This is a genomic window from Virgibacillus sp. 7505, assembly GCF_002272135.1.
GTDB lineage: Bacteria > Bacillota > Bacilli > Bacillales > Amphibacillaceae > Terribacillus.
In genome coordinates this window covers 1-57671 of sequence record NZ_NPBF01000011.1, presented here as the reverse complement: position 1 = coordinate 57671, position 57671 = coordinate 1, and the positions used below count along the sequence as shown (strand labels likewise).

Annotated in this window: 60 protein-coding genes, 1 pseudogene and 1 other annotated feature (1 of these 62 running past the window's edge); of the genes and pseudogenes, 14 read left to right on the top strand and 47 right to left on the bottom strand. The window is 45.2% G+C overall.

All coding sequences use genetic code 11. The features are described from left to right. The 4 genes and pseudogenes from CHH91_RS04210 to CHH91_RS20450 all read left to right on the top strand — a co-directional run. A protein-coding gene (locus tag CHH91_RS04210; protein WP_095222235.1) for an aldehyde dehydrogenase family protein crosses the window boundary here: on the top strand, window positions 1-1157 show its 3' portion. 322 nt of this gene lie to the left of the window's left edge; the window shows 1157 of its 1479 coding nt (coding positions 323-1479); its start codon lies beyond the left edge, outside the window; its stop codon occupies window positions 1155-1157. A gap of 234 nt (window positions 1158-1391) precedes the next feature. After that, window positions 1392-2006, top strand: a pseudogene (locus tag CHH91_RS04205) (thermonuclease family protein); the annotation flags it as partial. A 109-nt stretch (window positions 2007-2115) separates the two neighbouring features. Further along, entirely contained in the window at window positions 2116-2568 is a 453-nt protein-coding gene (locus CHH91_RS04200) for a DinB family protein (protein ID WP_095222233.1), read from the top strand. A gap of 164 nt (window positions 2569-2732) precedes the next feature. Continuing rightward, window positions 2733-2900: a hypothetical protein gene (locus tag CHH91_RS20450; RefSeq protein WP_176465662.1), complete on the top strand. Its 168-nt coding sequence runs from the start codon at window positions 2733-2735 to the stop codon at window positions 2898-2900. 9 nt (window positions 2901-2909) lie between these two features. Here CHH91_RS20450 and CHH91_RS04195 read toward each other — a convergent pair whose 3' ends face one another. Further along, window positions 2910-3608 (bottom strand): Type 1 glutamine amidotransferase-like domain-containing protein, encoded by a 699-nt coding sequence (locus tag CHH91_RS04195; RefSeq protein WP_095222232.1) that lies wholly within the window; start codon window positions 3606-3608, stop codon window positions 2910-2912. Between the two features lie 189 nt (window positions 3609-3797). Between CHH91_RS04195 and CHH91_RS04190 the strand changes: the two genes are divergently transcribed. Continuing rightward, window positions 3798-4505 carry an MBL fold metallo-hydrolase gene (locus tag CHH91_RS04190; RefSeq protein ID WP_095222231.1) on the top strand — a complete coding sequence of 236 codons (708 nt, stop codon included), beginning with the start codon at window positions 3798-3800 and terminating at the stop codon, window positions 4503-4505. Beyond that, on the top strand, window positions 4498-5028 hold the full coding sequence (locus CHH91_RS04185) for a TetR/AcrR family transcriptional regulator (protein ID WP_095222230.1): 531 nt from the start codon (window positions 4498-4500) through the stop codon (window positions 5026-5028). The genes CHH91_RS04190 and CHH91_RS04185 overlap by 8 nt, the downstream gene beginning before the upstream one ends. A 36-nt stretch (window positions 5029-5064) precedes the next feature. Here CHH91_RS04185 and sdhB read toward each other — a convergent pair whose 3' ends face one another. From sdhB to CHH91_RS04170, 3 genes are read right to left on the bottom strand one after another with little or no spacing between them, the layout of a single operon-like run. After that, complete coding sequence (gene sdhB / locus CHH91_RS04180) at window positions 5065-5841, bottom strand: succinate dehydrogenase iron-sulfur subunit (protein ID WP_095222229.1); 777 nt, start codon at window positions 5839-5841, stop codon at window positions 5065-5067. Further along, window positions 5841-7610, bottom strand: coding sequence for a succinate dehydrogenase flavoprotein subunit (sdhA, locus tag CHH91_RS04175; RefSeq protein ID WP_095222228.1), 1770 nt, complete (start codon window positions 7608-7610; stop codon window positions 5841-5843). Before sdhA ends, sdhB begins: the two co-directional genes overlap by 1 nt. A gap of 32 nt (window positions 7611-7642) precedes the next feature. Further along, on the bottom strand, window positions 7643-8263 hold the full coding sequence (locus tag CHH91_RS04170) for a succinate dehydrogenase cytochrome b558 subunit (RefSeq protein ID WP_095222227.1): 621 nt from the start codon (window positions 8261-8263) through the stop codon (window positions 7643-7645). Window positions 8264-8582: 319 nt separating this feature from the next. Here CHH91_RS04170 and CHH91_RS04165 point away from each other — a divergent pair, with 319 nt between their 5' ends. Next, entirely contained in the window at window positions 8583-9026 is a 444-nt protein-coding gene (locus CHH91_RS04165; RefSeq protein ID WP_095222226.1) for a YslB family protein, read from the top strand. Between the two features lie 86 nt (window positions 9027-9112). Here the strand turns inward: CHH91_RS04165 and CHH91_RS04160 are convergent, their stop codons facing one another. The 8 genes from CHH91_RS04160 to zapA all read right to left on the bottom strand — a co-directional run bounded on the left by CHH91_RS04160 (window position 9113) and on the right by zapA (window position 17590). Continuing rightward, entirely contained in the window at window positions 9113-9535 is a 423-nt protein-coding gene (locus tag CHH91_RS04160) for a YxiJ family protein (protein ID WP_095222225.1), read from the bottom strand. A gap of 340 nt (window positions 9536-9875) precedes the next feature. After that, window positions 9876-11690, bottom strand: coding sequence for an excinuclease ABC subunit UvrC (uvrC, locus tag CHH91_RS04150; RefSeq protein ID WP_095222224.1), 1815 nt, complete (start codon window positions 11688-11690; stop codon window positions 9876-9878). 79 nt (window positions 11691-11769) lie between these two features. Next, window positions 11770-12084 carry a thioredoxin gene (gene trxA, locus CHH91_RS04145; RefSeq protein ID WP_038562082.1) on the bottom strand — a complete coding sequence of 105 codons (315 nt, stop codon included), beginning with the start codon at window positions 12082-12084 and terminating at the stop codon, window positions 11770-11772. A gap of 99 nt (window positions 12085-12183) precedes the next feature. Beyond that, a complete protein-coding gene (locus CHH91_RS04140; RefSeq protein WP_038562084.1) occupies window positions 12184-12588 on the bottom strand; it encodes a DUF350 domain-containing protein in 405 nt (134 codons plus the stop codon). A 20-nt stretch (window positions 12589-12608) separates the two neighbouring features. Continuing rightward, the gene (locus CHH91_RS04135; RefSeq protein WP_095222223.1) at window positions 12609-14951 is read right to left on the bottom strand and encodes an endonuclease MutS2; all 2343 of its coding nucleotides are present in this window, start codon (window positions 14949-14951) and stop codon (window positions 12609-12611) included. 24 nt (window positions 14952-14975) lie between these two features. Continuing rightward, window positions 14976-16691: a DNA polymerase/3'-5' exonuclease PolX gene (gene polX / locus CHH91_RS04130; protein WP_095222222.1), complete on the bottom strand. Its 1716-nt coding sequence runs from the start codon at window positions 16689-16691 to the stop codon at window positions 14976-14978. A 64-nt stretch (window positions 16692-16755) separates the two neighbouring features. After that, a complete protein-coding gene (locus CHH91_RS04125; protein WP_095222221.1) occupies window positions 16756-17322 on the bottom strand; it encodes a CvpA family protein in 567 nt (188 codons plus the stop codon). Then, entirely contained in the window at window positions 17315-17590 is a 276-nt protein-coding gene (gene zapA, locus CHH91_RS04120; RefSeq protein ID WP_038562093.1) for a cell division protein ZapA, read from the bottom strand. The genes CHH91_RS04125 and zapA overlap by 8 nt, the downstream gene beginning before the upstream one ends. Window positions 17591-17707: 117 nt before the next feature. On the opposite strand from zapA, the gene rnhC reads away from it, so the two are divergent. Continuing rightward, on the top strand, window positions 17708-18700 hold the full coding sequence (gene rnhC, locus CHH91_RS04115) for a ribonuclease HIII (RefSeq protein ID WP_141234119.1): 993 nt from the start codon (window positions 17708-17710) through the stop codon (window positions 18698-18700). Here rnhC and CHH91_RS04110 read toward each other — a convergent pair. After that, window positions 18697-19002, bottom strand: coding sequence for a hypothetical protein (locus CHH91_RS04110; protein ID WP_095222219.1), 306 nt, complete (start codon window positions 19000-19002; stop codon window positions 18697-18699). The two genes, rnhC and CHH91_RS04110, sit on opposite strands and share 4 nt — an antisense overlap. A 51-nt stretch (window positions 19003-19053) precedes the next feature. Next, window positions 19054-19542 (bottom strand): GNAT family N-acetyltransferase, encoded by a 489-nt coding sequence (locus tag CHH91_RS04105; RefSeq protein WP_095222218.1) that lies wholly within the window; start codon window positions 19540-19542, stop codon window positions 19054-19056. Window positions 19543-19634: 92 nt separating this feature from the next. On the opposite strand from CHH91_RS04105, the gene CHH91_RS04100 reads away from it, so the two are divergent. Further along, window positions 19635-20012, top strand: a complete 378-nt coding sequence (locus CHH91_RS04100) for a YunG family protein (RefSeq protein WP_095222217.1) — start codon at window positions 19635-19637, stop codon at window positions 20010-20012. Window positions 20013-20096: 84 nt separating this feature from the next. On the opposite strand, the gene CHH91_RS21420 is transcribed toward CHH91_RS04100, so the two are convergent. The 4 genes from CHH91_RS21420 to CHH91_RS04080 all read right to left on the bottom strand — a co-directional run bounded on the left by CHH91_RS21420 (window position 20097) and on the right by CHH91_RS04080 (window position 25046). Next, window positions 20097-20282 carry an NUDIX domain-containing protein gene (locus CHH91_RS21420; RefSeq protein WP_353615311.1) on the bottom strand — a complete coding sequence of 62 codons (186 nt, stop codon included), beginning with the start codon at window positions 20280-20282 and terminating at the stop codon, window positions 20097-20099. 209 nt (window positions 20283-20491) lie between these two features. Then, window positions 20492-22918 (bottom strand): phenylalanine--tRNA ligase subunit beta, encoded by a 2427-nt coding sequence (gene pheT / locus CHH91_RS04090; RefSeq protein ID WP_095222216.1) that lies wholly within the window; start codon window positions 22916-22918, stop codon window positions 20492-20494. Between the two features lie 15 nt (window positions 22919-22933). Next, window positions 22934-23968, bottom strand: a complete 1035-nt coding sequence (pheS, locus tag CHH91_RS04085) for a phenylalanine--tRNA ligase subunit alpha (protein ID WP_095222215.1) — start codon at window positions 23966-23968, stop codon at window positions 22934-22936. Between the two features lie 337 nt (window positions 23969-24305). After that, window positions 24306-25046, bottom strand: a complete 741-nt coding sequence (locus tag CHH91_RS04080) for a TrmH family RNA methyltransferase (RefSeq protein ID WP_095222214.1) — start codon at window positions 25044-25046, stop codon at window positions 24306-24308. Window positions 25047-25141: 95 nt separating this feature from the next. On the opposite strand from CHH91_RS04080, the gene sspI reads away from it, so the two are divergent. Continuing rightward, complete coding sequence (gene sspI, locus CHH91_RS04075) at window positions 25142-25354, top strand: small acid-soluble spore protein SspI (RefSeq protein ID WP_095222213.1); 213 nt, start codon at window positions 25142-25144, stop codon at window positions 25352-25354. 81 nt (window positions 25355-25435) lie between these two features. Beyond that, complete coding sequence (locus CHH91_RS04070; protein WP_286160688.1) at window positions 25436-26053, top strand: lytic transglycosylase domain-containing protein; 618 nt, start codon at window positions 25436-25438, stop codon at window positions 26051-26053. A gap of 35 nt (window positions 26054-26088) precedes the next feature. Here the strand turns inward: CHH91_RS04070 and CHH91_RS04065 are convergent, their stop codons facing one another. Both CHH91_RS04065 and CHH91_RS04060 read right to left on the bottom strand, forming a co-directional pair. Next, window positions 26089-27168 carry a M42 family metallopeptidase gene (locus CHH91_RS04065; RefSeq protein WP_095222211.1) on the bottom strand — a complete coding sequence of 360 codons (1080 nt, stop codon included), beginning with the start codon at window positions 27166-27168 and terminating at the stop codon, window positions 26089-26091. Between the two features lie 18 nt (window positions 27169-27186). After that, window positions 27187-27675, bottom strand: a complete 489-nt coding sequence (locus tag CHH91_RS04060; protein ID WP_095222210.1) for a dUTP diphosphatase — start codon at window positions 27673-27675, stop codon at window positions 27187-27189. Window positions 27676-27788: 113 nt separating this feature from the next. On the opposite strand from CHH91_RS04060, the gene CHH91_RS04055 reads away from it, so the two are divergent. After that, complete coding sequence (locus CHH91_RS04055) at window positions 27789-28163, top strand: sigma-w pathway protein ysdB (RefSeq protein WP_095222208.1); 375 nt, start codon at window positions 27789-27791, stop codon at window positions 28161-28163. A 33-nt stretch (window positions 28164-28196) separates the two neighbouring features. Here the strand turns inward: CHH91_RS04055 and CHH91_RS04050 are convergent, their stop codons facing one another. The 5 genes from CHH91_RS04050 to infC form a co-directional block, all read right to left on the bottom strand. Continuing rightward, a complete protein-coding gene (locus tag CHH91_RS04050) occupies window positions 28197-28769 on the bottom strand; it encodes a TVP38/TMEM64 family protein (protein WP_095222206.1) in 573 nt (190 codons plus the stop codon). Between the two features lie 78 nt (window positions 28770-28847). Beyond that, on the bottom strand, window positions 28848-29108 hold the full coding sequence (locus CHH91_RS04045) for a DUF1294 domain-containing protein (RefSeq protein WP_095222204.1): 261 nt from the start codon (window positions 29106-29108) through the stop codon (window positions 28848-28850). Between the two features lie 55 nt (window positions 29109-29163). After that, window positions 29164-29520 carry a 50S ribosomal protein L20 gene (gene rplT / locus CHH91_RS04040; protein ID WP_095222202.1) on the bottom strand — a complete coding sequence of 119 codons (357 nt, stop codon included), beginning with the start codon at window positions 29518-29520 and terminating at the stop codon, window positions 29164-29166. A gap of 39 nt (window positions 29521-29559) precedes the next feature. After that, entirely contained in the window at window positions 29560-29754 is a 195-nt protein-coding gene (gene rpmI / locus CHH91_RS04035) for a 50S ribosomal protein L35 (RefSeq protein ID WP_095222200.1), read from the bottom strand. 26 nt (window positions 29755-29780) lie between these two features. After that, complete coding sequence (gene infC, locus CHH91_RS04030; RefSeq protein ID WP_095222198.1) at window positions 29781-30305, bottom strand: translation initiation factor IF-3; 525 nt, start codon at window positions 30303-30305, stop codon at window positions 29781-29783. A 79-nt stretch (window positions 30306-30384) separates the two neighbouring features. After that, window positions 30385-30505, bottom strand: a sequence feature (ribosomal protein L20 leader region). Between the two features lie 189 nt (window positions 30506-30694). On the opposite strand from infC, the gene CHH91_RS04025 reads away from it, so the two are divergent. Then, window positions 30695-31186 carry a DUF1648 domain-containing protein gene (locus tag CHH91_RS04025; RefSeq protein WP_095222196.1) on the top strand — a complete coding sequence of 164 codons (492 nt, stop codon included), beginning with the start codon at window positions 30695-30697 and terminating at the stop codon, window positions 31184-31186. Between the two features lie 168 nt (window positions 31187-31354). Here CHH91_RS04025 and thrS read toward each other — a convergent pair whose 3' ends face one another. The 17 genes from thrS to CHH91_RS03940 form a co-directional block, all read right to left on the bottom strand. Continuing rightward, a complete protein-coding gene (gene thrS / locus CHH91_RS04020) occupies window positions 31355-33301 on the bottom strand; it encodes a threonine--tRNA ligase (protein WP_095222194.1) in 1947 nt (648 codons plus the stop codon). Between the two features lie 324 nt (window positions 33302-33625). Beyond that, on the bottom strand, window positions 33626-34435 hold the full coding sequence (ytxC, locus tag CHH91_RS04015; protein ID WP_286160689.1) for a sporulation protein YtxC: 810 nt from the start codon (window positions 34433-34435) through the stop codon (window positions 33626-33628). 110 nt (window positions 34436-34545) lie between these two features. Then, window positions 34546-35481 (bottom strand): primosomal protein DnaI, encoded by a 936-nt coding sequence (gene dnaI, locus CHH91_RS04010; RefSeq protein WP_095222190.1) that lies wholly within the window; start codon window positions 35479-35481, stop codon window positions 34546-34548. 25 nt (window positions 35482-35506) lie between these two features. After that, entirely contained in the window at window positions 35507-36871 is a 1365-nt protein-coding gene (locus CHH91_RS04005; RefSeq protein ID WP_095222188.1) for a replication initiation and membrane attachment family protein, read from the bottom strand. 29 nt (window positions 36872-36900) lie between these two features. After that, window positions 36901-37365, bottom strand: a complete 465-nt coding sequence (gene nrdR / locus CHH91_RS04000; protein WP_095222186.1) for a transcriptional regulator NrdR — start codon at window positions 37363-37365, stop codon at window positions 36901-36903. 142 nt (window positions 37366-37507) lie between these two features. Then, on the bottom strand, window positions 37508-38743 hold the full coding sequence (gene fabF / locus CHH91_RS03995) for a beta-ketoacyl-ACP synthase II (RefSeq protein WP_095222185.1): 1236 nt from the start codon (window positions 38741-38743) through the stop codon (window positions 37508-37510). Between the two features lie 173 nt (window positions 38744-38916). Beyond that, window positions 38917-39291 carry an adenosylmethionine decarboxylase gene (speD, locus tag CHH91_RS03990; protein WP_038562156.1) on the bottom strand — a complete coding sequence of 125 codons (375 nt, stop codon included), beginning with the start codon at window positions 39289-39291 and terminating at the stop codon, window positions 38917-38919. Between the two features lie 235 nt (window positions 39292-39526). Continuing rightward, window positions 39527-40558, bottom strand: a complete 1032-nt coding sequence (locus CHH91_RS03985; protein WP_095222183.1) for a glyceraldehyde-3-phosphate dehydrogenase — start codon at window positions 40556-40558, stop codon at window positions 39527-39529. Between the two features lie 98 nt (window positions 40559-40656). Further along, entirely contained in the window at window positions 40657-41262 is a 606-nt protein-coding gene (gene coaE / locus CHH91_RS03980; protein WP_095222182.1) for a dephospho-CoA kinase, read from the bottom strand. 13 nt (window positions 41263-41275) lie between these two features. Continuing rightward, window positions 41276-42100 (bottom strand): DNA-formamidopyrimidine glycosylase, encoded by an 825-nt coding sequence (gene mutM / locus CHH91_RS03975; RefSeq protein WP_095222180.1) that lies wholly within the window; start codon window positions 42098-42100, stop codon window positions 41276-41278. Window positions 42101-42121: 21 nt separating this feature from the next. Then, window positions 42122-44758 (bottom strand): DNA polymerase I, encoded by a 2637-nt coding sequence (gene polA, locus CHH91_RS03970; RefSeq protein WP_095222178.1) that lies wholly within the window; start codon window positions 44756-44758, stop codon window positions 42122-42124. Window positions 44759-44849: 91 nt separating this feature from the next. After that, on the bottom strand, window positions 44850-46223 hold the full coding sequence (pnpS, locus tag CHH91_RS03965) for a two-component system histidine kinase PnpS (RefSeq protein WP_095222176.1): 1374 nt from the start codon (window positions 46221-46223) through the stop codon (window positions 44850-44852). Continuing rightward, window positions 46223-46918, bottom strand: coding sequence for a response regulator transcription factor (locus CHH91_RS03960; RefSeq protein WP_095222174.1), 696 nt, complete (start codon window positions 46916-46918; stop codon window positions 46223-46225). Before CHH91_RS03960 ends, pnpS begins: the two co-directional genes overlap by 1 nt. Window positions 46919-47050: 132 nt before the next feature. Further along, window positions 47051-47989, bottom strand: a complete 939-nt coding sequence (gene mdh / locus CHH91_RS03955; protein ID WP_095222172.1) for a malate dehydrogenase — start codon at window positions 47987-47989, stop codon at window positions 47051-47053. A gap of 21 nt (window positions 47990-48010) precedes the next feature. Further along, window positions 48011-49282, bottom strand: coding sequence for an NADP-dependent isocitrate dehydrogenase (gene icd / locus CHH91_RS03950; protein WP_095222170.1), 1272 nt, complete (start codon window positions 49280-49282; stop codon window positions 48011-48013). A 73-nt stretch (window positions 49283-49355) separates the two neighbouring features. Further along, on the bottom strand, window positions 49356-50474 hold the full coding sequence (gene citZ / locus CHH91_RS03945) for a citrate synthase (protein ID WP_095222168.1): 1119 nt from the start codon (window positions 50472-50474) through the stop codon (window positions 49356-49358). A gap of 173 nt (window positions 50475-50647) precedes the next feature. Further along, the gene (locus CHH91_RS03940) at window positions 50648-51112 is read right to left on the bottom strand and encodes a DUF441 domain-containing protein (protein ID WP_095220157.1); all 465 of its coding nucleotides are present in this window, start codon (window positions 51110-51112) and stop codon (window positions 50648-50650) included. Between the two features lie 49 nt (window positions 51113-51161). On the opposite strand from CHH91_RS03940, the gene ytvI reads away from it, so the two are divergent. Then, window positions 51162-52274, top strand: a complete 1113-nt coding sequence (gene ytvI, locus CHH91_RS03935; protein ID WP_176465661.1) for a sporulation integral membrane protein YtvI — start codon at window positions 51162-51164, stop codon at window positions 52272-52274. 2 nt (window positions 52275-52276) lie between these two features. On the opposite strand, the gene CHH91_RS03930 is transcribed toward ytvI, so the two are convergent. The 5 genes from CHH91_RS03930 to accD all read right to left on the bottom strand — a co-directional run bounded on the left by CHH91_RS03930 (window position 52277) and on the right by accD (window position 57516). Beyond that, window positions 52277-52669, bottom strand: coding sequence for an FxsA family protein (locus CHH91_RS03930; protein WP_095222164.1), 393 nt, complete (start codon window positions 52667-52669; stop codon window positions 52277-52279). Between the two features lie 100 nt (window positions 52670-52769). Next, a complete protein-coding gene (gene pyk / locus CHH91_RS03925; protein ID WP_095222162.1) occupies window positions 52770-54530 on the bottom strand; it encodes a pyruvate kinase in 1761 nt (586 codons plus the stop codon). A 33-nt stretch (window positions 54531-54563) separates the two neighbouring features. Then, complete coding sequence (gene pfkA / locus CHH91_RS03920; protein WP_095222160.1) at window positions 54564-55523, bottom strand: 6-phosphofructokinase; 960 nt, start codon at window positions 55521-55523, stop codon at window positions 54564-54566. A gap of 185 nt (window positions 55524-55708) precedes the next feature. Then, entirely contained in the window at window positions 55709-56662 is a 954-nt protein-coding gene (accA, locus tag CHH91_RS03915; protein WP_095222158.1) for an acetyl-CoA carboxylase carboxyl transferase subunit alpha, read from the bottom strand. Then, entirely contained in the window at window positions 56659-57516 is an 858-nt protein-coding gene (gene accD, locus CHH91_RS03910) for an acetyl-CoA carboxylase, carboxyltransferase subunit beta (protein WP_095222156.1), read from the bottom strand. The genes accA and accD overlap by 4 nt, the downstream gene beginning before the upstream one ends. Window positions 57517-57671: the final 155 nt, after the last annotated feature.

Here is a 57671-nt window from a genome sequence, read left to right as displayed (position 1 = left end):
CCCTGATGTGGATGGAGTTTGCCTGTGATAATGTCATGGAAGTACTTCAAGATGAAGTGAACGAGCATGATGGCGGTAAAACAATCATAGCTCGTGATGCAATCGGAGTGATCAGTGCTATTTCTCCTTGGAACTATCCAATTTCGCTCTCAACTATCAAGATTGCGCCTGCCTTGCTTGCAGGCAATACGATGGTCCTGAAGCCAAGCCCCCTGGCGCCGCTGGCTGTCAGCAGAGTTGCTGAGATAATTGCAGGCGAGTTTCCAGCAGGCGTTTTGAATCTTGTGCATGGCGAAGCTGAAGTTGGCGTCGAACTGACTTCCAACCCGAAAGTAGCTAAGATTGCGTTCACTGGCGGAACAGAAACAGCAAAGCACATTATGAAAGCAGCGGCCGATACAATCAAGCATATGACATTGGAGCTAGGCGGCAATGACGCTGCCGTTGTACTGGAAGACTTTGATGTGAATGATGAAAAAGCAATGCGCCGGATTGTCGTTTCAAACTTCCTGACGGCAGGCCAAATTTGTATGATCGCCAAACGTGTTTACGTACATGAGTCCATTTACGAAGCGTTTATCGAAAAATATCGGGAAGCTGCTGATAAGTGGATTCGCGTTGGTGATCCCTTCGCCGAAGACGTCACGATTGGTCCGGTAAATAATAAAAAGCAGATGGAATTTGTCCAGGGGCTGATTGATGACAGCAAACAAAAAGGGGCTGAAGTCATCAAACTCGGCAAAATAATGGATGAAGACCTATTCAAACAAGGATACTTTATGCAGCCTACGCTTGTGCTTGGTGCTGATTATGATGATCCGATTGTCGAACAAGAACAGTTTGGTCCGACGGTCCCCATCTTACCTTTCAAAGATGATGAGCATGCGATTCATCTTGCCAACAAAAGCATCTATGGCCTGACTAGTTCGGTTTGGGGCAAGCAAGAGCATGCGGTTAAAGTAGCCAAGCGGATTCAGGCTGGAACGACGATGATCAATACTGCTGCCATCCAAGGCTTGGACGTCCGCTTTCCATTTGGCGGCGTAAAACAATCCGGCATTGGCCGTGAGTATGGCAAAGAAGGCTTGCTTGCATACGCCGAAACACATGTCATCAATATGCCGGATGAATTGGATCTTCCTTATATACCAGAATAAAAAAGCAGGGCATCTATCCGATGCCCTGCTTTTTGCCCTTGTGAAACGATATCTTCCCTCTTATTATACATATAATGCAGCTAGAAGGAGTTATCGTACTTCATGAGAAAAAAAATAAACCATATTGTTTGGCTGACCTTTGTACTGCTGTTAATAGGTGGCTGCGGTGTAATCCAAACATAACAGACCGATACGAAAGCCAAACCCACGATCACGTCAGGTACAACTGACAAAGTAGAAGTTTCATTAATCCGAATAGTGGATGGCGACACAATCAAAGTGAACTACAACGGGCAAGAAGAAACTGTCCGCTACTTGCTTATAGATACTCCAGAGACGAAAGCGCCGAACAAATGTGTTCAGCCCTATGGAAAGGATGCCAGCAAACGTAATGAAGAACTAGTGGCGGATGCGGACAAACTGGAGCTGGAATTCGATGTTGGTTCACGAACGGACAAGTATGGACGTTTACTTGCCTATGTATATGCTGATGGAGTGAGCGTGCAGCAGACATTACTGGAAGAAGGATTGGCACGTGTAGCTTATGTGTACCCGCCAAATACAAGATACCTTGATAATTTCGAGAAAGCACAAGCAACTGCTAAAAAAGATGATGAAGCAGTTTGGCAGCAAAATGGATACGTGACAGATCGCGGATTCGACGGCTGTGCCACTAGTCAGGACACTTCCGAAACACCAGTAGACAGCTCATCAAATGAATCTTCTCAATCAACACAGTTTGCCAATTGTACGGAACTTAGAAAAACATATCCAGACGGTGTACCAAGCACTCACCCTGCCTACCAACGTAAGTTTGACCGGGATAAGGATGACTATGCTTGTGAATAATAAATGGACGTTTAAACAGCACTTAAAATGTCACGCAGACTCTAACAAATGACAGCACATAACTTTTTTGTTTATAGTATAAGAAACCACCATAAAAGGAGCATACATCATGAGTAAAACAAAACACTGGAAAGAAAATTGGCTGCAGCATCGCAATGTATTAATCCAACTGATTGACCGAATCGAAGATGGCCATCTGGATTTTAAACCATGGGAAGATGCAATGACGCTTCGTGATCTGGTTCTCCATGTAGCTGGCTCGAGCAATATGTTCGTAAATATGGTGAAAACGGAAGTTATGTCACCTCCGGATCTCCCTGAAGTACATATGATGGAAGATCTTAAGCAAGCTGTTAAGCAATTTACAGATGATACAGCGCAAGCCTTTGATACTATCACTGATGAAGAACTGGCACTGGAAAACGAAGCGAAGATACCGGGTATGCAAGGTAAGAAAGAACTTTATCTTCAAGCTATGTATGATCATGAACTGCATCACAAAGGCCAGTTGTTCGTTTATGCTCGTTTAGTCGGGGCAACAGATCTTCCCTTCTTCCGCTGAACCAAAATAACCTTATAGCATTTTAGCTGTAAGGTTATTTTAATTTACCTAGTATAATTTTCCTTATTTTTATCAATTTTTTACAGAAAACTGCTATACAACAGATCCTCTTCGATATATAATCTTCTAAACACATCTTAGAAAACTATAAATGAGGGATGATATTGGCGTATGTGATCATGCGTGAAGAGAAGGATGACGTTCGCTGTCTGAAAGAGACAGGCAGTACGATGTGCAAACTATTCGATACGATGGAAGAAGCCGAATTGATGAAAAAGCAGCTTGTCTCAGAGACTACTTCAAACATACACTGGTTTATTGTAGAAATGTAACTGCTGAATCTAATTCAGGTAAGTAGCCGGAATTGCTTCTTCAGAACTTCCGTCTTCTTGCCTGTTTATTTTATACACAGCAGCACCTTTCCGGGAACTAACAGCTCGGCTCAGCTGCTCATTCACGAAATGCATGGCAGCAAAATCACCCACGCCATAACCTTCTTTCATACTTCCTTTTCCGACCGCTTCTAGGTAACTTGGTCTGCGTTTCGCTTCTCCATCAAAATGAGGACAAACACTGCCTGATAGAAAACCAAGTCCATTTAATGTATAGAGCGGCCCGTTCAAAGGGTCGGTGAGCCCTTCTTCAAACCAGCAATTGGCCCCTGCACTTAGTCCTGCCAAGATGACTCCATTCTGATAAGCTTCAGCTAATATATTATCCAGCTTCCATTCACGCCACAGTGCGAGCATATTCCGGGTGCTTCCCCCTCCGACATACAGGATATCCTGCTCCATCACAAAATCACGCAAACTTGGAAACGACGGCTCGAATAAAGATAGATGACTAGGCGTGCATGGCAGTTGTTGAAAAGCCTTATAAAAACGTTGGATATAATCCGCACTATCTCCACTGGCTGTAGGAATGAAACAAACACGCGGCTCGTCTTTAGCGCTCTGGGAAAGTATATATCGATCAAGCGCTAAATTATCCGGTTCCATTGAAAATCCTCCGCCCCCAAGAGCGATAATCTGTCTTTTCATTGTATTTTTCCTCCTTACCATGCAATATACCCTGGCTAACAGCAAGGCAAGGGAAACCTCAGCTATATACGTAGGGTACGTTTAGTTAACCTGTAGATGTATATTCAATATAATGGAAAATAAATCCTTGTGAAACTAATGGTATTAGTTTATAGTTTAACTAATACCATTAGTTTGGAGGAAGATTTTATGCGTATACAAAAACAAAGCAATCTATACCAACTCACTTTTATGCCAAGACTATTCCCGGTGAACTGTTATTTAATTGAAGAAGAAGACGGACTAACATTGGTCGATGCAGCTCTAGCTTCTTCAGCATCTTCTATTCTCTCGGCAGCCCGAACTATTGGTAAACCGATAACAAAGATTGTATTAACTCATGCCCATTCAGATCATATTGGCGGTTTAGACAGCTTGAAAGATGCTTTACCTGATGCAGAAGTCATGTTATCTCAGATGGAGTGGGATATACTTCAAAACGAAAAGAAAATGGAAGCTGGCCATGCCATCAAGGGCGGTTACCCAAAAAATATTAAGACTAAGCCAGATAGGTTCTTAAGCGAAGGTGACCGTGTCGGATCACTCGAAGTGATAGCAGCACCAGGGCACACACCAGGTATGCTGGCATTGTTCGACCATCGAGATGGTGCCCTTCTTGTCGGAGACGCGTTTCAGCTTCGAGGCGGAATAGCAGTATCCGGTGATCTAAGATGGCAGTTTCCATTTCCCAGCTGGGCTACCTGGCATAAACAAATCTCCGTTCAAACTGCTAAGAAGCTAGCCGACTTAGAACCTAAAATCTTAGCTGTTGGACATGGAGATTTGCTTCATGAACCGTTTGCGCATATGAAACAAGCTATTCTGCGTGCCGAAAAAGGAGAAAGAATACATGCCTAGAAAGCAGCTTACGAAAACAATGATTATCGACACCGCGCTATCCTTAGCAGAACAACAAGGATACGAAGCAGTCACAATGGCAAACATCGCCCGCTCCTTATCTATTAAGCCGCCTTCTTTGTATAATCACTTCAAAAACTTAGAAGAAATCAAGCATGAAATGGCTGAAATGGCTCAAATTCAACTGTATGACGCTTTAAAAGGAACAGAACAAACAGCACAGCCATTATTGTCACTAGCCAAGGCCTATGTCCATTTCGGTTCGTCTCATCCAGGTCTGTATGCCTCCTCCCTGCCAGGCGGAACCGGAGAAGTTGGTGAAAAGCTTGTACAGCTTATAGCTGATGGTTTAACAGCATTCTCATTAGAGGAAACAGAAGAGATCCATGCTATCAGAGGATTTCGCAGCATGCTGCACGGCTTCATTGATTTGAATAAACATGCTGGATTTAAACTTGATGTTGATTTGGAGAGATCACTTGAACATATGGTTGGAATATTTGAACGAGGTATAAAATCATAAACAAAGCCACCAGATAATGATCTGGTGGCTTTTATTTTAGTAGTTCGTGTCACTTCCAAAGAAGTTCTTGAAAGACTGGATATTCGTTGCACGGTTCATCTCGGCGATGGATGTTGTCAACGGAATACCTTTCGGGCAGACCTGAACACAGTTCTGAGAGTTACCGCAGCTGCCGATACCGCCTTCACCCATCAATGCTTCCAGACGTTCCCCTTTATTCATTGCACCAGTAGGATGGGCGTTGAACAAACGAACTTGGGAAATCGGTGCTGGGCCGATGAAATCTGATTTATCGTTTACGTTCGGGCATGCTTCCAAGCACACGCCGCAAGTCATGCATTTGGAAAGCTCATATGCCCATTGGCGTTTCTTCTCTGGCATACGCGGACCTGGTCCTAGATCGTACGTACCATCAATCGGTACCCAAGCTTTGACTTTTTTCAGGCTGTCGAACATTTGAGAGCGGTCCACAGCCAAATCACGGATGATTGGGAACGTAGACATTGGCTCTAGACGAATTGGCTGCTCCAGTTTATCGATTAGTGCCGCACAAGACTGTCTTGGCGTACCGTTGATAACCATGGAACATGCTCCGCAAACCTCTTCCAGACAGTTCATATCCCAATAGATAGGGGTCGTTTCCTTGCCTTCCGCATTCACCGGGTTTCTCCGGATCTCCATCAAAGCAGAGATGACGTTCATATTCTCCCGGTATGGTACGTGGAAGGTTTCTTCATAAGGGGCGCTACTCGGATCATTCTGACGTGTCACAATAATTGTTATCGTCTCTTGCTTCGTTTTCGTCGCTTCCATTATGCTTTTGCCTCCTTCGCTTTCGCTTGGCTGTAGTCACGTTTTCTCGGCACGATATAGGAAGTGTCTACTTCTTCATAATAGATGTCTGGTGAGTTGGAAGATTCATCATATCTAGCCATCGTAGTCTTCAAGAATTCTTCATCGTTACGTTCTGGGAACTCTGGTTTGTAATGGGCGCCCCGGCTTTCATTCCGCATATACGCTCCAATTGTCATAACACGAGCTAAATGCAGCATGTTTTTCAGCTGGCGGGTGAACATGACACCTTGGTTGCTCCAAAGGGATGTATCATGGATGTTGATATTGTTCCAGCGCTCTTGCAGCTCCTGCAATTTGTCATCCGTTTTCAGCAATTTGCTGTTTTCACGAACTACTGTCACATTATCTGTCATCCATTCGCCTAGCTCACGATGCAGCTTGTATGCATTTTCTTTCCCGTCCATCCTTATCATCTTATCGAAGTTTGCCTGCTCTTTTGCAAGTGCATCATCGAATAATTTGCTGGAGATATCATCAGCATGCTTATCCAGTCCGTCGATATATTTGATTGCATTCGGTCCGGCAACCATTCCGCCGTATATTGCGGACAGAAGGGAGTTCGCACCAAGACGGTTTGCACCATGCTGGGAGTAATCACATTCTCCAGCTGCAAAGATTCCCGGAATGTTTGTCATTTGATCATCGCTGATCCAAAGACCGCCCATAGAATAATGGACTGCCGGGAAGATCTTCATTGGAACCTTACGTGGATCATCACCAGCGAATTTTTCATAAATTTCAATGATACCGCCCAGTTTGACATCCAGCTCTTTTGGATCCTTATGGGAAAGATCAAGATAAACCATGTTCTCGCCGTTGATACCAAGCTTTTGGTTAACACATACATCGAAGATCTCACGCGTTGCAATATCACGTGGTACCAAGTTTCCGTACGCTGGGTATTTCTCTTCAAGGAAGTACCAAGGCTCACCATCTTTGTACGTCCAAACACGACCGCCTTCTCCGCGGGCGGATTCACTCATCAGACGGAGCTTATCGTCACCAGGTATGGCTGTAGGATGAATCTGAATGAACTCTCCATTCGCATAAATTGCGCCTTGCTCATACAAAGCTCCAGCAGCAGAACCCGTGTTGATGATGGAGTTCGTCGATTTTCCGAAGATGATACCAGGACCGCCTGTCGCCATGATGACTGCATCTGCCCTTAACGCGCGCAATTCATGGGATTGGATGTTCTGTGTCAGGATACCGCGTCCGACACCTTCCTCATCAATGATGGCATGAACGAATTCCCATCCTTCATATTTTGTTACCAGACCTGCTGTTTCAAAGCGTCTCACCTGTTCATCAAGTGCATAAAGCAGCTGTTGACCAGTCGTTGCACCAGCATAAGCTGTCCGGTGATATTGCGTACCCCCGAAACGACGGAAATCAAGCAGTCCCTCCGGTGTCCGGTTGAACATGACTCCCATCCGGTCGAGCATATGGATGATACTTGGTGCTGCATCGCACATTCCTTTTACAGGACCTTGGTTGGCAAGGAAATCACCACCGTAAACCGTATCATCGAAATGCTCCCAAGTGGAGTCACCCTCACCCTTCGTATTGACCGCTCCGTTGATGCCTCCCTGTGCACAAACGGAGTGGGAGCGTTTCACCGGAACAATGGATAATAAATCTACATGAACGCCGGCTTCTGCTGCTTTGATGGTTGCCATCAAGCCTGCAAGACCCCCGCCGACAACAACTATATTTCGTTTACTCATTTCTTTAAGTCCCCTCTCTTAAAGCCGCTATCTTATACGCCCATACCGAATGCCAGCAAAGAGCGTATCCCCAAATACGTTACGCCTAGGAACACAAGCAGGGTCGCATATGTTGCAATTCGCTGGGAACGCGGAGAAACAGTGATCCCCCATGTAACCAGGAAGCTCCATAAGCCGTTCGCGAAATGGAACGTTGTGGAAATGACGCCAATCAAGTAGAACCAGAAGAAGAATGGCTGTGTCAAAATCGCTTCCATGAAATCGAAATCAATTGTTTCTTGCGTGAAGATCGTGATAACGCGAGTCTGATACACATGCCATGCGATGAATATCAGTGTCACGATACCAGTGATCCGCTGCAGCAGAAACATCAGGTTCCGGAAGTATCCATATCTTCTCGTATTGTTCTTGCCTGTCAGTACGATGTACACACCGAGAATGGCATGATACAGGATCGGTATGTAGATGACGACCCATTCCAGCACGAATCGGAATGGAAGATTGTGCATGAAACCGGCAGCAGTATTGAAGCTGCCGCTTCCGTATGCAGCAAAGTGGTTAATGACCAAGTGCTGGATAAGGAAGATTCCGATTGGAAGCACTCCTAACAACGAATGAAGCCTGCGGTAGAAAAACTCTCGATTCTCGTTCATACGTACCCCCTCAGTAGCTCTCAGAATTAACAGAATGATTGCGTTTTCATATTCGATTAAAAATAAAACCGATTGAAAACTGAATCCGTTCTTAACAATATTATTGTATAACTATCAAATTTAGGCGTCAAGAAAACGCTTTAAAAAATTTACTAATCTCTTTTTTTATTTTATATAAATCAATCGATTAACGATGAATTTTGTCAGTTTCATAAACATTGTCAATTCAGCCAAAAGACATTGGCAGTTTACCCGGTTTTCATGGTAAAGTGAGTAAAGATACTTTGTAATTGCAACAAGGCGGGAAAGGAAGACATGCATGCAAAAGAAAATGCAAGAATTCGACAAGGATTATATGGAACAGCTCATCACTCATGGTGCCGGTCACGATATATTGCGTTTTGTCAGTTTACCAGACTTATTAGGTGAGGACGCTTCCTCCATCCTTTATGTGATGGGCAAAAAACTGGCACGAAAAGTAAACCCGACATCCATGGAACAAGTCGAGGACTTCTTCATCCAGATGGGCTGGGGGAACTTGAGCCTTATCAAACAGAAACGACAAGAAATGACATTCGAACTCTCTGGAGCACCAGTCTTACATAGATGGAAGGTCGGAGTCGGAAAAGAATACCGAATGGAAGCAGGCTTCCTCGCTGCAAGCATCGAGCAGATCAAGGAGCTTGCCTGTGAATGTGTAGACGAAAATGTACCTAAAAAAGAACATGTACAATTCAATGTGTATTTTGCTAAGGAAGATTGATGGATACAACATATAATGGAGGATGACGTGTGTTTCTTGCACGTCATTTTTTAATGCTTCTCACGCCTTATACAGGCTGTTTTGAACTATCTATTCAAGAACTTCCTTCCAGCTGTCCATTGATAATAAAAGAACAATACATAAAATCTAGCACGCTCGTATTCCATAAATTCACGATGAAACACAGGATATTCTTTTGATAAGATGTCGTTCTGGTTACCCCACTCCGGATGACGTAAAAAGAAGTTCAAGCTGCACCAATAGATTAGTCCCCTTTCAGGAAGATTACCTCTTCCCAAATGACATACAGCTCCTGCGATTTCCATCCAATGCGTGTTCCAGTCTGCTATATCCAACTCATCCATCCTTGTGTTATGTACTAGCATTCGCTGCAATTCCGTATTAGGAAACGGCTTCATTAAATGAACTGCTAAAAGTTCATCTACCGTTTTTGTCCATCTTTCCCGCACAACAGTCCGTACAAGCTGTCGATGATATGACGTGGTCATGGCAAAATATTTATCATCCTTCCTATATCTCCTCATTTCATTTGGTCTAATATTATTGTTACATTTAAATAATAAATTTGGTAACTAGTACTAATATTTCTGGAAATAAATTTAAACATACATGTCATACCAGGAGCGTAATTTCTAAAATCATTTCTTTTATGAGATGCTTCATTTCGTTTTGAAGCAAATAATCCTATTAAAGCTTTATCCGGAGCATTCTCTTGAAGGATTTTTTGGACTTGTGTTCAGCAGCAGTTTGGTAATTAATGTTAAATCAAGTATAGCATAGATCACAAAGTATCAAAGAATAATTGCTTACAAAAAAACCAGGCCTATCTTAGGCCTGGTTTTCATCTTCCTGTTCTTCTGCAACTTCCTCAGGATTATTCAAATGGTTCAGAATAACTTGAGCAGTCGGTGCCGGAATTCCTAGCTTAGCAATTTCTTCTACGCTTGCTTCTTGAATTGCTGTCACTGATTTAAAGTGACGCATGAGCAGTCTTCTGCGCTTCTCGCCGACTCCTGGAATATCGTCCAGCTTTGATTTGATCGCACTCTTCCCGCGCAGCTGGCGATGGAAGCTGATGGCGAATCGGTGCACTTCATCCTGGATACGCTGCACCAAATAGAAATCTTGGGCGTTCCGTTCGAAATCTACAACGACTGGCGGTGTTCCGTACAGCAATTCACTTGTCCTGTGCTTGTCATCCTTAGCAAGGCCGCAAACTGGTATATCAAGCCCAAGTTCGTCCTCCAGCACTTCGATTGCTGCGCTCATTTGTCCTTTTCCGCCGTCGATGACAATCAGGTCAGGCAAAGGCAAATTATCCTGCAGCACCCGCTTATATCGCCTGCGAATGACTTCTCGCATCGTATCGTAATCATCAGGACCTTTTACATCACGTATCTTGTACTTGCGATATTCCTTCTTATCCGGACGTCCATCAGTAAAGACGATCATTGCAGATACCGGATCGCTTCCTTGGATATTGGAGTTATCGAATGCTTCGATACGGTGCGGTGTCGCTATATTGAGCTTCTCTCCGAGAGATTCAACCGCCTTGATTGTCCGGTCCTCATCACGCTCGATAAGGGAGAATTTCTCCTTGATGGCGATTTTAGCATTCTTTCCTGCAAGCTCGACAAGCTCTTTCTTGCGGCCGCGATATGGAATGGCTACATCCGTTTCCAAAAGCTGCTGCAATCCCTCTACGTTTGTACCGATCGGGACGAGCACTTGCTTTGGCAGCAAATGGTTTTGGTGCAGATAGAAGCGCCCGACAAAAGTAAGGAATGTTTCCTCTGGTTCATCGAAAAACGGGAACATACTTACATCGCGTTCGATCAGCTTGCCTTGGCGGATGAAGAATACTTGCACACACATCCAGCCTTTGTCATAGGCGAAGCCGAAAACATCGCGGTCTGTCTGATCCGTCAATGTCATCTTCTGCTGCTCCATGACAGATTCGATATGCTGGATTTGGTCGCGCAGCTCTTTCGCACGCTCGAAATCGAGCTCTTCAGCTGCTTCCTGCATCTTCTGCTGTAAATCCTTCTTGATCTGATGGTGTCCCCCGTTTAGGAATGTCGTGATATTCTGTACGATATTACGGTTCGTCTCCTGCGAGACAGGATAAACACACGGACCAAGACATTGGTGCATGTGGTAATACAAGCAGACGCGGTCCGGCATCGTATTACATTTGCGCAGCGGGTATAGTCTGTCCAGCAGCTTCTTTGTCTCCCGTGCAGCGATTACGTTCGGATATGGTCCGAAGTACTTGCCTTTATCTTTTTTCACTTTTCGTGTCACCAGCAAACGCGGCTGTTCTTCTGCTGTGATTTTCAAATATGGATATGTTTTATCATCCTTCAGGAGGATGTTATATTTAGGGTCATATTTCTTGATTAGGTTCATTTCAAGAATGAGTGCTTCAATTTCGGAGGAGGTAACAATATATTCGAAATCTACAATTTCCGCGACGAGTCGCTGTGTCTTGCGGTCGTGAGCACCGGTGAAATAGGATCTGACCCGGTTGCGGAGGAGCTTGGACTTTCCGACATAAATGACCGTCCCATTTTTATCCTTCATCAAATAACAGCCAGGCTGCGGCGGCAGAACAGCGAGTTTATCCGTTATCGTCTTGTTCATTCGCTTTCCCCTTTTTCTAGTGCTTTACATAAAGGAACCCTTGCTACAAGGATGTAACAAGGGATCTCATGTCTATTGCTTACGCGTGTTTGTTAACAAGCTCAACAAGAGCTTCTTTTGGCTGGTAGCCAATTACTTGATCCACAACTTCGCCATCTTTGAAAAGAAGCAATGTCGGGATGCTCATTACGCCGAATTTACCAGCAGTAGCTTGGTTTTCATCTACGTCAAGTTTCACGATTTTAACTTTATCGCTCATTTCTCCGTCGATTTCTTCCAAAACAGGTGCGATCATTTTACAAGGTCCGCACCAAGTTGCCCAAAAGTCAGCAAGGACAAGTCCTTGGCTTGTTTCTGTATTAAAGTTTGAATCAGTTGCATTTACAATTGCCATATTACATTCCTCCTAAATAAAAGCTTTCATCGAGTATAGCACTGCTGAAGTCCGTAACGCTACTAGTTTGCTTAGAAGCGTTCATTCCTAAACATCGCACTAAATACTTGCTCCTATAACATAAGATAATCCCACTGAAATAACAAGCGAAATAAATCCGACCGCACGGTTATCATTAGCGATTTCCGTGTCGATTTTGTACGTCGGCGTCAGGAATTCGAAAATGAAATAGCCTATCAGCAGCATAACAAAACCAATGGAACTCCACATGATGCTCTGGAGGATACCATCATTATGTTCATAGGAGAAGCGAAGCACGTTCGCTATACCGAACATCTTACCGCCTGTTGCCATCGCAACAGATAAATTACCCCGGCGGATTTCTTCCCAGTTCTTATAGGAAGTCACCAGCTCAAAAATAGCCATAAACACGATGATGCTCAGTACTGCCACGCTATAGCGCGCAGCTGTCAGGACGATCGTATTTTCCCAAAATGACTCCATAACCCCGTACTCCCCGCTGTTTACTGAAATTCAAGCACGGTTACACCGGTTCCGCCTTCATTCATGCCCCCAGAACGATAATTCTTCACTGCTCGGTGGCGTTTGGCAAATTCCTGCACACCTGTACGCAGGGCACCCGTTCCTTTACCATGGATGATCGATACATGAGGATATCCAGCCAGCAGCGCATCATCCACATACTTCTCGACGCGGCGCAGGGCATCCTCGTAGCGTTCCCCTCGCAAATCAAGTTCTGTGCTCACATGATAGGCGGAGCCTTTTACTGTTGCAACCGGCTTTTCTTTTAATACGTCCTGTCTCTTTACGAATTCGATGTCTTTTCGTTTCGCTTTTATTTTCATAATTCCAATTTGGAGCAAATATTCTTTGTCACTTACCTTTTCGACAACTGTTCCTTTTTGACCCAATGTCAAAAGAAGGACTTCATCCCCAGGCATAAGCTGCTTGTTTTCCTTCGTTTGCGGTGCTGCTTTTGTGCCTTTTTTCGCAAGCTCCGGTGAAGCGCCTTCCAGTCGTTTGCGGGCTTCGATGATTTCATGCTCTTTTACACTGGCTTGATTTTTCATTGTGCGAAGAGAAGCAACAATTTCTTCAGCTTCTTCCCTAGCCTGCTCGACAGCCTTAGCAGCCTTTTCTTCAGCCTTTTGGTACAAGCGCTCACGCTTGGCATCGAATTCCTGCCACTGCTTCTCCAACTCACGCTTCAGCGTTTCAGCTTCTTCAAGCTGTGCTCGAGCTGTTTCATAATCGTGCTCCGCTTCTCTGCGGGATGTTTCCAGTGAAGCGATCATGTTTTCTACGCTCTTCGAATCGGTACCGATCAATTCCTTGGCACTATCAATGATGGATTCCTTCAAGCCAAGTCGTCTGGAAATCTCGAATGCATTACTGCGGCCAGGAACACCGATCAGCAAGCGATATGTCGGTCTTAGTGTTTCCACATCGAACTCCACGCTCGCATTCACCACGCGGTCGCGGTTGTAGCCGTATGCCTTGAGCTCAGGATAATGTGTCGTCGCGACAACAGAAGCGCCGCGTTTGATCGTCTCATCAAGTATGCTCATCGCCAGTGCCGCACCTTCCTGCGGATCCGTACCTGCACCTAGCTCATCAAATAGTACAAGTGACTGATGATCCACTTGCTTCAGGATATCAACGATATTGACCATATGAGAGCTGAACGTACTCAAGCTCTGTTCAATGGATTGTTCATCACCGATATCTGCGAACACTTCCGTGAAGACTGCCATTTCACCGCCATCAAGCGCTGGCACCTGAAGTCCTGATTGGGCCATCAGTGTAAATAACCCAATCGTTTTGATCGTAACGGTCTTACCACCAGTATTCGGACCTGTGATGACAATGGTAGAGTAATCTTCTCCAAGATCGATATCATTTGCCACTACCTGCTCTGGATCGATCAGCGGATGTCTAGCCTGCTTTAAATGAATGATACCTTTGTCATTCATTTTCGGCATAGAGCATCGCATAACTGCACCTAGCTTGGCCCGTGCTGCAATGAAATCGATTTGACCAAGGATTTCGATATTCGCCAGCAAAATTGCTTCATCCTCGGCAACTCGCATACTGATTTCCTTGAGGATCCGTTCAATTTCCGCCTTTTCCTGTGCCCTTGCTTCTTGCAGCTGGTTGTTCAAATCCACTACCGCCTGTGGTTCCATGAATAAAGTCTGCCCAGAGGAAGACTGGTCATGGACGATACCGCCGATTGCCCCGCGGTATTCTTGTTTGACAGGCAGCACATAGCGGTCATTCCGGATTGTGATGATGGAATCTGACAGCATCTTGCTTTTCGATCTAGTATACGATTCAAGCTTTTCCCGCACTCGGCTTTCGTTCGTACGGATGCGGGAACGGATACCGCGGAGTCGTTCGGAGGCGCCATCCATTACTCGACCATGATCATCGATTGCACTCTTGATATGACGTTCCAAATCACTCAATGATACAAGCTGATCAACAAGACTGCGAATGATCGGTATCTCCGGTTCTTCCAGCTCATCGATGAAATGTTTCAAGTTCTTACCGCCATAAATCGTACTGGCAATATCGAGGCACTCGTTCGCATTTAAAATACCGCCGATCACTGCACGCTTGACGCTTGCATGGATATCATAAATGCCGCCAAGCGGTATACCGCCGCGAAGCCGGATGACAGAAGCTGCTTCATCCGTTTCAGCCTGTAGCTGTTCTACTTCTGCAAGCTCCGTCGCCGGCTCTATTTTCATGACTCTTTTTTTGCCAAGTGACGATGCTGCTTGTTCACTTAGCTTCTGTATGATTTTATCGAATTCCAGTACACGGAATATTCGTTTATTCATGTTTTCCCCCCACTTTTTACGCTGTTAGCTGCGCTTAAAAAGCTCCATCAATTGCTGCTTGGACCAGGTATTGATAACCGTCTCTGGTTTGAGCCAGCCTTTACGTGCCATCGCCACACCGACTTCCATGAATGATAATGTTGCATAACTATGCGCATCGGTATTAACAGCAATTTTTACGCCAAGCTCTTGGGCTTTTTTCAAATATGTCCACGATAAATCCAGCCGGTTAGGGTTGGCGTTCAGCTCGATGACCGTACCTGTCTCCGCAGCCTTTTCGATGAGCCAGTCCGGATCTGCTGCATAGCCGGCTCTTCTTCCGATCAGACGGCCGGTTGGGTGAGCGATGACATTCACGTTCGGATGCTCAAGCGCTGCTGTCAGACGTTCTTTGATTTGATCGGCTGATTGCGAAAAGCTGGAGTGAATTGCACCAATGACATAATCCATCTCTTGCAGGAAGTCATCGTCAAAATCCAAACGAGCATCTGGCAGAATATCCATTTCAACGCCAGCAAATATGTGAAAGTCCGGATACAACGCATTGATGCGCTCTATTTCTTCCCTTTGTTTGCGCAGCCGTTTCTCATCCAGACCATTAGCCACTTTAAGATACTTTGAGTGATCCGTTATTGCTATATAAGAGTAGCCAAGCTCCATCGCCTGCTTAGCCATTTGCTCTATCGATTGGGCACCATCACTCCAAGTTGAGTGCATATGCAAATCTCCCTGGATATCTGATAGCTGAACAAGCGGTATTTCTTGTTTGAAGCTTTCCAGTTCGCCTTGTGCTTCCCTTACTTCAGGAGGAATAAAGGACAAACCGAAGTGACCGAAAAATTCCTTTTCAGATTGGAAAGTAGTTAATTCCCCTGTTTCTACATTCTCAACACCGTATTCACTGATGCGCTCCCCACGTTTTTTCGCCAGCTGACGCAGCGCTACATTATGGTCGGCAGAGCCAGTGAAATGGTGAAGCGTCGTTGCAAAGGCTGCTGGTTCGATCATCCGGAAGTCTACATTGATGTCGTAGCCTTCTTCCAAGGTAACGGATACTTTCGTGTCACCTTTTGCGATGACTTCTTTCAAGTTGTCAATCGTAAGCAGCTGCTCTTGAACAGTTTTTGGATCATTGGTTGCAATGATGAAATCCAAATCCTTCACTGTTTCCTGCATCCGCCGCAGGCTGCCTGCACGGGCAAACTGTTCGATTCCTTCTAATGATTCGAGGAAGGACTCGATTCGTTCCGCTAGCGGCAGCATCATTGCAATTGGAATACGTTCTGGTCTGGATCCGACATTTGCAAGACCATCTAGTATCTTTTCGGCAGATTTCTTGCCGAACCCGCTTAACGATGCGACTTTACCCGATTCCACAGCTTCTTTCAAGCTAGCCGCATCGATAACGCCAAGCTCCTGATACAGCTTAGCCAGCTTTTTGCCTCCAAGACCAGGCAGATCAAGGAGCGGCACCAGCCCTTCAGGAACTTCCTCCTGCAGCTGACGTAATGTATCAGACTGTTCGTCTTTGATATATTCCTCTATAACCGCCGCCGTACCCTTTCCGATTCCGTTCAGCGACGTGAAATCCTCGATTTCATCTATGGATTGGTCATTTGCTTCCAATGCCGCTGCAGCTTTCCGGTAAGCGGACACCTTGAATGTATTTTCCCCTTTTAGCTCAAGATAAATTGCAATTGTCTCAAGCAGTTTGACTACGTCCTTTTTATTGATAGCCATACCTCTCATCCTTTCAAAACAAGGTAGAAAACCCTTGCGCACGATGCCGCAAGGGTTAAGCATTTCATCCCATCAATTCAGTGGGTAATTTATTTGCAACATGATTCAGCCATAGATCCTTGATCTCACCAGAAATATATGGTGTATGTTCCACGATCCATGCTGCTAGTATTGACCTGTCCAGCGCTTCCTGCACTGGTGTGATCGGCAGCAATACCGATAGATACAATATCACGAATACGAGCAGATAGATTTCAACGAAGCCGAGTACACCACCGAGCAGCTTATTCACTGAGCGCAAAATCGGCAAGTCTGCAATGAAATCCAGCATGGATCCGATGATATGCAGGATGATTTTCGTCGCAAAGAACAAAATTGCGAACGCGATTGCATTGTAAAATACCTGATCGAGCGGTACTGCTCCGAATATATCGGACCAAGCGCTATCGGAAGATATATCCGGATACGGAATCCAAAGTTCGAGCTTCGGTGCGAGCTGATCATAATATATAGCTGCAACTATGAATGATACGACAAAGCTTGCTAAATGGAACAGCTGCATGATGAAGCCACGCTTTAAGCCGACGAGTACGCCGAACAGGAGCATGGCGATGATAAGTAAATCAATCATTATCCTTTCTAGCCTCTTTCCTTGTAATAGAGCCTAGCAATTGTGCATACTCTTCTTTCAGTTTTAAGTAATCGTTAGTTGTATTCACAGCCGTCAGGACGGCCAATTTCGCGGTATCAAGATTCGGATTTGCTTGATGGATCTCCGACATCTTCTGATCGACAAGGCTTGCCACCATCCGCATGCGATGAGCTGGCTCTTGTCCGACGATTGTATAGGACCGGTTATGTATCTCAACCGTAACACGTGTTTTATCAGATTGGGACACGTTATCTCCCCTCACTTCTCTTATAATACTAGTCTTTATAGTAACATGAAGGTGTCGATTTAGGAAACTATTCTGTATAGACAAACGGCGTGCTATACTAATTGTCAGATTGGAGAGATGAACGTGGGACAAATTGTTTTACAATTGCCGCTGGACACAATCCAGCAGATGAAAGCAACATACAGCCATAATGAGAAACCAGCACCTCCAGGAGCCATCTTTTCGGCGAAGACACCTAGCTGTGCCATTACCGCTTACAGATCCGGAAAAGTACTCTTCCAGGGTAAAGCGCCTGAAAAGGAAGCGGATAGATGGGGAAGTGCACCAGCTGGTCCGAAAAAACCAGGCCCGAAAACAGGTGTCAAAGATCTCAAACATCCTGCTCCAAAAGGAACCGCAGGCCCGAAACCAAGTGTCAATGATCACAGATACGCCCCTGCCCCGGCTTTATTCGCTTCTTCCCATATCGGTTCAGATGAAGCAGGCACTGGTGACTTCTTCGGGCCGATTACGGTTGCGAGTGTGTATGTAGACCAAAGCCAGTTCGCCCTACTGAAAGAGCTCGGCGTCAAAGATTCCAAGCTCTTAAAGGATGATGCAATCCAGCGAATCGCCAAGGATTTGATGCATGTTGACCTTCCCTATTCCCTGCTCGTCATGCGCAATGAAAGATACAATCAACTCCAGCAGCGAGGCTGGTCCCAAGGGAAGATGAAAACGATGCTGCATCATCATGCCATTCAGAAACTGCTGGCCAAGATTGCCCCGACCAAGCCAGAGGGAATCTTGATTGACCAATTCCAGCTGCCATCAACGTATATCAAACACCTTGCTACAGAAGGGGAGAGGCTTCAGCAGAATGTAAGCTTCATGACAAAGGCAGAAAGCCATTCACTTGCCGTTGCTGCTGCATCAATTATTTCCCGAGCTAGCTTTGTTAGGGAAATGGATAAACTGTCCAAACAGGCGGGCTTCACGATTCCAAAAGGAGCCAGTGCTGCTGTCGATCAAGCCGCAGGACGCCTTATCCGTACACACGGCCGACAGGCATTGCCTGTCTTTACGAAAATGCATTTTGCTAATAGTGCAAAAGCAGAAAAGTATATCTAATGGCCGTATCCGCGGCGGCTGTTTGATTTCCTTGTACGAACAAGCCTTCCCGCAGGCTGTTTCCGGATCCATTTGATATATTTGGAAAGTTTCTCATCCGCTCGCAAGTCTTCGATACTAGGCAGCCTTGCAGCAAGCTCCTCATTTGTATATAAAGCATGGATTTGCTTATGGCATGGAATACATATCATGGCTGTATCCAGAAATGTGCCGTCCATTTCCTTCGGGATCAGATGATGCTCTGTCAAGGTGACCTTGTCCCTGCCGCAGAGCGCACATCTGCCTGTTTGCTGTTTCGCCATCTCTATCCCCTCGCTTACTACCAGTATAGACAGGAATTATGCCTTTTAACGTTATAATTCCCGATAATAGCGAAGCGACACTTGTGTTTCCCCCGTATCCATTAATGTAGTTTTCTTTTCCTGGAAACAAAAACCCCTCGCTTCATAAAAAGGTATTCCAAGCTGGTTGCCTTCTTGAACAGATACCCATTGTTTCCGTGCACCTTGTTTCTTTTGATCTTGCGTCAATGCGTCCAGCAGCAGTGTTCCTGTACCTTGATAACGTAATTTTTCATCTACATAAAGTACAAAAACCTCTCCCATTTCAGGTGCTGTGACCTTTCCCCCGATTACACCGACCACTTCCTCCTCAGCAATCGCAACATAATTATATCCTCCTGCATTTATGTCCACTTTAACACGATCAAGATTGTACCAGTGTTCCACAGTTAGCTTCTGGGCTTCTTTACTAAGCTTCCCTTCCACTGTCTGTCTCCAGCCTTTGGCACAAATATAAGCTATTGCTTCTGCGTGAGCCGGTTCCGCTTTTCTGATCTCCATCTTTTCTCCCCCATTGTATTTGTTTACATTTTTGATTATCCTTTAGAAAATAATCTCAAAACTCAATTATCAAAGCAAGGAGAGATACTTAGTTGAAAAGTATTCAACTGGAACAAATCAGAGTCTCGTTATTACATTCATGGTCGCTACAGACAAGCTCGAAATGGACACCAGCTAACCCGGCAAAAGGCCAATGTAGTGTCACTGCTCTTGTGATTCATGACTTACTTGGCGGACAAATAGTAAAAACAGCTGCTCCAGAGGGCTCGCATTTTTATAATATTGTAGATGGAGTAAGACTGGATTTCACAGCATCTCAATTCGCAGAAACACTTTTATACGAAGATATTCCTTCAAGCCGTAAGGAAGCATTCACTGATACAAATGCGTCACAATATGAAGAGCTTCGAAGACATACACTTCGATACTTGAAATCATTTACTTCAACACATTCTTATAATCTCGAATGAATGGAATATGCTCCTGGAATAACTCTTCAGGTAATGCTTGCAACGGGTAAAACCTATTATCAGCGGACTCACTATTATATCTGATCAGTTCACCACTGAATTCCTGGCAGTAGTACAAAACTTGAACAAGGGCCACTTGATCACCGTTGGCAAACGTCTTGTCATATTCAGGTCCAGAGTATACGCGGAACAACTGTCGCCAAGTTGAAGTCCAGTTTCCTCAAAAACCTCACGTAGGGCTGTTTCCGCTGTGCTCTCTCCCATTTCCATAAATCCACCCGGCAATCCCCATTCTCCGTTATCTCTCCTTTTTTGAAGCAATAACTCCTTTTGTCATTCAGGACGAATACACCAGCTACAACCATGATCACTTTTTCCTGTCCAACCATTTGTCGCAGATATGTAATATAATCCATTTGCTTTCCTCCTATAAAAAAGGGGATAGCTAGAATCATACGATTCTGCTATCCCTTTTTTATTTAACTTCTCAATTCTGCATCATGCTTCACTTTCACATTTTCGATGATATTGTTATAAGATGCTTCTACTTCTTCATCTGTGAGCGTGCGTGTCGGATCCTGGTAAAGCACTGTGTAGGCAATTGACTTCTTGCCTGCTTCCATGTGCTCGCCTTGATACACATCGAAGATCTGCACTTGCTGAACAAGCTCTCCGCCTGCTTCCTGGATTGTGCGCTGGATGTCGCCTGCATGTGCTGCTTCATCCACAACTAGTGCGATATCCCTTGTAACGGAAGGATGACGCGGAATCGTGCGGAAGCTTGGTACTTCTTCATACTGATCCATCAAATAAGCGATGTCCAAATCGAACACATATGTTTCCTTAAGATCAAAAGCTTTTTGAACTGTCGGGTGCAGCTGGCCGACTACGCCGACAACTTTGCCGTTAAGGGAAACTGATGCCGTACGTCCCGGATGGTAGCCATCAACCTCTGATTGCTGGAATACTGGTTCCAGATCAAGCTGTGCAAAGATTCCTTCCACGATTCCTTTCGCTACATAAAAATCGACAGGCTTCTTCTCCTGCTGCCACGGCTGTTCCATCCAAGTACCAGTCAAAGCACCTGCTAAACGTGCTGTTTCGTTCGGCTGCTCGGTAATCTGTTCTTCTTTGGACAGGAATACACGGCCAAATTCGAAGTAGCCTAGGTTCTCTTGCTTACGAGCCACGTTATAGGAAAGTGTATCAACAAGCTCTGGGATAATGCTAAGGCGCAAATGACTGTGATCTTCACTCATCGGCATTTTCAATTTAACAGGGTACACTGTCTGTTCCAATACATCAGGACTTACAAGCATTTCTGTGCGTGCTTTGCTTGTAAGCGAGTATGTGATGGTTTCCATCAGTCCGGCACCTTGCAAGTACTGCTTCAGCTGACGTTTCAAATATTGTTTTGTCGTCAGCTTACCAGCGAAGGCTTCACCTTCAGGCAATGTATAAGGAATATTATCATAACCGTAAATACGAGCGATTTCCTCCAGCATATCCTCGAACAAGCTGATGTCCCCGCGTCTTGTTGGTACAGACACAGTGAACTGACTGTTGTCTTGTTCAAAACCGAACTGCAGCCTTGTCAGGATGGACGCGATTTCTTCATCGGAAATTGTTGTGCCTAGGCGATTATTCACACTTGCTGTATCGATCTTGACTTGCTTCTCTTCACGATCCAGCTCGTCAAATGCTACGATACCTTGCACAACCTTGCCGCCAGCATACTCGGCTAGAAGACGCGCTGCATATGCTCCAGCTCGTTCCACACGATTCGGATCGATGCCTTTTTCATAGCGCGCACTCGCTTCACTGCGCAAGTTATGATGCTTGCTGGAGCGGCGGATAGCACGTGCATCGAAATATGCCGCCTCAAGCAATACCGTTTTCGTATCATCGGAAACCTCGGAGTTAGCGCCACCCATCACACCAGCGAGCGCGATTGGCTCAGCACCGTTTGTAATGACAATTTCATCACCCTTTAAAGTGCGCTCCTGATCATCCAGTGTTTGGATTTTCTCACCCTGCTTAGCGGATCGCACCACGATTTCCTTCGTTGCTACTTTGTCATAATCAAATGCGTGTAGCGGCTGTCCGTAAACGAGCAGTACATAGTTCGTAATGTCTACAACATTATTGATTGGACGAATGCCTGCTGCCATTAGGTAATTGCGCATCCAAAGCGGTGATGGAGCGATTGTAACGTCTTCAATGACGAACGCGCCGTAATATGGGTTAAGCTCGCCATCCTCCACTTTCACTGATACAAGGTCAGCTGCCTTGCTGCCGCTTGTCGGATACGTCTCTTCCGGCTGCTTCACTTCCTTATCAAGGATAGCTGCCACTTCATAAGCAACGCCAAGCATGCTCATTGCATCAGCACGGTTTGGAGTCAAACCAAGCTCCAGGATGACATCATCCAAGTTAAGCAGTTCTGCTACTGGAGTACCAACTTCCGTATCTTCCGGGAAAACGAAGATTCCTTCTGCGTATTCCTTTGGTACGAACTTTTCATCGATACCAAGCTCCTGCAGCGAGCAGACCATACCGTTCGATTCCACTCCGCGAAGCTTGGCTTTTTTGATTTTTACGCCGCCTGGAAGACGTGCTCCTGGCAGTGCGGCTGCAATCTTTTGTCCTTGAGCAATATTCGGAGCACCGCAGATGATCTGGTATGTCTCTGTGCCAACATTGATTTGGCAAAGATTCAGTTTGTCAGCATTCGGATGCTGTTCACAGCTCTCCACGTAGCCCACAACAACATTCGTGCTTTCTGGTGCCACGCGTTCAATACTTTCTACTTCAATTCCGGAGCGTGTGATTCTTTCAGCCAGCTCCTCCGGGGTAATATTATCTATGTCTACATATTGCTTCAGCCAATTCAAAGATACATACATCGTTTTTGCCTCCCGTTATGCCTTATGGTATTGCGATAGGAATCGTACATCATTTGTATAGAAGTGACGGATATCATCAACACCGTACTTAAGCATTGCAATCCGCTCAACACCCATACCGAATGCGAAGCCAGAATATTCTTCCGGATCATAGCCGCTCATGCGCAGTACATTGGAATGCACCATACCAGCACCTAGGATTTCGATCCAGCCAGTATGCTTACATACGTTACAGCCTTTACCGTCACAAACCTTACATGTTACATCGACCTCAACAGAGGGCTCTGTGAACGGGAAGAAGCTTGGACGCAATCGGATTTCGCGGTCTGCTCCGAACAATTTACGGGAGAATTCCAGCAGAACACCTTTCAAGTCACTCATACGTACATTTTTGTCGACTAGCAGTCCTTCGATTTGGGTGAACTGATGGGAATGCGTTGCATCATCTGTATCACGTCGGTACACAATACCTGGGCAAATCATTTTGATTGCTCTGTTGCCGTCGTATTCACGCATCGTACGCGCTTGAACCGGAGAAGTCTGGGTGCGTAAAAGCAAGTTATCTGTAACATAGAAGCTGTCCTGCATATCACGTGCAGGGTGGTCCTGCGGCAGGTTCAATGCTTCAAAGTTGAAATAATCCGTTTCTACTTCCGGACCTTCTTTTATCTCAAATCCCATCCCGAGGAAAAGATCTTCCACTTCTTCAATGATGCTAGTCAAAAGATGAGGACCGCCTGTTTTGACAGGTCGTCCTGGCAATGTGACATCGATTGCCTCTTTTTGAAGCTGTTCATTCAGTGCTGCTTCTTCCAGCAGATTCTTTTTATTATCTAACGCAGTTGCAATTGCCTCACGGACTTTGTTTGCCAATTCACCAATAACCGGGCGTTCTTCAGGAGATAGTTTTCCCATTCCGCGAAGTACTTCTGTAATTGGACCTTTTTTCCCTAAATAAGCGACACGTACATCCTGCAAGCTCTGCAGGTTGTCTGCTAGCTGTACTTTCTCGATGGCTTCTGCTTGTAATGCTACGAGCTTTTCTCTCATGCTTTTGCCTCCTATGATTTTTGAGCATAAAAAAAGCCCCTCCCTCCGAAAAGGGACGAGCTTTCATTCGCGGTACCACCCTTGTTGGTATACAAGTATACCCAACTTGAAGCTTGATAACGGATTTAGCAATCCGGATACACCTTTACTTGTCATCGACAAGGTCCCGGTGCCTGCTCCAGAGTGAAGGTTCATCCGCTGCCGCAACCGGCATGCTCTCAGTCATAGGCATGCCTTCCTGTTGTCGCGATCCGCAGGGATTACTGACTCTTTCCACGCATCTCAATATTAATCTTGTTTCATTATAGAAAATACCGGGACTTCTTGCAACCCGCTTTTACCTATTTACCGTGTGATACAGCAAAATACCCGCAGCAATACTTACATTAAGTGATTCTGCTTTACCGAAAATAGGAATCTTTACAGCCATATCACTCTGGGCAATCAGCCGTTTGTCGATTCCTGCCCCTTCATTACCGACGAGTAATGCTGTTTTTTTCGGTGCAGTCAAATCTCTGTAATCGACAGCACCTTCCAATGCTGCTGCCCATACGGTATACCCGCTTTCCTGCAGTTCCGGCAATAAAAGCGCCAAATCGGCAGTTAGTACAGGTAAATGGAAGATAGAGCCTTGCGTAGCACGGATAACCTTGTCATTATATCGATCAGCCGAACCCTCTCCCAAGTAGACAGCATCATACCCCGCTGCATCTGCCGTACGAATGATGGTACCTAAATTACCGGGATCCTGGACAGCATCCAATAGAAGGATACGATTGTGTCGTTTCAGTTTCTTATCCTGCATCTGTACCACTGCTGCAATCCCTTGCGGTGTTTCCGTCTCCGTAATGGCTTTAAAAACATGGTCCGATACACGCACTGGCTCCAATTCCGATGCCCATTCCGGCTGTTCCGTTTCCTCACGCAGTATAAGCTGGTCAATCATCCAGCCAGCTTTGATTGCTTCTTCTGTAAGATGGAATCCCTCTACCAGGAATGTATTTGATTTTGTCCGTTCTTTCTTCCTTTTTAATTTCTGCCACTGTTTCACCTGGGCATTTTGAGTTGATGTAATCAACGCACGTTCACTTCCTCTTTCTTGACATATCCTCTATCATACATAGTTTTACGAACAGAGGTCAAACTATAAAAAAGTTTAGGAGGTGCTCATGCATGGATTTAGATATCCGACGTGCTATCTTGGCCAATATCAAGGACAACAATGAGGAACAGCTGCAAGCGACGATCACAGATTCCATCGATGGAAGAGAAGTTCTTCTTCCTGGATTGGGAGTTTTATTCGAATTGATCTGGAAAAACGCAGGCGATCAGGAGAAACAGGAAATGGTTGATGCACTAGCTAAGGGCGTCCAAACACAAGGATAAAACTCCGCTGAAATAGGTCTTGTACCCCTGGTTCTTTTGAGCTACAATTGGACTAACAATATGTGACAGGAGATATGTTTTTTGGATACATCTTATCTGCTTTCCACACTTAGTCCGACGATGCTCGCATCTTATCAGCAACGGGCAGCCTTTTCGCCGACGTCAAGTACCAGTCAGTCTTTCAGCGATCTGCTTATGCAGACAATGGATACCGGTTCTTCGGTTAGACTGAATCCTTATGTAACGCTCAGTTCCATGACTCAAACGCAAAACGTACCCTCTGTTCAATCTGTTACAGATAGTACTGCCAAAAGTTCTGGTAACGAGACGATTGATGGTATCATCTCTGATGCTGCTTCCAGATACGGAGTCGATGAGAAACTCATCCGCTCTGTCATTCAGATGGAGTCTAACTTCGATCCATTGGCTGAAAGCGGCGTAGGTGCACAAGGTCTTATGCAGCTTATGCCAGCTACAGCAGCTGGACTCGGGGTGACCAACAGCTTCGATCCGGAGCAGAACGTGATGGCAGGCACAAAATATTTAAAACAGATGCTGGACCGCTATGACGGCAACACCAGCCTAGCTTTGGCAGCGTATAACGCCGGCCCGGGAAATGTCGATAAATATAATGGCATCCCGCCATTCAATGAAACGACGAATTATGTCCGAAAGATAATGGGCAGCTACCTAGCATAAAAAACCAGCTTCCGCGTGGAAGCTGGTTTTTTAATTTAGCTATAAGTGATTTTCTCGACTGTTTCTTTGTCCAATTTCTGGATGACCGCAGTCAGGAGTTTCACGGTATTATCATAATCATCTTCATGCAGCATTGCCGCATGTGTATGGATATAGCGGGTTGGAATACCGATTGTCAATGCAGGGACACCATTGCCAGTCAGATGAATACTGCCCGCATCCGTTGCCCCGCCTTTGATTGTGTCGTACTGATAAGGAATCTTCAGCTCTTCTGCTGTTTCGATTACAAGATCACGAAGACCTATATGGGCAATGTGTGCAGCGTCATATAAAACGATCTGCGGTCCAGCTCCTAGCTTGCCTGTTGCTTCCCTGTCGCTGATGCCTGGAGTGTCACCTGCAATACCTGTATCGACTGCAAAAGCAATATCCGGTCCGATTTTATTGGCAGAAGTAGTAGCTCCTCGTCTTCTTACTTCTTCTTGAACAGTACCGACACCATAGACAGTCGCTTCCTTGTCGGTATCATGCAAGTTCTTCAAAATATCAATGGCTACTGCACAGCCTATGCGATTATCCCAAGCTTTGGCTAGAAGCAGTTTTTCATTCTTCATCTTCGTAAACTCGAAATAAGGCACAACCGAATCCCCAGGACGAACACCGAATTCTTCTGCTTCTTCCTTGCTGCTTGCACCGATATCAATGAACATTTCCTCTATAGAAGCCGGTTTTTTCCGTTTTTCAAGTGAAAGCAGATGCGGCGGCTTGGAACCGATGATACCGACAAGCTCACCCTTTCTCGTATGGACAGTTACACGCTGTGCCAGCATGACTTGGCTCCACCAGCCGCCGAGCGTCTGGAAGTACAGATAACCATTTGCATCAATACGTGTCACCATAAAGCCGATTTCATCGAGATGACCGGCAACCATCACCTTCGGACCATCTGCCTTGCTGCCTTTTTGCATGGCAATCAAACTGCCGAGATTATCAGTTGTTACCTCATCGGCAAATGGGGATATATACTCGCGCATTACCTTGCGGATACCTGCCTCATCTCCAGAAACACCTGGTGCATCAGTCAAGCTTTTCAGCATATTCAATTTGTCATTCATAATGCAGTCCTCCTCCGTTTAATAGCCTTCGTCCTGTCTCGTATGATTCACTTCGTTTTTTTGCTGGTAAGCCTCCAGTATCGAGGCTTCCGTGAATCCTAGCTGCCTGCCTAGCTGCAGGAAGCTATGGAAAAGCTTTTCATACATTCCCTGTACTGGTTCGCTGTAAAAGGCACCGATGCTACGGTACAATTCCAAAAATGCATCGGTTTGATCCATTTCGGTGGCAGCTAACGGACCAGCGGCATATGTAAGACCTTTATCAAGTCCAAGTGACAAAATGAAATGCAGACCATCCACATATTCCTCTAAAATGACACTTTGCTCGCTTGGACCTTTTCTGCTCCAGAATTTGAAGCAGCGGGTTTCATTGGCCAATTCCCCGATTTCAACCTGAAGCGCTACTATTTTCTTGCGGAAAAGATCGTCACGATCGGTTGATTCCAGCTTGTCTTCAATGTAAGCATCCAGCTCCCGCTGTTTATTGAATAGATATACGTAATCCATATATAAGACTCCTTCTTGCGTTATTCCTATGTAGTGAGGGTATAGTAAAACGGATGAAACTTCTTCTTTAGCGTAATCGTATCTATACAAAAAGTAAAGGAGGCCTGCTCGCTATGAAGATTCTTTTTCTCCTGTTGCTGGCAGGTGCAGCAATTCTTTTGTTCTACACCGTCATGAAAGCAAGGAAAAACCAATTGAATGATGCCTCACACCTCAATGCAGAGGAAGTGGAATACCGCGAACAGTATGATCATTATTTCTCATTAAACTATCGCGGCTATCGGATGATTGGTAAGAAATATCTCCAGCCAAGGGAAGACAGCATTGAAGTGACCAAGGTCGTGATGAATGCTGTACAGCCGGATCGATTGACCGGATTTTCCCGAAATGATTTATATAAGATGGAAGAATGCATCCTGAGCCATTTTCCTTATGCTTCGATTGAATGGAAGCATCCGATAAAGGAGCTCGTCCTGACAGAAATATGATAAAGCACTGGAGCTTATAAAAGCGCCAGTGTTTTATGCACTTTCCTTGAAAAATTCTTCCCATTTGATTGTAAATTCCTTTTTCCGCATCAGATAAATACATACCAGTAGCACGACCAAGACCCCAGCTATCGCTGCTGGCGGCAAGTAGCGCAGCCACGTCCCAGCAAAAGAATAGGCAGCTGCAAGCGGGATACTTGATAGAACCGAGGCTTTCCCATATGACCTCCAACTGCGGTTGGTTTCCATCAAGCAGACGCTTAAGATGTGGAAGTGAATAAATGGCACTAGCCGCATTAAGGCGACTTGACCCGTTGTAAAGCTCGTGTGCCTGCCAATCAGCTTTTGTTTCAGCATGAGAATCCTGTTTGCAGACCGTGGGAAACGCTGGGCTACACCATAAAACAGCATACTGGATGCGGTAATCCCGATAATAGACAATATTGTACCGGCAACAGCACCAAACAGGATCCCTCCAGAGATACATAGGAAAACGACAGGCAGAAATAAAGCAGGTCGAAGCAGGTACAGGAGGATGAACAAAAGCGGTGCAAACAAGCCGCCTGTCGCGACGACCGTCAAGAGACTTACGCCAACCTGGTCCATTGCTGCTCACTCCTTCTCAGATGTCTCTAATATATATGACAGGAGACGAGCCTTTATGACAAGCACACAGCATTTATCTTACAGCAAATAAAGAATAAGCAGGACATGCATGGCGACAAGGCAAGGAAAGCCGATAACGAACGCGGTATGCTTCGTTTTATGTCGAAATGCTTGCATCCCGAGCCAGCCGCCTAGGGCGCCCCCGATGATTGCTGTGATCCACAGCCTTCTTTCACTTATGCGCCACTCGTGCTTCTTTGCTCTTTGTTTATCTATTCCCATCCAGCTGAAAAGCAGGATATTAATAACCAGCAGATAGAGACTAATGACCAGCCACATATTCCTACCCCTTTCTATACAAAAAGCCGCTATCAAAGGATAGCGGCTTTTTGACTTATTTCAATGCGTCTTTTGCTTTAGTAGCAAGTTGCGCGAATGCTTTTTCGTCAGAGATTGCAAGCTCTGAAAGCATTTTACGGTTTACTTCGATACCAGCAAGTTTAAGACCGTGCATCAAACGGCTGTAAGAAAGTTCGTTCATACGTGCAGCAGCATTGATACGTGCGATCCAAAGTTTACGGAAGTCACGTTTTTTCTGTCTGCGGTCACGGTATGCGTACTGACCGGATTTGATTACTTGTTGTTTTGCAGTTTTGAATAGTGCGTGTTTCGCACCATAATAACCTTTAGCTAGCTTAAGAACGCGTTTACGACGCTGACGCGTTACTGTTCCACCTTTTACACGTGGCATAGTATTCCCTCCTATAGGACAAAAAAATCTTTAATTTTATTATTTAGGTAGCATTTGTTTGATACGTTTGAAGTCACCAGCAGAAACAAGTGCATCTTTACGAAGTTTACGTTTCTGTTTAGTAGATTTATTAGCAGCCAAATGGCTTGTGTAACCGTGGTTACGAACTACTTTTCCAGTACCTGTTTTCTTGAAACGTTTAGCGGACCCTTTGTGGGTTTTCATTTTTGGCATCGTATTTCCTCCTTATATCCTTCGGCTTACTGTTTCTCAGCTATAGGAGCAAGCATTAGGAACATGCTGCGGCCTTCCATTTTCGGTTTCATTTCAACCGTTGCAACATCCTTGCACTCTCCAGCTAGCTTTTCGAGAACTTCTTGGCCTAATTCTTTATGCGTAATGGCACGTCCGCGGAAACGAACAGAAGCCTTTACTTTATCGCCTTTTTCAAGAAACTTGCGCGCGTTGCGAAGCTTCGTGTTGAAGTCATGATCCTCAATACCAGGGCTCAAACGAACTTCTTTTACGTTGATTATTTTCTGGTTTTTACGCGCTTCTTTTTCTTTCTTCTGTTGCTCGAAGCGGAATTTACCATAATCCATAATCCGGCACACGGGTGGTTTTGCGTTTGCAGCCACAAGCACCAAATCAAGATTTCTTGTTTGTGCGATTTCTAATGCTTCTTGACGGGATTTTACGCCAAGCTGGTCACCGTTTGAATCAATGAGTCGAACCTCACGTGCGCGAATTTTCTCATTGATATTCGTATCTTTGCTAATAATCATCCACCTCCAGGATATTTTGGGAAACTTATGATCGGGGACAAGATATCCGCCGCTTATCAGTTAAACATGGTTGTAAAAAAGCATAAAAAAAATGCCGGTACGCATACGGCACCCACATTTGTCCTAGAACACTGTTTTCGTACCTGCCAACTGCCAAGCGGCGTCAATCAGGTGAGAAGTGGGTACTTCTGCTTGTCTCAGATCAATATTTATTTCACTTTTACAATCTTATCATAGCTGATGAATGCTGTCAATCATATTGAAGCCCAGTAATCCTGCTCAACTAATGTAACATATTCTTCAGATGCTGACAACCTCCCCCTTTAAAATAATATAGCTGGAACTTATTCCCCCACTGTTCCGTACATAAGCTAAGGGGTGATAAATATATGCAAAAGCAGCTCAACATACCGAAAACCCGCGGCGAAAAAGCCTGGGATATCATCGGAATCAGCGGATATATTGCTACCGTCCTTTTCTTGATCATAATCTGGCGGCAGCTGCCTGAACAAGTGCCTCTCCACATGGGTCTGACTGGTCACGTTGACGACTGGGCGGCAAAAGAAAGCCTGCTTCTCCTCCCCGCACTCAGTATCATTATGTTCACCATATTACACCAGTTGGGGAAGTATCCTCATATACACAATTATCCGAAACGACTGAATGAAGCTAACGCAGCAGCATTTTATCAGCTTAGCCGAAAAATGCTCAATAAGGTGAAGAATATTTGTGTACTGGTCTTTTGCTTCATTGATTTGGAATTCAGTATGATCGCTTTAGGCTGGATTGATGAAGGTCACGCCTGGATATTGATCATCATCTTGCTCGCTGTTTTATATCCTTTGGTAGAGGGTATGTTGAAGCAGCGTAAAATAAAGTGAACTCTATCAAGCATATCAAGATGTCTTGGCCGAATAAAAAGCCATTTCTACTAATAATGACAGTCATGAAAAGTGAAAACCTTTCCTCTATGTCTATTAAGTCGCTTCATATACCTTAGCAAACAAAAAAATCCTTCCACCACTTTAGTGATGAAAGGATTCTTTCTGTTATTTACGCAGTATGCGCTGAGCTACTTCTTCTTTTATATCCGCAACGAAAGCTTTCAGATCTTTCGTTTCAGATTGTTTCTCTCCATAACGGCGGATGTTTACGGCTTGGTCGCTCACTTCCTGGTCACCAACGACAATCTGGAACGGAATCTTCTGTACCTGTGCTTCGCGGATCTTATAACCCATCTTTTCGTCACGCTCATCCACTTGTACACGGATACCTTCCATACGCAAAGCATCCTCTACTTGGCGTGCGTATGCCAAGTGTGCTTCAGGAGAAACCGGGATGATTTTCGCTTGGACTGGTGCAAGCCATGTTGGGAAGGCACCTTTATACTCTTCGATCAAGAAAGCAACGAAACGTTCCATAGTCGATACAACACCACGGTGGATAACGACTGGACGATGTTCTTTACCATCTTCACCGATATAAGTCAGATCAAAACGCTCTGGCAAGTGGAAGTCCAATTGAACAGTAGACAATGTTTCATCTTTACCAAGAGCAGTCTTCACCTGGACGTCTAGCTTCGGACCATAGAATGCTGCTTCGCCTTCTGCTTCTACATAGTCAAGTTCAAGATCTTCCATTGTTTCTTTCAGCATCGCTTGTGCTTTATCCCACATTGCATCATTGTCAACATATTTTTCTTTGTCTTCAGGATCACGATAAGAAAGACGGAAGGAATAATCATCGATACCGAAGTCTTTATACACAGCTTGTACAAGTTTCACAACGCGGATGAACTCATCTTTCAATTGATCCGGACGCGCGAAAATATGTGCATCATTCAATGTCATCGCACGAACACGCTGCAAGCCGGCAAGAGCACCAGACATTTCATGGCGATGCATAGTTCCTAGCTCTGCGATACGGATCGGCAGGCTGCGGTAGCTGTGCAATTCATTTTTATATACCATCATATGGTGCGGGCAGTTCATCGGACGAAGAACAAGGTCTTCATTATCCATTTCCATCGGCGGGAACATATCGTCTTTATAATGGTCCCAGTGTCCGCTAGTTTTATAAAGCTCTACACTGCCCAGGACTGGAGTATACACATGATCATAGCCAAGTTTTTCTTCCAAGTCGACGATGTAGCGTTCAATTGTACGGCGGATTGTCGCACCTTTTGGCAGCCAAAGCGGCAGACCTTGTCCGACTTTCTGGGATACTGTGAACAATTCCAATTCTTTTCCTAGTTTACGGTGATCACGTTCTTTTGCTTCCTCAAGCATTTTCAAATGATGATCCAATTCATTTTTCTTTTCAAAAGCAGTACCATAAATACGCTGCAGCATTTGGTTGTCACTGTTACCTCTCCAGTAGGCCCCTGAAATGCTAAGCAGCTTGAACACTTTGATTTTGCCTGTAGATGGTACGTGAATACCGCGGCAAAGATCGAAGAATTCGCCTTGCTCATAGATTGTTACATCCTGGTCTTCTGGAATGGCATCGATCAATTCCAATTTCAAGTTATCGCCAATCTCAGAGAACATCGCTTTTGCTTCATCACGGCTGACAACTTTGCGGACGATCGGAAGGTTGGCATCAACGATTCGCTGCATCTCTTTTTCAATCTTCGGAAGATCCTCCGGTGTGATGCTAGCCTCCAGTTCCATATCATAATAGAAGCCATTTTCAATTACGGGACCTACACCGAATTGCACTTTGCCGTACAAGCGTTTTACTGCCTGTGCAAGCAAATGCGCAGCAGAGTGGCGCATAATTTCCACACCTTGCTCCTGCTTAAGTGTGACGATTTCGATTGCACCGCCATTAGGAAGCGGTGTACGCAGATCATATGCAACGCCGTCAACATTGACTGCGATAGCCTGCTTCTTCAAACCTGATGAAATGGAACCTGCGATATCCTCGCCAGTTGTTCCAGCAGGAAACTCTTTCTTTGCTCCATCCGGGAAAATGATTTCAAATACATCTGCCATTGTTCTTTCCTCCTAAAATATAAAAAGCCCGTCCCTTTGCACAAAGTATGTGCAAAGGGACGAGCGTTTGTCTCGTGGTTCCACCCTAATTCCCGGTATATATATAAACCGGCTCAAGAATCTGTAACGCAGATAAGACGCTGCCGGTTTTCTTTCGTCCCCCGACAGAGCTGTAAAAGGTGGTAACAGCAAAGCGTATGCAGGAAGCTTCCAGCCTAGGCTCCCCTCTCTTCAGTGCAAACGGATTTTACTATCATGTCCTTTATTGTCGCTTTTTCATATAAGGTAAGTATAAGCGCTGAATCGGGAAAATGCAAGGACATGCTAAAACATGGAGAAAGGAAATTGATGTAAAGGAAGGTATGTGGCTCTTTCCTGGAAAATATTGATGACAGTCAGTGTCTTCGGTTCAGATGGGTAGTCACCATACAAGTAAATTCGCCGTGGTGACATGGCAATCAACGGTGTCAGATTTTTTTCTGGTTTGCCGATACCAGCCAGGAACAGCGGTTCTTCCTCAGCAAGCGAATGGATTTCCTCAGCAGAATAGCAGGTTCCGTCTTCCTTGTAGAAGGAGAAATCACGTCCTTGAATGACATGGATCGCTTCCATTCCTATTGGCTTTTTGCCAACATATTCCCGCAGAGATTCCACGTATAGCTGATATTCTTCTTCACGCTTGTACTCATCTATCGCTTCACCGACTACGTCCATCAATGCTTCTCTGTATGCAGTGCTGCGGAATTGGATGACAGCGTCATAGAAAATCCTGATGTGCTTGGCAGCAATTTCTTGGAAACTCTGAGTGATTTGCTGTCGAGGCAAACTCGGCTCTTTTGCTTCTTCATACATGTCTCCTACGAGAATCGTATGTGTTAATTCTGCTATACGTTTTATCGCTTCTTCGTCCTTATAATAATAAACTTCTTTCACAATTTGCTCGATCCATTCTGTCTCTCGATGATGAAGAAACGTTTCTACTAAGGCGATTGCAATCCGCCGGTGATAGCCATCATGAATTGTCGCTTCATAGCCCCAACGGTCGTCTTCATCCACGTACACCTGTTTCGTTCCCTCCAGCATAGCCAGGCACGAACAGAATGTATCCATTTCTTTTTTTGATTTGATAAACACTTTACGCAATATCAACCACCCTCGCCACTATCAACTGTTACATTATATGGGCGGAGAATGGAAATATGAGTTGAAAAAAAGACAAGCCGTTCTCAGGCTTGTCTTTCTGATCAATCGTTTCTTCTATTTTTGCCGAACAACGGTACTTCGGTGGCAACACGCTTAATACGCTCCATGATTCTTCCCGCTTTCACTCGTTCCACATCACCCCGATTAGTCGTGGCAATCTGCTGCTCCAGCTGGGCAATGGAATAGTTGGACGTAAAGAAGACTGGCAGCCTTTCCATCATACGGTAATGAAGGATGGAACCGAGTATCTCATCCCTGAACCAAGCAGATTGGGATTCGGCGCCTATATCGTCCAGCATGAGCACTGGGGTCTTCTTGAACAGCTCGACTTTCTCATTCACCGAATCATCTTTCAGGGAAGCTTTCATTTCCCTTACAAACTCAGGCATATAGATAAGCATACTGGAAATATTTCTTTCGGCCAGATAGTTAGCGATGGCACCAAGGAAATAGGTCTTTCCTACGCCGAACGGCCCATAGAAATACAACCCTTTTTCAGGAATGGTATCGCCTGTCTGCTGCAGGAACTGCAATGTCTTCAAAATCGCCTGCTGACGTTCTGCATCGCCATGATCAAGCATTTCTGTCGACGCTTCCAGTATATCCTTTGGCATGTACAAGCTGTTGATCCGTGACTGCTGCTTCTCCCGTTCCTCCTGCTGAAGGCGGGTATGGCATTTATCATATGCCAGGCGGATGACATTTCCATCCACCTCAAGCGACGGCGTATAGCCATTAAGGATATTCCGGCATTCCCCAAGTGAAGGGCAGTCCTGGCATTGCTTTGATTGTGTTGTATATTCGTAAAGACGCATCAGATTCCTCTGGATATCCTGCTCTGTCAGCTGCGGATTTGCTTCCAACACCGCTTTGACTTCCGGATCCTGTCTTACCTGCTGCTGCATGCGCTCGAAGTTTTCTTTAAAATTACTGTTTTCCTGCATCCATTTCCGTAAAGATGCTTGAATGGGTTCCATACGTGCACCCCCTTCCTGCTATCAGTCAAACATGCCGCTTATTTTCATTGAACTGTTTGAGCAATTGCGCTACATCCGCATCAGGCACAGCTGCAGCGCTGGGAGCTTCTGCCTTGCCCTTTTGATCGAACCATTCCGGTACAACTTCTGCACGGCCAGAAGTTTTTCTTCTTGCCCCCGACTGGTTCGTGCTATTTGTCGTATTCCATGGCTGATTGCTGCTTTTGGCTAGCTCCATCGCTTCTCTTACTGTACTTACTTTTTTACGAGCCCAATGGGCTGCAATCTTCTCCATATATGCTTTCGACAGCTTCATATCAGATTTGAGCAGCACATAGTACACCAGCACATTCATGATGCCAGGTGACATTCCCTGTTCAGACATGACATCACGGATCACCTTCAAGTCCGAAGCAGCTGCTGTCCCGTTTCCGGATATATCCTCTAATAGCTGTTTCGGTGATATGGTCTCAAGTATCTGAATGAGCTGCTCCTGCTTGGTGGTAGCCTGTTTGTCCGTTTCCTGTTTGGATTCCTTTTGCACAAGTTCCATAACCTTTGTGTCGTTAGTTTTTGGACGTGCTAAAAATAAATCATGACAAGCAGATTTGAATTCTGCCGGATTCAGCTCATGCTCATCCGAGACAGCCCAAAGCAATGCTTTGTCAAGTTCCGGTGAGGTGAGGCTGTACAAGACAGCCATCGATTCGAGCAGCTTTTGGTTTCGAGGAGTAAGAATCGCTTCCGGATCTAGCATACGCTGCTTCAATGATTGGCGAAGCCAGTCAAAATCGACTACTTCCGTTTCAATGGAAGGTCCTCGCTTTGCATCCGCAACCGGCCTTGCGGCTGCCTTTCTTGGCTGAACAGCATGGTTAGTCAGATTCTTCGCTGAAAAAACAGCTTCAAACGATGCCGTAACTTCCTCCATCGTCTCAGGCAAATCTTCTTCTTTAATAAAGAGAGCTTTCATTTGCTGGAATCTGCTTTCGCCTAATTGGTGATACAGCAGCTGGGATAGCATGTCATCTTGGAAAAATGCATCTGGTGTAAACGGTGCATACAAATCGTATGTATACAGATTCTGTTCCCCAGGATTTTGATACGTCCGGATGAGCCCGATCGCTTCCAGCTGCAGTCTTGCTTCATATAATTGATCCATCGGCATGTCCAGCAGCGTCATAAGCATATGATGGGTCTGCGGTTCACATGTGCCATGATGCAGGAGATAATCATTGACCAGTGTCTGATATAAGGTCACTGCCCGTATCCCGAGCAGCGGCTGATACAGATGCGTCAGGGCTGCTGAATATGTTTCCGGAAGTACTGCTCTCATCCGGAGCTGATAACCATCAGCTGGCAGAAGTTTCCCGATATGCTGACTGTTCATACTATCTGTCCTTTCCTTCTTGCAAACTATTACTCTTTCTTATCGGTTTTGATCAAGTCCTTCAATTCTTCCAGGAAGACACTGATATCCTTGAATTGCCGGTAAACAGATGCGAAACGTACATACGCCACTTCATCCACTTCAGACAGACGTTCCATGACCATCTCGCCGATTTCTTTGCTTTGCACTTCAGATGTTCCGCTGTTACGCAGTTCCTTCTCAACTTCTGCTACAATATGTTCAATCTGCTCCAGCGCAACCGGACGTTTTTCACACGCCTTGATCAACCCGCGCAAAAGCTTCTCTTTACTAAATTCTTCCCGCGTTCCTTCTTTTTTAACAACAATCAATGGTGTTGCTTCAATACGTTCGAACGTTGTGAAGCGAAAAGCGCAGTCTTCGCATTCCCTGCGCCGCCGGATGGAACGCCCTTCCTCGATGGGACGGGAGTCTAGTACTTTTGTGCTTTTATATTGGCAGTTTGGACATCTCATGCCGATCCACCCCATTACTTTCGCGAACCTCGACAGGCTTCGCGCATTTGCGACACTTTTGCATCGTCTTTTTCCTATTCTACCATGATTCAAGAGAAAAATCGAAGCGATCTTGGACCCAACAAAAAAAGGCAGCCGAGGGCTACCCTTTCCATTTTTGCAGTGCAAGCACCGCATTATGTCCGCCGAAACCGAAACCATTCGACAGAGCAACTGCCAATTCCTTTTCAACTGCTTCGTTCGGAACATAAGACAAATCGCAATCAGGATCAGCATCGCGATAATTAATCGTTGGAGGGACAATGCCATCTTGCAGGGCTTTCAAGGTGATGATCGCTTCCACAGCTCCCGCAGCACCAAACAGATGCCCAGTCATTGATTTTGTCGAACTGATCAGCAAGTCACTTGCGTTATCTCCAAATACTTCCTTGATTGCTTTCGTTTCTGTTTTATCCCCCTCAGGAGTGCTTGTAGCGTGCGCATTTATGTAATCCACGTCCCCAAGCTCTAAGTCAGCCATTTGCATCGCCAGCTTCATTGCGCGTGCAGGACCAAGATAGTTAGGCGATGTAATGTGATGCGCATCCGTAGTCGACCCGTATCCAACAATTTCACCAAGGATGACTGCGCCACGCTTTTGTGCATGTTCCAGCTCTTCCAGTACAAGAATACCCGCACCTTCTGACATGACGAACCCATCGCGGTTTGCATCGAATGGCGAGCTTGCAGTTAGAGGTGAATCATTTTGCGTACTCATTGCCCGCATTTTCGTAAATCCGGCATAAGCGAAAGGCGTAATAGATGCTTCTGCTCCTCCAGCAAGAATGGCATCCGCATAACCATGCTTAATATTCAGGAATGCTTCCCCGATTGCATGGTTCCCAGTTGCACAAGCAGATACAGGTGCAAAGCTAGGGCCACTGAAGCCCGTCTTGATCGAAACAATACCAGCAGCCATGTTGCTGATCATCATCGGCACCATGAATGGTGAAACACGTCTGGGACCTTTTTCAAGCATCGTTGCATGATTGTTCAATATTGTGTTTACGCCGCCAATACCAGAACCGATGTAAATACCGACACGTTCAGGATTTACGGTCTCCGCTGACAGATTGGCTTGCTCCATCGCCTGTACAGCAGCACCGTAAGCAAACTGACTATACAAGTCATAGCGTTCAATTTCTTTTTTGTCCAAATACTGCTCCGGATCAAATCCGCTGGCAGTTCCGCCGATTTGTGAAGCTATTCCGGCAAATTTCTCCGTATCCAGCTTTTTGATACCGGATTCCCCAGCTTTAATATTATTCCAGAATGTCTCTACATCCGAGCCAAGCGGTGTAACAGCACCATACCCTGTAACTACGACACGTCTATTCAAAAACATACCTTCTTTCTAGCAGTAACTATTAGTACCTGCTATTATATCGGAAGTGAAACTAAAATGCGACCATAAGCTATGTTTCCCTTATGTAGGCTTGCCATTTTACCGACTTGAGATACAACATTAAAAAAACCCTGTTCCTAGTAGGAACAGGGTTGGTTATCTTGGTATTAATGTGATTTAGGCTGTACTGCCACAGGACCCATGCCCCGCGGAAGCTCTGCTTTTTCACAAGTTTTAGCTTCAAGCGCGTCAATGATATAATCAGTCGCTACGTTCGGGTCAATGATGTTACCGCAAGTGTAAACATCAATGCTGGCATAGCCATGTTCCGGAAAACTGTGTATTGTCAGATGCGACTCAGAGATGATGACCACTCCGCTTACGCCATGCGGCGCAAATTTGTGGAAGGCTACCTCCCGTACTTCAGCTCCTGACTTCAATGCTGCATCTACGAAGATCTGCTCGATCAGCTGCATGTCGTTCAGTTTTTCTGTATTACAATCCCATAGTTCCGCTATAACATGTCTTCCCATTGTATCCAATGTGTTTCCCCCTTTGAATATTTACCTAAAAAATAAATGCGTGAATTGCCACGGGGGAAAGTTAGTCCAAAGAGGTCCTAACCCTTTAAGCAGTCACTTGCTGCATAGATTCTTTAGGAAAACAGTTTTGACATCATGCTTGTATGCAGTAAAGAATGCATGCAAAAAGTAGTATATAGTGTTTGTACTTGTTTGGCAAGCATACGTCCAAAATAATTCAAAGCGGGAGTTTTACTCAGATGACTTCTGCTCCATCTGTCTTTAGAAGACTGCTGCCGACAAGCTGTGCCAAATCGACGACGCGGCAGGAATAACCCCATTCATTATCGTACCAAGCAATAACTTTTATTTTCTTTTCTTCCATAACGATCGTAGATAAACCATCAATTGTAGCCGATTGCGCTGTCGTCGTATAATCGATACTGACCAATGGCTCTTCATTATAAGAGATAATGCCTTTCATGTCGGTTTCTGCCGCTGTTCGGAACGCATCATTGACTTGTTCTGCAGTTACGGATTCTTCCACATCCACCACAAGATCAACAAGCGAGACATTTGGAGTCGGAACACGCAATGCCATGCCGTGCAGCTTCCCCTTCAGATGCGGCAGTACTTCCGCGAGTGCTTTAGCAGCTCCCGTTGTCGTCGGAATGATCGATTGTGTACAGCCTCTAGCTCTGCGCAAATCTTTGTGCGGATTGTCGATATTCTTCTGATCATTCGTGAAGCTATGAACCGTCGTCATCAGACCGTTTTTAATCGTGAACCGTTCATCCAGTACTTTAACAACAGGTGCCAGGCAGTTCGTCGTACAGGAAGCATTGGAAACGACATGATGCAATTCACTTTCATATATCCGATCATTCACACCCATCACGATCGTTGCATCCACATTTTTTCCTGGAGCTGTAATGACAACCTTTTTCGCACCTGCATCCAAGTGCAGGGATGCTGATTCCTGTGAACAGAACTTCCCTGTCGCTTCGATGACGACATCAACCTCAAGTTCTTTCCATGGGAGCTGTGCAGGATTCCGTTCCCCTATGACGCGTATCGTTTTTCCTTCATAAACAATTGAACCTGCTTCTGCGGAAATGTCAGCATCTAAATTACCGTGCACACTGTCATAGCGGAGAAGATGGGCCAGTGTTTCTGCTGGATAAGAAGCATTCACTGCCACAATTTCCAAATCAGGCATTTCCATTGCTCGTCTGCAAACCAATCTGCCAATTCTGCCAAATCCATTAATCGCGATACGTGTTGTCATTATACTGCCTCCTCTAATGTGTCACACTATATATTGTTTTATTACTATTAGTATAACATATTAAAAGATAAATGCGAATAAAAAAGGAGCCCTTTCTGTCAGGCTCCTTCCTTAATGTTCCAAGATACTAAAAGCCGCTCCAGCTGCGCTCTCGTTTCTTCCCTGCTGCCATTATTATCAATGATTGCATCCGCTCTGGCAGCTTTGTCTGCCAAAGACATTTGACTGTTGATCCGATCCAGTGCTGCTTGCTCAGTTAAATCATTTCGCTGCATCAGTCTTTGCAGCTGTGTTTGCGGATCGACATGCACAACAACTATCTTTTCAACTAAATGCAATTGATTGCCTTCAAATAATAATGGTATATCAAGGACAACGGCTGGATGATCGACTTTAAGACGATCTCGCTCAGCTGTCATCCTTTCCCTGACAACAGGATGTACGATACCATTGAGAATCTCGCGCTGCTCTTGATCCTGAAAGATGATTCCGCCTAGCTTCTGCCGGTCAAGTGATCCGTCAGCAAGCAGGATATCATTGCCGAATGCTTCAACGATACTAGCCAAAGCAGGCTCACCAGGCTCAACCACTGCACGCGCAACTATATCCGCATCAACAACCGGGATACCATACTCCTTGAACAAGCTGCTTACTGTACTTTTCCCGGAGGCAATGCCGCCAGTCAGTCCGATTACAATACCCACTTTGCTTCCTCCTTTACTTCTGACAGGAAGTACAAATATGTGTGCCTCTTCCGCCTACTTTGATTTTAATGATTTCCCTTCCGCAATTCGGGCATGGTGTGCCGTTCTGGCCATATACGAGCAGCTGCTGCTGGAACGTCCCGATCTTCCCTTGGCTGTTCACATAGCTGCGGATAGTGCTGCCGCCTTTTTCGACTGCTTCCAGCAATGTCTCAGCGGCTGCTTGCTGAATACGAACCAATTCCATGTCTTGCATTGAACTGCCTCGTCGCTCTGGGTGTACTCCTGCTTTAAACAATGTCTCATCAACATAAATATTACCCAGACCAGCAACTACCGTCTGATCCAGCAAAATATTCTTGATCATCCTGCTGCTTCGCTGTACCTTTTCCTTGAAATAATCCAATGTGAAGCTTTCATCAAAAGGCTCTGGTCCAACCAAGGTAAGCGGCGGTGTATCATTTTCCTGACCTTCAGTGAACAGATGCATCGTACCGAATTTACGGACGTCGTTATAACGCAGCTGTTCGCCATTCGTCAGCTGGAAGATAACGTGGGTATGCTTGTCGGAAGGCTCTTCTTCGGGCTTGACGGAGAACTTTCCTTCCATCCGCAAATGGGACACAAGTACATCCCCATCCAAGTAAAACAGGAGAAACTTTCCTTTTCGGCCTATGGAACGAAACGTCTGTCCTTTCAGCCGATTGATGAAAGCTTCCACACCTTCATCAAATTTAATGATTTTATGCCAGCGGACCGTGATATCTTTAATCGTCTTGCCGACGACGAGCTGTTCCAATGTCCTTCTTGCTGTTTCTACCTCTGGTAATTCCGGCATTCCTTGTCCTTCTTTCCGTGCTTATTTCGCGTCGTACCATGTCTTGCCGTATGCGTATTCCACTTTCAGCGGTACATCCAGCTCCACAGCGTGTTCCATGACATCAGGGACGACTTCTTTTAATTTCTCTAGTTCCGATTCTGGTGCTTCCAGAATCAGCTCATCGTGCACCGAAAGCAAAAGCTTCGCTTCCATCTGTTCCGCTTCGAGGCGTTCTGCCAAATCAATCATCGCTTTTTTGATGATATCAGCTGCACTGCCCTGGATCGGAGTATTCATAGCTGTCCGTTCAGCAAAGCTCCGCACATTGAAGTTCCGGCTGGTCAGATCCGGCAGATAGCGTCTGCGATTCATGAGCGTCGTTACAAAGCCTTTCTGTTTGGCATCCTGGACGATATCTTCCATATACGTTTTTACACCAGGGAAGCTCTTGAGATAGCGGTCGATAAACTGCTGCGCTTCCTTACGTGTGATACCGAGACTTTGGGATAAACCATAATCACTGATTCCATAGACAATACCAAAATTGACTGCCTTTGCTTGGCGGCGCATGTTGCTGGTAATATCTTTCTCTTCGACATGGAAAACGTCCATTGCTGTCCTGCTGTGGATATCCATATCTTCATTGAATGCCTCGATCAATTTTTCATCTTGGGCGATATGCGCTAAAACCCGGAGCTCAATCTGAGAATAGTCTGCTGCAAAAATAACGGAATTCTCCTTGGACGGAACAAAGGCCTGTCTGATCTTACGGCCTTCCTCCAGACGGATCGGTATGTTCTGCAGGTTCGGCTCCGTTGAGCTCAAGCGGCCTGTCTGCGTCAAGGCTTGATTGAAACGAGTATGGATCTTGTTCGTGTCTTTATCCACTACTTTCAAAAGCCCTTCAATGTACGTAGACTGAAGCTTTCCTAATTGACGGTACAAAAGCAGCTGCTGAATGATCTCATGCTGATCCGCAAGCTGTTCCAGTACATCTGCTGATGTGGAATATCCTGTCTTTGTTTTCTTGATGACCGGTAAGCCTAGCTTTTCGAAAAGAATCGGTCCCAGCTGTTTCGGTGAATTGAGATTGAATTCTTCGCCAGCAAGCTCGTACACTTTTTGTTCGATTTCCGATAATCTGCCGCCTAGTTCTTCTTTCATTTCTTTGATACGCTCTACATCGACCTGCACACCTAGGTATTCCATTTCTCCGAGGATGGTGGCAAGCGGCAGTTCTAAGTTACGGAATAATTCAAGCTGCTCGTTCTCCGACAGCTTTGCTTCTGCCTCTGGCTTAAGCTGGTATATGACCATCGCTTTTCTGGCAAGGTGCTCACTAAAGGCTTCCAAGTTCGGGACCTTCATCTTCGCGCCTTTTCCGTATACTTCTTCATCATATAAGACATCTTTTTTACCTAAACGATGCCCGATTGCTGGAATGTCGTGATGATTTTCAGATGGATTGATCAAGTAAGACGCCAATAACAAGTCAAAATCAGCATTTTCCATCGTAATACCATGATGCAGCAATGCTACGACAGACCGTTTGACATCAAAAACCCATTTTGCTTTTGTACTGTCCTCCGCCCACGCTTTGAACACATCCGAATCGTACGCAACATCTGAAGGAATGAAATAAGCTCCATTTGCATTAGCAAGACCAAAGCCTTCGATTTGAGCTGTATGATAATTATCAGTCAGCATCTCGACGACGAGTGCATCTTCTCCAGTGAACAGGTCCTCCGTGATGTTATCCACGATTGTTACATCCAACGGCGCAAGCTCTTGCGATACTTCCTCTGGTGCACCCTCTTCACCGAGTCTCCCAAGCAGCGACTGAAAGCCGAGATCTTTAAATATCGTACTTACTGCTGCAGGCTGAAATCCATCATAATTAATTTCTTCAAGACTCACTTCAATTGGCGCTTTCGTTTCAATAGTTGCGAGCTCCCGGCTCATGAATGCCGATTCTTTATTATCCGTCAGCTTCTGCTTTATGCTTTTACCTGATACATCATCCAGTTGTTCGTAAATACGATCGAGCGTTTGGAACTGCTTCAGCAATTTGACAGCAGTCTTTTGACCGACACCGGGAACTCCTGGTATATTGTCGGAGCTATCTCCCATGAGCGCTTTCATATCGATAATCTGATCAGGTGTGACCTCCATGTTTTCCAATAAAAAGTCCGGTGTATAGGAATCAATTTCACTGATACCTTTTCTTGTAAGCTGAATAGTCGTCTTATCACTGACAAGCTGCAATAAATCCTTGTCCCCGGAAATGACTTTAATCTCGTAATCTTCCGCTTCTGCTTGCTTAGTCAATGTACCGATGATATCATCCGCCTCATATTGATTCAGCTGATAATGCTTAATAGAGAATGCATCCAGCAATTCACGCAGCAGCGGGAATTGCTCCGATAATTCAGATGGTGTCTTCTGACGGCCGCCTTTGTATTCTTTGTACGTTTCATGACGGAAAGTCGTCTTCCCAGCATCAAAGGCTACTAGCAAATGCGTCGGTTTTTCATTCTCTAAAATACGGAAAAGCATTGTAGTGAATCCATAGATAGCATTTGTATGGATACCTTTATCATTATTCAACAGCGGCAGTGCAAAAAACGCACGATAAGCGATGCTGTTTCCATCGATCAATACCAATTTATTCGTCATACATCAAACTCCTTTATCATCGTTCCTGTCTCTTTTCATTAGTTTACCATGTTTCCTTGCTGAAACAAAAAAGATCGTCCAGTGGACGATCTTAACCAAGAGCCTTTGGCAATCGAATAGAAAAAGTAGTTCCTTTATTCACTTCACTGCTTACTGTTATCGTTCCGCCATGCGCCTCCACAACATGCTTGACGATTGCGAGACCTAGTCCGGTTCCGCCAGTATTTCGGCTGCGAGCTTTATCGACGCGGTAAAAACGCTCAAATACCCGATCTAGTGAATCTTCCGGAATTCCAATACCAGTATCTGTTATCTCGGCAAACACAGCATCATTCGATTGTGTTACCTTCAGCTTCACCTTGCCATTTGACGGTGTATAGTTCACAGCATTATTCAGTAAATTGATGACGAGCTGCTTCAGCCGGTCTTCGTCTCCTCGCATGATGACACTGCCAGGAAGCTCCAGTTCCACTTCGATATTCTTATTGGCTGCATGCTGATCTATCATAGGCATGATGGTATCAACCATACTGCTGAAGTCGAGCCTCTCCATCCGCATCTGCAGTTCTTCTTTCTCCAGACGGGAAAGCTCTAGTAAATCCTTCACCAATGCCTGAAGGCGCTGACTTTCATTGTTGATAATCGTAATAAAGCGCTCTGTGAGCTCCTTATCATCCAAAGCCCCTTCTTCAAGCAATGTTTCGGAAAAACCACGGATGGATGTGAGCGGCGTTTTCAGTTCATGCGAGACATTGGCCACGAAATCCTTCCGCATCTCCTCCACACGCTTCAAATCTGTAATCTCGTAGAAAACGAGTACAGCGCCCTTTAAATCGTAGGAGTCATTGAATATAGGTGCAGCGACAATTTCGAAGAAGCGCTTTTCCTTTTCGCGCTGCAGTGTAAAAGCATCACGAACTTTCTCTTCATAAAGAAAGGCCTCTGAAACAACATGATGGATATTGGTTTGGGATATCGTGTCATGATATACATGACCGATGTAATCCTTGTCCTTGCCTCCGAATACGGAAAGGAACTTCCTGTTGACCAGATGCACATATCCGCGTTCATCGACTAGCATCAGACCGCTTTCCATATTATCGATCACCGTTTCAAGCTGATCTTCCTGCATCTTCTCCAATAGCTCCAGCTCATGCAGATTGCGCGCAATCTGGTTCACAGAGCGAATCAAGCGTCCGGCATCTCCATAGAAATTCTCGTAATTCCTTGCCTTATAGTTTCCCTTCACCAGCTCCTCTGCTACTTCAGCAGTCATGGAAACAGGCTTTATATAGCGTTCCTGCAGTCGGTATAGCACCGAAATGATCAATGCTGCTCCGATCAGCAGGGCGCTCCAAAGAATAAACCACTCAGAAGTAATTTGCATAAGGATAAAACCGATTGCCGCAAAGATCAGCAGGATGAGCGATCCATAAACGGCAATCCCATAAGAACTGCGACGCATTATTGCGGCTCCTCCATCTTATAGCCCAAGCCGCGAATCGTCTTGATATAGACAGGATGTTTGGAATCAGGTTCAATTTTTTCGCGCAAATGACTGATATGTACATCCACGATACGCGTATCTCCGACGAAGTCATAATTCCAGACCGAGCTCAGCAGCTGATCTCGTGACATGACACGCCCCTTATTTTTTGAAAGATAGAGTAAAAGTTCAAATTCCTTGCGGGTGAAGCTCAAGGATTCTCCATTTATGGACGCTTCGTATTGATCCGGGAAAATGGACAAGCCTGCGATTTTGATTTCGCCGCTTTCCATATAATTATCACTTTTATTCGTGCGTCGTAAAATAGCTTTGATCCGTGCAACTACCTCTTTCGGGCTGAAAGGCTTTGTCAGATAATCATCCGCACCTAGCTCAAGACCGAGAACCTTGTCCAACTCCTCATCCCGAGCAGTCAGCATAAGAATCGGCGTATCGATCTGCTTCTGCCTCAGCTGCTTGCACACTTCTGTTCCATCCAGCTCCGGAAGCATCAGATCGAGCACGATCATATCATATGTATTCTGCAGCGCCTTCTGCAGTCCTGTTAAGCCATCGAAGGCTGTTTCCGTTTCAAACCCAGCTCTTTCTATATTGAATTGCAATAAAGTTACGATGGATTCTTCATCATCAACAATAAGTACTTTTTGTGCCATGGATACTAGCCCCCTCTATGCAACATCATACCGTTTTCCAACTGTAAAGTGAACCATGCCAATTCGCTTTCTCTGTTAAGAGTTTGTAAATATAAGAAAACCTATCCTAAAAATAGGATAGGTTTTCTAAATTTATTGCAGCACAGTCATGACTTTACGTACAGATTCAACGGATTTATCAAGCTGTGATTTTTCGTCATCTGTCAGCTCCAGCTGAATGATGTCCTCCAAGCCATTGCCGCCGATGATTGTCGGAACGCCAAGGAATAGATCGTTGTAGCCATATTCACCTTCCAGATAAGCAATGGAAGGAATAACACGACGCTGATCTTTCAGGATAGCTTCTACCATCACGAGCAGGGATGCCGCCGGTGCGTAATACGCACTGCCGTTACCAAGCAAATTGACGATTTCACCGCCGCCTTTTCGTGTACGTTCCACAATTGCATTGAGGCGATCTTCCGGAATCAATGTCTCAAGCGGAATTCCGCCAGCATAGGAATAACGGATAAGCGGAACCATATCGTCTCCATGTCCGCCAAGAACAAAGCCAGTGATATCCTTGATGGAAAGGTTAAGCTCTTCTGCTACAAATGTACGGAAACGAGCTGTATCAAGGACACCAGACTGTCCGATTACACGATTACGAGGGAAACCGGATGTTTTGTATACTGTGTATGTCATTGCATCAACCGGGTTGGTCAATACGACAATGATGCTGTCCGGAGAATACTTCACAACTTGTTCAGTAACAGATTTCATGATCTTGCTGTTTGTGTTCACAAGATCATCGCGGCTCATTCCAGGCTTACGAGCGATACCCGCAGTGATGACAACCACATCGGAATCCTTCGTGTCAGCATAGTCTGAAGTGCCTTTCACATGTGCATCAAAGCCCTGCACCGGAGATGCCTCCAGCATATCCAAGGCTTTACCCTTGGTTGGATCCTCCATGTCCGGAATGTCGACTAGTACGACATCCGCAAGCTCTTTTTGTGCAATCAGGAAAGCTGTTGTAGCTCCTGTAAAACCACTACCGATTACGGATACTTTTCTGCGTTTGATTGCCATGATGTTTCCTCCTTCGACACATTAGTCCATATTTTTGATCAATTCATCACCGAACTCAGACGTCTTCACTTCTGTTGCCCCGTCCATCAAGCGTGCGAAATCGTATGTGACAACTTTGGAAGCAATCGTCTTGTCCATAGCTTTTGTGATCAAATCAGCTGCTTCTCTCCAGCCAAGGTGCTCAAGCAATAGCACTCCGGAAAGGATAACAGAAGATGGGTTCACTTTATCCAGGCCAGCGTACTTCGGCGCTGTACCATGAGTCGCTTCAAAGATGGCGTGACCTGTTTCGTAGTTGATATTCGCTCCTGGAGCGATACCGATACCGCCAACTTGTGCAGCAAGAGCATCAGAAATGTAATCTCCATTCAGGTTCATCGTCGCTACTACATCAAATTCCGCAGGGCGAGTCAGGATCTGCTGAAGGAAGATATCTGCAATCGCATCTTTAATAACAATCTTACCAGCTGCTTCCGCTTCCTGCTGTGCTTTGTCGGCAGCTTCACGGCCTTGGTCTTCGGCAATCTTATCATACTGCTGCCATGTGAATACTTTGTCGCCGTATTCAGCTTCAGCAAGTTCATAGCCCCAGTTCTTGAAGGCGCCTTCGGTGAATTTCATGATGTTGCCTTTATGAACCAGTGTCACACTTTTTCTGTTTTCTTGGATTGCGTAGTCAATTGCTGCGCGCACCAGTCGCTGTGTTCCTTCTTCCGATACAGGCTTAATGCCGATACCAGATGTTTCCGGGAAGCGAATATTATGTACTCCCATTTCATTCTCAAGGAAATCGATGACTTTTTTCACTTCCGGTGAGCCCTTCTGCCATTCGATACCAGCATAGATATCTTCCGTATTCTCGCGGAAAATGACCATATCCGTATCCTCAGGCTTCTTCACTGGTGAAGGAACACCATTGAAGTAGCGGACCGGACGCAAGCAAGTAAACAAATCAAGCTCTTGTCTTAGCGCTACGTTCAATGAACGGATACCGCCGCCAACCGGCGTTGTCAATGGACCCTTGATGGCAATCTTATATTCGCGGATTACATCAAGTGTTTCTTCCGGGAGCCATTCGCCTGTCTTATCGAATGCTTTCTGACCTGCGTAAACTTCTTTCCACTCAATGGACTTCTCGCCTTTGTAAGCCTTATCTACAGCAGCCTCGAGTACACGGCTTGCGGCAGCCCAAATATCAGGACCTGTTCCATCTCCTTCGATGAAAGGGATGACCGGACGGTCCGGTACTTGCAGCGCTCCGTTTGTTACTGTGATTTTGTTTGCTTCAGCCATGTTCGATTCCTCCTAAATAAAATCTGATACTCTATCAGTTTAGCAAATATTTTCCTCTATGGTTGTAAAAATATTAGACTCTTTCTTCTAATGGTGTATACGTACGATGTGTTTCCCCGACATATTCTGCACGCGGACGGATCAGACGGTTGTCTGCATACTGTTCGAGGATATGTGCGATCCATCCTGAGAAACGGCTCACTGTAAAGATCGGTGTATAAAGATCATGATCGATTCCCAAGCTGTAATAGCATGTAGCAGAATAGAAATCAACGTTTGCCGGAAGGTTTTTCTCCCGCTTGACGATGTCTTCTACTTTTACGCTCATTTCATACCATTTTGTCTGACCGGATATCTCTGTCAGTTCACGGGACATTTCTTTCAGGAATTTTGCACGCGGATCACCAGATTTATAGACACGGTGCCCCATACCCATGATCTTTTCTTTGTTTGCAAATTTCTTTTCAAGATACGGTTCTACGTTGTCAATTTCACCAATGTCGAACAACATCTCCATAACTGCCTCGTTTGCTCCTCCATGAAGCGGGCCTTTCAATGCACCAATTGCGGCTGTAAGACCTGAATACATATCAGACAATGTACCGACACAGACACGTGCAGTAAATGTAGATGCATTCAATTCATGGTCAGCGTGAAGCACAAGTGCCTTATTCATCGCTTCAATCTCAATGGCACTTGGTTCTTTCTCGTTGAACATATACAGGAAATTCGCAGCATAGCTAAAATCTTCCCGCGGTGTTACTGGTTCCTGACCGGAACGGATACGGGAAAAAGTAGCAACTAGTGTTGCAATCTGTGCCTGAAGACGGATTGCCTTCTTAGCGTTCGCTTCTGGTGTATTCACTTCTGCATCCTCATCGTACAAACCAAGCAGCGAAACAGCAGTGCGAAGTGCAGCCATTGGATGAACCGCTTTCAAATCACAGGATTTCAAGTGATCGATAACCGGTTCTGGAAGCTTAGCTTGCGCAGCCAATTCCCCTTTTAGCTGTGCAAGCTGCTCCTCAGTCGGCAGCTCATCATGCCATAATAAATAAATTACTTCCTCGAAACTGGAATTACTAGCAAGATCATCGATGCTATAGCCAGCATAAGTCAGTTGATCGTCGATAATCGAGCTGATCTTTGATTCTGCCGCTACAACACCTTCAAGCCCCTTAACTACTGCCATGTTAATCTCTCCCCTTTAGTAAAAGTCAAATCCATAACATGTGTAATAAAAACTTCAAGTTGCTAGATATTTGAGTGAAGCACTTTCATTATAAACATAATATAACTATTTGTGAAATGAAAACGTTTTAATTTTTTTGTTTTCTTTATTATTGGAATAATATCAATTTTTCGTTATTTAGTAAATAGTCCGACAATCTGAAATACCATATAAGCGATTCCCGCACCTATCAGCGGACCTACCGCGACACCGTTTAATAGCACAACAGCAAGGATTGTGCCGATTACAAGCGCCACTGTCACCTGCGGATCTGAAGACATGAGGTTGACGCCGTATTTACCTAAAACCGCAACAAGAATCCCAGCTGCCAATGCTACCCAGGCATAATATGATTTCACACTTGCATATAAATCTTTGAACCCAATTTCTCCGCTTGCAATTGGGACAAGTACTGCAATTGTAAGGACGGTGATTCCGATACTTAACCCTTTGGAAGCTAAAAATGGGAACACCTTGTCATCCAGCTGCAGTACCTTAATGCCGAGCAGGACATATGCGGCAATCGTGATCGATTGATTTTTTCCGATGATTCCTAATATAAGAATGATTACTAAAAATAATGATGATGTGTTTAACAAAATTTTTCCTCCAAACTTATTTCACTCGAAAATGAAAGGATGTGAGCTCATGCAAATGACAACACTTCACCAGTTGCTGCGATTATGTATCGTCCTCGGATCGATAGCGGGCAGTATTGCTCTCATTCTGCTGGCCGCTCCTTATGTATATCCATTTATCATTTCCGTCATCCTTGCTATTCTGATGAACCCAGCAGTACGTCTGATCGAACGGAAGACAGCCTTGAACAGGACAGCGGCAGTTGCACTTATTCTATTGATATTTTTAGGTTTCTGCCTTGCTGGCCTTGCATTGGCAGTAAATGAAATTGCCCAAGGTGCAGCTTATCTGGCTAAGACTGTACCCGTGCATTTCACTGATTTTATAGGTTATGTACAAAAACTGGCGGAGCTTTATATTGTGCCATATTATGAGCGATTGATGTCTTTTCAACAGGAATTGAATCCTGATCAGCAAAAGGCACTTGATGAGAATCTGCAAGCAGTCATTCAGCATCTGTCTGCTACACTTGGGGAAGGCATTCAGGTTGGACTGGAGGCTGTTCCTATGTTGCTCGGCAAGGCACCTCTCTATATAAGTGTTTGTATTTTTGCCTTGCTAGGCACTTTTTTCATCTGTAAGGACTGGGAAAAAATCTCTGCATTTTTAAATAGATTTCTACCTTCACTATTGCTCTCTTCCGCCAAACAAGTAGGCAAAGGACTTAAAAAAGCATGCTTCGGATTCCTGAAAGCACAGGCTTTGCTCTTGAGTTTAACATTCGTGATCATGTGTATCGGTTTCGCTGTACTTCGCATTGAGCATCCGATTGCTACGGCTTTTTTCATTTCACTGGTTGATATTGTGCCTTATCTTGGAACAGGAATTGTCTTCGTTCCTTGGATTCTGTACAGCTTTTTGAGTGGCAATTTCTCTTTAACGATCGGACTGGCTGTGCTTTATCTTGTAATTGTGCTGCAGCGGCAGCTGATGGAACCCAATCTATTATCGGTCCAGATCGGGCTCAATCCACTCGCTACATTGATTGCTGTCTTTGCCGGATTCCAGCTGTTAGGCTTTATCGGCCTGCTTGCCGGCCCGGTACTGTTAGTCATCCTCCATACGCTTTATCATACTGGTGTTCTGCGTGTCCTTTGGCAATATATAAAATCTGGCAACTAGACTTAACGGCGATAAACACGAATCGTATTTTTCGCTATAAGTCGCATGAGCAGCGCCTGCACCCAGTACCGAAGTCTTTTTCGGGTAAACGGCAATAAAAATAAAATACCTATAAAATCACTGAAAAAGCCGGGAAGCAGTAAAAGGAATCCACCAATCAGAATGCAAATACCGTTTAGAACCTCATCTGTCGGCGGCTGGCCATTTTGCATTTGCTCCCTTGCCCTCCTATATGTTTGGATTCCTTCGCGGCGTGCCAAAGCTACTCCAAGCAGACCTGTTGCGACAATGAGAAGGAAAAGCCATAGAAAACCCATTTCCATACCTGCCCAGATGAAAAATGTTATTTCAATGGCCGGGAACAAGATGAAAAGGAAAAGTAACGCTTTTTTCATAGACAACGCTCCATTAACTTAGAATGATTCAAGTGTACCACAGCCTTTTAGAATGAAAAAAGGAGAGGGTCTCATCCCCTCTCCTAGTCTCACTTATATCTTAAAGAACACTTGCATGACCGTCGTAAATATCACCTTTGGCTGCGTCAACTGTTACAAGTGCGCCATTGGAGATTTTTGTTGTTGCTTCCGCTACACCAACAACAACCGGGATACCTAGGCTCAAGCCGACAACCGCTGCGTGGGATGTCAAACCGCCTTCTTCTACAATAAGACCGCCAGCTTTCTCAATGGCCGGCATCATGTCTTTATCTGTTCCGTACGTTACGAGAATATCTCCTGGCTGAAGAAGACGCTGCGCTTCTTCTGCATCCTTTGCAACGATAGCTTTGCCGTAGACACTGCCTTTTCCGATTCCTTGACCTTTTGCCAGGATATCACCGATAACATGTACTTTCATCAAGTTGGTTGTACCAGTTTCTCCCACAGGTACACCTGCAGCGATGATGATACGGTCTCCACGCTTGAACAATTCAGTAGATAATCCTGTATCCACTGCAAGATCAAGCATATCATCCGTGGATTCCACACGTTCACCTGTAACTGCTTGTACACCCCATACAAGGGCTAGTCTGCGGTTTGTCGCTTCATCGAATGTAACTGCTACGATAGGAGCTTTCGGACGATATTTGGATATCATCTTAGCAGTATAACCGCTTGAAGTAGCTGTAACGATTGCGCTGACACTCAAGTTGATGGCAGTATGGCCAACAGATTGGCTGATTGCATCTGTAATTGTCATATCACTTGCTTTGGAACGATCATCGAGAATCGCTTTATGGTCAAGTGCAGTCTCTGCTTTGCGAGCGATATTGTTCATCGTGCGAACAGCCTCGACAGGGTAGTTACCAGCAGCTGTTTCACCAGAAAGCATGATTGCATCTGTGCCATCAAAAATCGCATTCGCAACGTCAGATGCTTCTGCACGTGTCGGACGCGGATTGCGCTGCATGCTGTCCAGCATCTGTGTTGCAGTGATAACTGGTTTACCAGCGATGTTACATTGCTTGATCATCTCTTTTTGTGCCAATGGTACATCTTCTGCCGGGATTTCAACGCCAAGGTCACCACGTGCAACCATTAGGCCGTCACTCACCTGCAAAATGGAATCCAGGTTGTCAAAGCCTTCCTGGTTTTCGATTTTCGGGATGATTTGGATATGACCAGCTTCATGCTTCTCAAGCAATTCGCGGATCTCCAATACATCAGATGGGCGTCTTACGAAGGAAGCAGCGATGAAATCAATGCCTTGTTCGATACCGAACTGGATGTCGCTTGCATCTTTGTCTGTAATACCCGGAAGATTCACGCTGACACCTGGCACATTGACACCTTTTTTGTTTTTAAGCAATCCGGAGTTCAATGCTCTTGTTTTGATTTCATTATTCGCTTTATCGATGTCAAGTACTTCCAATTCGATCAAGCCGTCATCCAATAGAAACTTCGAGCCGACATGAACATCATTGATTAAGCCCGGATACGTTACGGAGAATCTCTCTTTAGTACCTTCCAGCTCAGTCATGCTGACAAAGATTTCGTCGCCTTTTTCGATGTTCGCTTCGCCGCCTTGCAGAACTCCAGTACGAATTTCAGGTCCTTTTGTATCCAAAAGGATAGCTACTGTTTTGCCAGTGCGTTTTGATGCTTCGCGGATATTCTTGATACGGGCGCCATGCTCCTCGAAATCTCCGTGAGAGAAGTTAAGGCGTGCAACATTCATGCCTTCTTCGATTAGCTGAACTAGTGTTTCTACGGACTCAGAAGCTGGTCCAATTGTACATACGATTTTTGTTTTTCTCATTATGAGAATCCTCCTTCAGTAGTGCAACATCTATTAAATCGATAATTCCTGGGATAGCTTATACATATCCAGATCGATTTCGTGTCTCTGGTCTAAAATTTCCAGAATGTCATGATCTACAAGTTTATTATTTTGAATTCCTACCATGCGTCCGGATTTGCCTTCAAGCAGAAGATCAACAGCGTGCGCCCCTAGACGGCTTGCAAGCACGCGATCATTCGCTGTAGGCGATCCGCCCCTTTGCACATGGCCCAAAATAGTTACTCGTGTATCCATATTCGTTGCTTCCTCGATGCGTTTGCCGAACTCAAAACCACTGCCGACTCCTTCTGCAACGATGATGATACTATGTTTCTTTCCGCGTTCCTGCCCGCGCTTCAGACGCTCGATTACGTCATTGAAGTCTGTTGGCTGTTCTGGAATGAGAATACTTTCAGCTCCATCTGCAAGACCTGCCCATAGAGCAATATCGCCTGCATGACGCCCCATTACCTCGACTACGTACGTGCGCTCGTGGCTCGTAGCAGTATCGCGCACTTTATCAATTGCTTCGATAACTGTGTTTAGTGCTGTATCAAAACCGATGGTAAAGTCTGTACCTGGAATATCGTTATCGATCGTTCCTGGTACACCAATGCATGGATAACCTTTTTGCGTCAGCTTCTCTGCTCCACGGAATGAACCGTCACCGCCAATGACAACAAGTCCCTCGATGCCAAAACGCTTCAGCTGCTCGATACCTTTATTCTGTCCTTCATCTGTCTTGAATGCTTCACAGCGTGCCGTATGGAGCACCGTACCGCCGCGCTGAATGATATCGCCGACTGATCCAAGATCCAGTTGTTTGATATTTCCATCAATCAAACCTTGATAGCCGTTATATATACCATACACTTCCAAATCATGATAAATAGCCTTTCTTACTACAGAACGGATTGCCGCGTTCATGCCTGGAGAATCTCCTCCGCTTGTTAGAACACCTATCTTTTTCATGCGCTCACCTCTAAGCAATTTCGATTATAGAACTTTTATACCCTCTCAAAGATAATCCTTATCCAGCTTATTATCAAATAAAAACATATAATTTTCTTATTAAAAAAAGTAAGAGAAAGAATTCCGCAAAAAAGCCTATGTAAATCGTTTACAGAAGCGGAAGATGAAGTCAGTTGTACGAGTGCTTATTCAGCAAACGAACCAATATTACTATATTTTTCCCATCTTTGTTCCAGTAATACTTGCTTGTCCAATTTTTCCAATTGAGAAAGATGCTCGGCAATTGCCTGATCCACAAGCTCTGCTTGCGCCGAGAGATCCCGATGTGCACCGCCGCGGATTTCCGGGATAATATCATCGATAACACCGAGTTCTTTCAAGTCAGGTGCTGTAATCTTGAGTTTTTCTGCTGCTTCCTTCGCTTTCCCGCCGTCTTTCCACAGGATGGACGCTGCACCTTCTGGTGAAATAACAGAGAACGTGGAATTCTCCAGCATAAGCAAACGATCACCGACACCAAGAGCCAATGCGCCGCCGCTGCCGCCTTCTCCGATAACGATGCATATGATCGGTACTTCAAAGCCGGACATTTCCATAAGGTTACGGGCAATTGCTTCACTTTGTCCGCGTTCTTCTGCTGCTCGACCCGGGAATGCACCCTTTGTATCGATGAAGCAAATGATCGGACGGCCAAATTTAGCAGCCTGCTGCATATGACGGGCTGCTTTCCGGAAACCTTCCGGATGCGGCATTCCGAAATTACGGCGAATGTTTTCTTTCGTCGTTTTACCCCGCTGATGTCCTACAATGGTTACTGGGCGGCCTTTGTACTTGGCGATACCTGCAACTATTGCAGCATCATCCCCATAGTAACGATCTCCATGGAACTCCAGGAAATCAGTGAAAAGCTGCTCCACATAATCAAGAGTCGTCGGACGCTCAGCATGTCGCGCCATTTGCACACGATCCCAAGGCTTCAGGTTCGTATAAATATCATTTTCCAGCTTTTCAAGCCGCGTCTCCAGCTTAACGATTTCTTCCGTTAAATCCAGGTCGCTCTCCTTCGTGAATGTCTTCAGCTCTGCAATCTTTTCACGCAGAGCGATGACTGGCTTCTCGAATTCCAATACTTGTTTCATGATACGTTTCCTCCTGCTTGATGAATATCGAGGATCGTGGTCAGGTATTTTTTCATATCATGGCGATTGATAACATCGTCCAGCTGCCCATGTGCCAATAGGAATTCCGCGGTCTGGAAGTCCTCTGGAAGCTTTTCACGAATTGTTTCTTCTACAACGCGTCTTCCTGCAAAGCCGATTAGTGCTCCTGGCTCGGCAAAGTTATAATCCCCGAGCGATGCAAAACTTGCAGAAACTCCTCCATATGTAGGATTCGTCATGACAGAAATCATCAGTCCGCCAGCATCACGGAAACGCTGGACAGCAGCAGATGTCTTGGCCATCTGCATAAGGCTTAAAGCGCCCTCCTGCATTCTGGCGCCGCCAGATGCTGTGAAAATGATGAACGGAATGTTCGCTTTACGTGCATTTTCAATTGCACGAGCAATCTTTTCCCCGGCGACAGAACCCATGCTTGCCATTCGGAAGCGAGAGTCCATGACAGCAAAGGCCGTACGGAAACCGTTTATCGTACCTTCACCAGTTACGACTGCTTCCTTTAAGCCTGTCTTCAGCTGGTCTTTCTCCAACTTCTGCGTATAGCTTGGGAATCCAAGCGGATTGCCTGTTTTTAAGTCTGTATCATATTCCATAAATGAACCTTCGTCGAACAAGTTGTTAATTCGCTCGTCAGAAGGCAATTGATGATGGTGGCCGCAGTTCGGACACACATTCAATTGCTTTCTCATCTCTTCCCGGTAGTAGATCTTTCCACAATCCGAGCATTTGAGCATGAGTCCTTCAGGAATATCCTGCTTCGCCTCTTCACTCGGCTTAGAAGCATGTTTCTTCTTGCTAAAAAAATCTTTAAGCAAGGTAATTCCTCCTTTTGAACAAACGCATCTAACTATTTATTGTACCATCATTTCCATGTGAGTGCGCGTTAAATTCATCTATGTAAATACACAAAACCCGCGCCAGACAGACATTTTCCAACAATGGAAACGTCTGCCTGTGCAGGTTGCATGTC

Bases quoted from the DNA above. Each gene is read 5' to 3' on its own strand.
- CHH91_RS04200 (WP_095222233.1), top strand. From the start codon at position 2,116: ATGAGTAAAACAAAACACTGGAAAGAAAATTGGCTGCAGCATCGCAAT.
- CHH91_RS04195 (WP_095222232.1), bottom strand. From the start codon at position 3,608: ATGAAAAGACAGATTATCGCTCTTGGGGGCGGAGGATTTTCAATGGAA.
- CHH91_RS04190 (WP_095222231.1), top strand. From the start codon at position 3,798: ATGCGTATACAAAAACAAAGCAATCTATACCAACTCACTTTTATGCCA.
- CHH91_RS04185 (WP_095222230.1), top strand. From the start codon at position 4,498: ATGCCTAGAAAGCAGCTTACGAAAACAATGATTATCGACACCGCGCTA.
- sdhB (WP_095222229.1), bottom strand. From the start codon at position 5,841: ATGGAAGCGACGAAAACGAAGCAAGAGACGATAACAATTATTGTGACA.
- sdhA (WP_095222228.1), bottom strand. From the start codon at position 7,610: ATGAGTAAACGAAATATAGTTGTTGTCGGCGGGGGTCTTGCAGGCTTG.
- CHH91_RS04170 (WP_095222227.1), bottom strand. From the start codon at position 8,263: ATGAACGAGAATCGAGAGTTTTTCTACCGCAGGCTTCATTCGTTGTTA.
- CHH91_RS04165 (WP_095222226.1), top strand. From the start codon at position 8,583: ATGCAAAAGAAAATGCAAGAATTCGACAAGGATTATATGGAACAGCTC.
- CHH91_RS04160 (WP_095222225.1), bottom strand. From the start codon at position 9,535: ATGACCACGTCATATCATCGACAGCTTGTACGGACTGTTGTGCGGGAA.
- uvrC (WP_095222224.1), bottom strand. From the start codon at position 11,690: ATGAACAAGACGATAACGGATAAACTCGCTGTTCTGCCGCCGCAGCCT.
- trxA (WP_038562082.1), bottom strand. From the start codon at position 12,084: ATGGCAATTGTAAATGCAACTGATTCAAACTTTAATACAGAAACAAGC.
- CHH91_RS04140 (WP_038562084.1), bottom strand. From the start codon at position 12,588: ATGGAGTCATTTTGGGAAAATACGATCGTCCTGACAGCTGCGCGCTAT.
- CHH91_RS04135 (WP_095222223.1), bottom strand. From the start codon at position 14,951: ATGAATAAACGAATATTCCGTGTACTGGAATTCGATAAAATCATACAG.
- polX (WP_095222222.1), bottom strand. From the start codon at position 16,691: ATGGCTATCAATAAAAAGGACGTAGTCAAACTGCTTGAGACAATTGCA.
- CHH91_RS04125 (WP_095222221.1), bottom strand. From the start codon at position 17,322: ATGATTGATTTACTTATCATCGCCATGCTCCTGTTCGGCGTACTCGTC.
- rnhC (WP_141234119.1), top strand. From the start codon at position 17,708: ATGAACGTGGGACAAATTGTTTTACAATTGCCGCTGGACACAATCCAG.
- CHH91_RS04110 (WP_095222219.1), bottom strand. From the start codon at position 19,002: ATGGCGAAACAGCAAACAGGCAGATGTGCGCTCTGCGGCAGGGACAAG.
- CHH91_RS04105 (WP_095222218.1), bottom strand. From the start codon at position 19,542: ATGGAGATCAGAAAAGCGGAACCGGCTCACGCAGAAGCAATAGCTTAT.
- CHH91_RS21420 (WP_353615311.1), bottom strand. From the start codon at position 20,282: ATGGAAATGGGAGAGAGCACAGCGGAAACAGCCCTACGTGAGGTTTTT.
- pheT (WP_095222216.1), bottom strand. From the start codon at position 22,918: ATGTATGTATCTTTGAATTGGCTGAAGCAATATGTAGACATAGATAAT.
- pheS (WP_095222215.1), bottom strand. From the start codon at position 23,968: ATGAGAGAAAAGCTCGTAGCATTACAAGCAGAAGCCATCGAGAAAGTA.
- sspI (WP_095222213.1), top strand. From the start codon at position 25,142: ATGGATTTAGATATCCGACGTGCTATCTTGGCCAATATCAAGGACAAC.
- CHH91_RS04065 (WP_095222211.1), bottom strand. From the start codon at position 27,168: ATGAATGACAAATTGAATATGCTGAAAAGCTTGACTGATGCACCAGGT.
- CHH91_RS04060 (WP_095222210.1), bottom strand. From the start codon at position 27,675: ATGGATTACGTATATCTATTCAATAAACAGCGGGAGCTGGATGCTTAC.
- CHH91_RS04055 (WP_095222208.1), top strand. From the start codon at position 27,789: ATGAAGATTCTTTTTCTCCTGTTGCTGGCAGGTGCAGCAATTCTTTTG.
- CHH91_RS04050 (WP_095222206.1), bottom strand. From the start codon at position 28,769: ATGGACCAGGTTGGCGTAAGTCTCTTGACGGTCGTCGCGACAGGCGGC.
- CHH91_RS04045 (WP_095222204.1), bottom strand. From the start codon at position 29,108: ATGTGGCTGGTCATTAGTCTCTATCTGCTGGTTATTAATATCCTGCTT.
- rplT (WP_095222202.1), bottom strand. From the start codon at position 29,520: ATGCCACGTGTAAAAGGTGGAACAGTAACGCGTCAGCGTCGTAAACGC.
- rpmI (WP_095222200.1), bottom strand. From the start codon at position 29,754: ATGCCAAAAATGAAAACCCACAAAGGGTCCGCTAAACGTTTCAAGAAA.
- infC (WP_095222198.1), bottom strand. From the start codon at position 30,305: ATGATTATTAGCAAAGATACGAATATCAATGAGAAAATTCGCGCACGT.
- CHH91_RS04025 (WP_095222196.1), top strand. From the start codon at position 30,695: ATGCAAAAGCAGCTCAACATACCGAAAACCCGCGGCGAAAAAGCCTGG.
- thrS (WP_095222194.1), bottom strand. From the start codon at position 33,301: ATGGCAGATGTATTTGAAATCATTTTCCCGGATGGAGCAAAGAAAGAG.
- dnaI (WP_095222190.1), bottom strand. From the start codon at position 35,481: ATGGAACCCATTCAAGCATCTTTACGGAAATGGATGCAGGAAAACAGT.
- CHH91_RS04005 (WP_095222188.1), bottom strand. From the start codon at position 36,871: ATGAACAGTCAGCATATCGGGAAACTTCTGCCAGCTGATGGTTATCAG.
- nrdR (WP_095222186.1), bottom strand. From the start codon at position 37,365: ATGAGATGTCCAAACTGCCAATATAAAAGCACAAAAGTACTAGACTCC.
- CHH91_RS03985 (WP_095222183.1), bottom strand. From the start codon at position 40,558: ATGACAACACGTATCGCGATTAATGGATTTGGCAGAATTGGCAGATTG.
- mutM (WP_095222180.1), bottom strand. From the start codon at position 42,100: ATGCCGGAATTACCAGAGGTAGAAACAGCAAGAAGGACATTGGAACAG.
- polA (WP_095222178.1), bottom strand. From the start codon at position 44,758: ATGACGAATAAATTGGTATTGATCGATGGAAACAGCATCGCTTATCGT.
- pnpS (WP_095222176.1), bottom strand. From the start codon at position 46,223: ATGCGTCGCAGTTCTTATGGGATTGCCGTTTATGGATCGCTCATCCTG.
- CHH91_RS03960 (WP_095222174.1), bottom strand. From the start codon at position 46,918: ATGGCACAAAAAGTACTTATTGTTGATGATGAAGAATCCATCGTAACT.
- mdh (WP_095222172.1), bottom strand. From the start codon at position 47,989: ATGGCAATCAAACGCAGAAAAGTATCCGTAATCGGTAGTGGTTTTACA.
- icd (WP_095222170.1), bottom strand. From the start codon at position 49,282: ATGGCTGAAGCAAACAAAATCACAGTAACAAACGGAGCGCTGCAAGTA.
- citZ (WP_095222168.1), bottom strand. From the start codon at position 50,474: ATGGCAGTAGTTAAGGGGCTTGAAGGTGTTGTAGCGGCAGAATCAAAG.
- ytvI (WP_176465661.1), top strand. From the start codon at position 51,162: ATGCAAATGACAACACTTCACCAGTTGCTGCGATTATGTATCGTCCTC.
- CHH91_RS03930 (WP_095222164.1), bottom strand. From the start codon at position 52,669: ATGAAAAAAGCGTTACTTTTCCTTTTCATCTTGTTCCCGGCCATTGAA.
- pyk (WP_095222162.1), bottom strand. From the start codon at position 54,530: ATGAGAAAAACAAAAATCGTATGTACAATTGGACCAGCTTCTGAGTCC.
- pfkA (WP_095222160.1), bottom strand. From the start codon at position 55,523: ATGAAAAAGATAGGTGTTCTAACAAGCGGAGGAGATTCTCCAGGCATG.
- accA (WP_095222158.1), bottom strand. From the start codon at position 56,662: ATGAAACAAGTATTGGAATTCGAGAAGCCAGTCATCGCTCTGCGTGAA.